Annotated in this window: 50 protein-coding genes and 1 pseudogene (2 of these 51 only partly in view); 17 read left to right on the forward strand and 34 right to left on the reverse strand. The window is 46.1% G+C overall.

The genetic code is table 11. The features are described 5' to 3' along the window. On the reverse strand, nucleotides 1-44 hold the 5' portion of the coding sequence (locus ACXX53_RS07565) for an MFS transporter (protein ID WP_458568019.1). The gene continues 1,261 nt to the left of window position 1, outside the view; only the first 44 of its 1,305 coding nucleotides appear in the window; its start codon is at nucleotides 42-44; its stop codon lies beyond the left edge, outside the window. Between the two features lie 145 nt (nucleotides 45-189). On the opposite strand from ACXX53_RS07565, the gene ACXX53_RS07570 reads away from it, so the two are divergent. Beyond that, nucleotides 190-612, forward strand: coding sequence for a YmaF family protein (locus ACXX53_RS07570; RefSeq protein ID WP_458568020.1), 423 nt, complete (start codon nucleotides 190-192; stop codon nucleotides 610-612). A gap of 243 nt (nucleotides 613-855) precedes the next feature. After that, nucleotides 856-1,212 carry a RidA family protein gene (locus ACXX53_RS07575; RefSeq protein WP_458568021.1) on the forward strand — a complete coding sequence of 119 codons (357 nt, stop codon included), beginning with the start codon at nucleotides 856-858 and terminating at the stop codon, nucleotides 1,210-1,212. A gap of 86 nt (nucleotides 1,213-1,298) precedes the next feature. Here ACXX53_RS07575 and ACXX53_RS07580 read toward each other — a convergent pair whose 3' ends face one another. Next, on the reverse strand, nucleotides 1,299-2,303 hold the full coding sequence (locus ACXX53_RS07580) for an S-layer homology domain-containing protein (protein WP_458568022.1): 1,005 nt from the start codon (nucleotides 2,301-2,303) through the stop codon (nucleotides 1,299-1,301). A 247-nt stretch (nucleotides 2,304-2,550) separates the two neighbouring features. Here ACXX53_RS07580 and ACXX53_RS07585 point away from each other — a divergent pair, with 247 nt between their 5' ends. Continuing rightward, nucleotides 2,551-3,207 (forward strand): TetR/AcrR family transcriptional regulator, encoded by a 657-nt coding sequence (locus ACXX53_RS07585; protein WP_458568023.1) that lies wholly within the window; start codon nucleotides 2,551-2,553, stop codon nucleotides 3,205-3,207. Nucleotides 3,208-3,273: 66 nt separating this feature from the next. Here ACXX53_RS07585 and ACXX53_RS07590 read toward each other — a convergent pair whose 3' ends face one another. Then, nucleotides 3,274-4,350: an ABC transporter permease gene (locus ACXX53_RS07590; RefSeq protein ID WP_458568024.1), complete on the reverse strand. Its 1,077-nt coding sequence runs from the start codon at nucleotides 4,348-4,350 to the stop codon at nucleotides 3,274-3,276. Then, nucleotides 4,347-5,069, reverse strand: coding sequence for an ABC transporter ATP-binding protein (locus ACXX53_RS07595; protein WP_458568025.1), 723 nt, complete (start codon nucleotides 5,067-5,069; stop codon nucleotides 4,347-4,349). Before ACXX53_RS07595 ends, ACXX53_RS07590 begins: the two co-directional genes overlap by 4 nt. Before the next feature lie 322 nt (nucleotides 5,070-5,391). Here ACXX53_RS07595 and ACXX53_RS07600 point away from each other — a divergent pair, with 322 nt between their 5' ends. From ACXX53_RS07600 to ACXX53_RS07615, 4 genes are all read left to right on the forward strand, one after another. Next, nucleotides 5,392-6,354, forward strand: coding sequence for a helix-turn-helix domain-containing protein (locus ACXX53_RS07600; RefSeq protein ID WP_458568026.1), 963 nt, complete (start codon nucleotides 5,392-5,394; stop codon nucleotides 6,352-6,354). Between the two features lie 121 nt (nucleotides 6,355-6,475). Further along, the gene (locus ACXX53_RS07605; RefSeq protein WP_458568027.1) at nucleotides 6,476-8,320 is read left to right on the forward strand and encodes a class I mannose-6-phosphate isomerase; all 1,845 of its coding nucleotides are present in this window, start codon (nucleotides 6,476-6,478) and stop codon (nucleotides 8,318-8,320) included. A 5-nt stretch (nucleotides 8,321-8,325) separates the two neighbouring features. Continuing rightward, nucleotides 8,326-9,321, forward strand: coding sequence for an ROK family protein (locus ACXX53_RS07610; protein WP_458568028.1), 996 nt, complete (start codon nucleotides 8,326-8,328; stop codon nucleotides 9,319-9,321). A 54-nt stretch (nucleotides 9,322-9,375) separates the two neighbouring features. Continuing rightward, nucleotides 9,376-11,886, forward strand: coding sequence for a glycoside hydrolase family 38 N-terminal domain-containing protein (locus tag ACXX53_RS07615; protein WP_458568029.1), 2,511 nt, complete (start codon nucleotides 9,376-9,378; stop codon nucleotides 11,884-11,886). A gap of 67 nt (nucleotides 11,887-11,953) precedes the next feature. Here the strand turns inward: ACXX53_RS07615 and ACXX53_RS07620 are convergent, their stop codons facing one another. Further along, a complete protein-coding gene (locus tag ACXX53_RS07620) occupies nucleotides 11,954-12,766 on the reverse strand; it encodes a class I SAM-dependent methyltransferase (protein ID WP_458568030.1) in 813 nt (270 codons plus the stop codon). Between the two features lie 184 nt (nucleotides 12,767-12,950). After that, complete coding sequence (locus ACXX53_RS07625) at nucleotides 12,951-13,724, reverse strand: DUF1836 domain-containing protein (RefSeq protein ID WP_458568031.1); 774 nt, start codon at nucleotides 13,722-13,724, stop codon at nucleotides 12,951-12,953. A gap of 224 nt (nucleotides 13,725-13,948) precedes the next feature. Here ACXX53_RS07625 and ACXX53_RS07630 point away from each other — a divergent pair, with 224 nt between their 5' ends. Continuing rightward, nucleotides 13,949-15,304: a hemolysin family protein gene (locus ACXX53_RS07630; protein ID WP_458568367.1), complete on the forward strand. Its 1,356-nt coding sequence runs from the start codon at nucleotides 13,949-13,951 to the stop codon at nucleotides 15,302-15,304. 70 nt (nucleotides 15,305-15,374) lie between these two features. On the opposite strand, the gene ACXX53_RS07635 is transcribed toward ACXX53_RS07630, so the two are convergent. The 6 genes from ACXX53_RS07635 to ACXX53_RS07660 form a co-directional block, all read right to left on the reverse strand. Beyond that, nucleotides 15,375-17,321, reverse strand: coding sequence for an endonuclease MutS2 (locus tag ACXX53_RS07635; protein ID WP_458568032.1), 1,947 nt, complete (start codon nucleotides 17,319-17,321; stop codon nucleotides 15,375-15,377). Nucleotides 17,322-17,732: 411 nt separating this feature from the next. Further along, entirely contained in the window at nucleotides 17,733-18,533 is an 801-nt protein-coding gene (locus ACXX53_RS07640) for an ABC transporter ATP-binding protein (RefSeq protein ID WP_458568033.1), read from the reverse strand. Next, a complete protein-coding gene (locus ACXX53_RS07645; RefSeq protein WP_458568034.1) occupies nucleotides 18,520-19,530 on the reverse strand; it encodes an ABC transporter ATP-binding protein in 1,011 nt (336 codons plus the stop codon). Before ACXX53_RS07645 ends, ACXX53_RS07640 begins: the two co-directional genes overlap by 14 nt. A 2-nt stretch (nucleotides 19,531-19,532) precedes the next feature. Then, on the reverse strand, nucleotides 19,533-20,369 hold the full coding sequence (locus ACXX53_RS07650) for an ABC transporter permease (RefSeq protein WP_458568035.1): 837 nt from the start codon (nucleotides 20,367-20,369) through the stop codon (nucleotides 19,533-19,535). A gap of 1 nt (nucleotide 20,370) precedes the next feature. Further along, nucleotides 20,371-21,381 (reverse strand): ABC transporter permease, encoded by a 1,011-nt coding sequence (locus tag ACXX53_RS07655; RefSeq protein WP_458568036.1) that lies wholly within the window; start codon nucleotides 21,379-21,381, stop codon nucleotides 20,371-20,373. 113 nt (nucleotides 21,382-21,494) lie between these two features. Then, the gene (locus tag ACXX53_RS07660) at nucleotides 21,495-23,279 is read right to left on the reverse strand and encodes an ABC transporter substrate-binding protein (protein WP_458568368.1); all 1,785 of its coding nucleotides are present in this window, start codon (nucleotides 23,277-23,279) and stop codon (nucleotides 21,495-21,497) included. A gap of 388 nt (nucleotides 23,280-23,667) precedes the next feature. On the opposite strand from ACXX53_RS07660, the gene coaA reads away from it, so the two are divergent. Beyond that, complete coding sequence (coaA, locus tag ACXX53_RS07665) at nucleotides 23,668-24,588, forward strand: type I pantothenate kinase (RefSeq protein WP_458568037.1); 921 nt, start codon at nucleotides 23,668-23,670, stop codon at nucleotides 24,586-24,588. 231 nt (nucleotides 24,589-24,819) lie between these two features. Further along, nucleotides 24,820-25,272 (forward strand): GyrI-like domain-containing protein, encoded by a 453-nt coding sequence (locus tag ACXX53_RS07670; RefSeq protein ID WP_458568038.1) that lies wholly within the window; start codon nucleotides 24,820-24,822, stop codon nucleotides 25,270-25,272. An 83-nt stretch (nucleotides 25,273-25,355) separates the two neighbouring features. On the opposite strand, the gene ACXX53_RS07675 is transcribed toward ACXX53_RS07670, so the two are convergent. Further along, on the reverse strand, nucleotides 25,356-26,420 hold the full coding sequence (locus ACXX53_RS07675) for an ATP synthase beta subunit C-terminal domain-containing protein (RefSeq protein WP_458568039.1): 1,065 nt from the start codon (nucleotides 26,418-26,420) through the stop codon (nucleotides 25,356-25,358). A 235-nt stretch (nucleotides 26,421-26,655) separates the two neighbouring features. Here ACXX53_RS07675 and ACXX53_RS07680 point away from each other — a divergent pair, with 235 nt between their 5' ends. Both ACXX53_RS07680 and ACXX53_RS07685 read left to right on the forward strand, forming a co-directional pair. Next, nucleotides 26,656-27,990, forward strand: coding sequence for an amidase (locus ACXX53_RS07680; RefSeq protein ID WP_458568040.1), 1,335 nt, complete (start codon nucleotides 26,656-26,658; stop codon nucleotides 27,988-27,990). Nucleotides 27,991-28,106: 116 nt separating this feature from the next. Then, nucleotides 28,107-30,230, forward strand: coding sequence for a DUF5693 family protein (locus tag ACXX53_RS07685; protein ID WP_458568041.1), 2,124 nt, complete (start codon nucleotides 28,107-28,109; stop codon nucleotides 30,228-30,230). Nucleotides 30,231-30,301: 71 nt separating this feature from the next. Here ACXX53_RS07685 and ACXX53_RS07690 read toward each other — a convergent pair whose 3' ends face one another. The 9 genes from ACXX53_RS07690 to ACXX53_RS07730 form a co-directional block, all read right to left on the reverse strand. Next, nucleotides 30,302-30,523 carry a cold-inducible protein YdjO-related protein gene (locus ACXX53_RS07690; protein ID WP_458568042.1) on the reverse strand — a complete coding sequence of 74 codons (222 nt, stop codon included), beginning with the start codon at nucleotides 30,521-30,523 and terminating at the stop codon, nucleotides 30,302-30,304. Nucleotides 30,524-30,832: 309 nt separating this feature from the next. After that, nucleotides 30,833-31,108: a helix-turn-helix domain-containing protein gene (locus ACXX53_RS07695; protein ID WP_458568043.1), complete on the reverse strand. Its 276-nt coding sequence runs from the start codon at nucleotides 31,106-31,108 to the stop codon at nucleotides 30,833-30,835. Between the two features lie 404 nt (nucleotides 31,109-31,512). Continuing rightward, nucleotides 31,513-32,475, reverse strand: coding sequence for a formimidoylglutamase (hutG, locus tag ACXX53_RS07700; protein ID WP_458568044.1), 963 nt, complete (start codon nucleotides 32,473-32,475; stop codon nucleotides 31,513-31,515). After that, nucleotides 32,465-33,760, reverse strand: coding sequence for an imidazolonepropionase (gene hutI, locus ACXX53_RS07705; protein WP_458568045.1), 1,296 nt, complete (start codon nucleotides 33,758-33,760; stop codon nucleotides 32,465-32,467). The genes hutG and hutI overlap by 11 nt, the downstream gene beginning before the upstream one ends. A 36-nt stretch (nucleotides 33,761-33,796) precedes the next feature. Then, nucleotides 33,797-35,479, reverse strand: coding sequence for a urocanate hydratase (gene hutU / locus ACXX53_RS07710; RefSeq protein WP_458568046.1), 1,683 nt, complete (start codon nucleotides 35,477-35,479; stop codon nucleotides 33,797-33,799). Between the two features lie 38 nt (nucleotides 35,480-35,517). Continuing rightward, a complete protein-coding gene (gene hutH / locus ACXX53_RS07715) occupies nucleotides 35,518-37,080 on the reverse strand; it encodes a histidine ammonia-lyase (RefSeq protein ID WP_458568047.1) in 1,563 nt (520 codons plus the stop codon). A 328-nt stretch (nucleotides 37,081-37,408) separates the two neighbouring features. Further along, nucleotides 37,409-37,681, reverse strand: a complete 273-nt coding sequence (locus tag ACXX53_RS07720; protein ID WP_458568048.1) for a hypothetical protein — start codon at nucleotides 37,679-37,681, stop codon at nucleotides 37,409-37,411. A 110-nt stretch (nucleotides 37,682-37,791) separates the two neighbouring features. Further along, the gene (locus tag ACXX53_RS07725) at nucleotides 37,792-38,454 is read right to left on the reverse strand and encodes a TetR/AcrR family transcriptional regulator (protein WP_458568049.1); all 663 of its coding nucleotides are present in this window, start codon (nucleotides 38,452-38,454) and stop codon (nucleotides 37,792-37,794) included. A 173-nt stretch (nucleotides 38,455-38,627) separates the two neighbouring features. After that, nucleotides 38,628-38,903, reverse strand: a complete 276-nt coding sequence (locus ACXX53_RS07730; protein WP_458568050.1) for a hypothetical protein — start codon at nucleotides 38,901-38,903, stop codon at nucleotides 38,628-38,630. Here ACXX53_RS07730 and ACXX53_RS07735 point away from each other — a divergent pair. Continuing rightward, entirely contained in the window at nucleotides 38,881-40,269 is a 1,389-nt protein-coding gene (locus tag ACXX53_RS07735) for an MDR family MFS transporter (RefSeq protein ID WP_458568051.1), read from the forward strand. The genes ACXX53_RS07730 and ACXX53_RS07735 overlap by 23 nt on opposite strands. 347 nt (nucleotides 40,270-40,616) lie before the next feature. On the opposite strand, the gene ACXX53_RS07740 is transcribed toward ACXX53_RS07735, so the two are convergent. After that, nucleotides 40,617-41,783: a metallophosphoesterase gene (locus ACXX53_RS07740; protein WP_458568052.1), complete on the reverse strand. Its 1,167-nt coding sequence runs from the start codon at nucleotides 41,781-41,783 to the stop codon at nucleotides 40,617-40,619. 626 nt (nucleotides 41,784-42,409) lie between these two features. Here ACXX53_RS07740 and ACXX53_RS07745 point away from each other — a divergent pair. Then, nucleotides 42,410-42,844 (forward strand): hypothetical protein, encoded by a 435-nt coding sequence (locus ACXX53_RS07745; protein ID WP_458568053.1) that lies wholly within the window; start codon nucleotides 42,410-42,412, stop codon nucleotides 42,842-42,844. A 145-nt stretch (nucleotides 42,845-42,989) separates the two neighbouring features. Here ACXX53_RS07745 and ACXX53_RS07750 read toward each other — a convergent pair whose 3' ends face one another. The 3 genes and pseudogenes from ACXX53_RS07750 to ACXX53_RS07760 all read right to left on the reverse strand — a co-directional run bounded on the left by ACXX53_RS07750 (nucleotide 42,990) and on the right by ACXX53_RS07760 (nucleotide 44,742). Next, complete coding sequence (locus tag ACXX53_RS07750; protein WP_458568054.1) at nucleotides 42,990-43,403, reverse strand: hypothetical protein; 414 nt, start codon at nucleotides 43,401-43,403, stop codon at nucleotides 42,990-42,992. Between the two features lie 78 nt (nucleotides 43,404-43,481). After that, nucleotides 43,482-44,139, reverse strand: a pseudogene (locus ACXX53_RS07755) (IS1595 family transposase); the annotation flags it as partial. Between the two features lie 159 nt (nucleotides 44,140-44,298). Then, nucleotides 44,299-44,742 carry a hypothetical protein gene (locus tag ACXX53_RS07760; protein ID WP_458568055.1) on the reverse strand — a complete coding sequence of 148 codons (444 nt, stop codon included), beginning with the start codon at nucleotides 44,740-44,742 and terminating at the stop codon, nucleotides 44,299-44,301. 678 nt (nucleotides 44,743-45,420) lie between these two features. On the opposite strand from ACXX53_RS07760, the gene ACXX53_RS07765 reads away from it, so the two are divergent. Next, a complete protein-coding gene (locus ACXX53_RS07765) occupies nucleotides 45,421-46,509 on the forward strand; it encodes a DUF1648 domain-containing protein (RefSeq protein WP_458568056.1) in 1,089 nt (362 codons plus the stop codon). A 239-nt stretch (nucleotides 46,510-46,748) separates the two neighbouring features. On the opposite strand, the gene ACXX53_RS07770 is transcribed toward ACXX53_RS07765, so the two are convergent. Beyond that, entirely contained in the window at nucleotides 46,749-47,576 is an 828-nt protein-coding gene (locus ACXX53_RS07770; RefSeq protein ID WP_458568057.1) for a sugar phosphate isomerase/epimerase family protein, read from the reverse strand. A 179-nt stretch (nucleotides 47,577-47,755) separates the two neighbouring features. Between ACXX53_RS07770 and ACXX53_RS07775 the strand changes: the two genes are divergently transcribed. Continuing rightward, nucleotides 47,756-48,604: an alpha/beta hydrolase family protein gene (locus tag ACXX53_RS07775; protein WP_458568058.1), complete on the forward strand. Its 849-nt coding sequence runs from the start codon at nucleotides 47,756-47,758 to the stop codon at nucleotides 48,602-48,604. 67 nt (nucleotides 48,605-48,671) lie between these two features. Here ACXX53_RS07775 and aspA read toward each other — a convergent pair whose 3' ends face one another. Next, on the reverse strand, nucleotides 48,672-50,096 hold the full coding sequence (aspA, locus tag ACXX53_RS07780) for an aspartate ammonia-lyase (RefSeq protein WP_458568059.1): 1,425 nt from the start codon (nucleotides 50,094-50,096) through the stop codon (nucleotides 48,672-48,674). A 566-nt stretch (nucleotides 50,097-50,662) separates the two neighbouring features. Next, nucleotides 50,663-51,136, reverse strand: a complete 474-nt coding sequence (gene infC, locus ACXX53_RS07785) for a translation initiation factor IF-3 (RefSeq protein ID WP_458568060.1) — start codon at nucleotides 51,134-51,136, stop codon at nucleotides 50,663-50,665. A 63-nt stretch (nucleotides 51,137-51,199) separates the two neighbouring features. Here infC and ACXX53_RS07790 point away from each other — a divergent pair, with 63 nt between their 5' ends. Next, nucleotides 51,200-51,505, forward strand: a complete 306-nt coding sequence (locus ACXX53_RS07790; RefSeq protein ID WP_458568061.1) for a hypothetical protein — start codon at nucleotides 51,200-51,202, stop codon at nucleotides 51,503-51,505. Nucleotides 51,506-51,584: 79 nt separating this feature from the next. Here ACXX53_RS07790 and ACXX53_RS07795 read toward each other — a convergent pair whose 3' ends face one another. From ACXX53_RS07795 to pepF, 5 genes are all read right to left on the reverse strand, one after another. Then, the gene (locus tag ACXX53_RS07795; protein WP_458568062.1) at nucleotides 51,585-52,229 is read right to left on the reverse strand and encodes a nitrite reductase; all 645 of its coding nucleotides are present in this window, start codon (nucleotides 52,227-52,229) and stop codon (nucleotides 51,585-51,587) included. Nucleotides 52,230-52,311: 82 nt separating this feature from the next. Beyond that, nucleotides 52,312-53,259, reverse strand: coding sequence for a D-2-hydroxyacid dehydrogenase (locus tag ACXX53_RS07800; RefSeq protein ID WP_458568063.1), 948 nt, complete (start codon nucleotides 53,257-53,259; stop codon nucleotides 52,312-52,314). Between the two features lie 45 nt (nucleotides 53,260-53,304). Beyond that, on the reverse strand, nucleotides 53,305-53,910 hold the full coding sequence (locus ACXX53_RS07805; RefSeq protein WP_458568064.1) for a pentapeptide repeat-containing protein: 606 nt from the start codon (nucleotides 53,908-53,910) through the stop codon (nucleotides 53,305-53,307). A 70-nt stretch (nucleotides 53,911-53,980) separates the two neighbouring features. Beyond that, the gene (locus tag ACXX53_RS07810; protein ID WP_458568065.1) at nucleotides 53,981-56,308 is read right to left on the reverse strand and encodes an ATP-dependent DNA helicase; all 2,328 of its coding nucleotides are present in this window, start codon (nucleotides 56,306-56,308) and stop codon (nucleotides 53,981-53,983) included. Nucleotides 56,309-57,487: 1,179 nt separating this feature from the next. Beyond that, nucleotides 57,488-57,671, reverse strand: partial view of an oligoendopeptidase F gene (pepF, locus tag ACXX53_RS07815; RefSeq protein WP_458568066.1) — the 3' end only. The gene runs 1,619 nt beyond the window's last position; 184 of the gene's 1,803 nt are visible here — the last part of the coding sequence; the start codon falls outside the window, past its right edge; the stop codon is at nucleotides 57,488-57,490.

The raw sequence follows: 57,671 nt of genomic DNA on the forward strand, positions 1-57,671 counted from the left end.
AATTGACTTGCAATAGCGGTCGATTCATCTGAGATCTGCGGCATCACATAATTCTCCTTCCATTTCACTTGTAGTTGATTTTAATTATATGCAGACTACCGTATAGCCCATTCTGTGCGAATGCCGTTACCAATCAGATGCCTTAGTAGTACAATATCCTGATGAATAGATTGTTTAGGAGGGTTCGTATTGAAGAACAGATCCCATAAATCAGCTAGCTCTAAGAAGCTTAGCTCAGGTATGAGGGAGAGCTCCACATTCCGCACGAATCGTTTCCAGCACCGAATGAGCGGCAACACTTCGTTTAACTTCGGACATCGTCATCGCTTTGACAATTTTACAAAACGCTTCATACAAGGTATTGGAACACATCGACACACGTTCGATGGTTTCACACAGATCGCTCTTAGACACCGGCATTTTTTCTCTGGTATCACGGGCCCAGCGATTAATGGGCAGGGTGCTAGACACTTCCACCGCTTCCGTGTGTTCACTCGATTCGCAGATGGACATCGGCATCTCATGTCTGGTAGAACGAGCGTCCCGATAAAGGTTAGCGGTTCAACACGACATAAGCACGGCATCATTATCGAAAGTATAAAACGAATCTAAAGCGGCTACAGCCAATGGGAACTGATGCATGGTCATCTAGACTTCCCCTTGGCTGTTCATCTTCATAAGCCTAAACAATCGATCATCCTGCACACCCACTTTATACCATATTTTAACACCAAAATCATTTTCTTGATAATGATCTAGTATTCGAATAGGCACATCGACAAACAAGAACATATGTTCTATACTATTTTTGATCTACATGAGTACGTCAAAACACTTCATCTAGGGGGAAACGTTATGGTGAACAGAATTCCAACTCCGTTCAGCTATTCATCAGCAGTTGAAGCAGGGGATTACGTATTTCTCGGTTTGCATCGAGGGTTTGGGGAGAGCTTCACACAGCAAATACATCATACCTTCGAACATTTGAGAGAAACGCTGCATAAATGCGGCACATCATTAGATCAGTTAGTCAAGGTAAATGTTTACCTCAAGAACATTAACGATCTACCTGAAATGGAAAAGGTATTCTACGATTACTTTGCTGCTGATCAGTTTCCTGCAAGGATGACATCAACAACGCAATTTATAGATTCAGATTGTCTCTTAATGATAGATGGAGTGGCTTATAACCCAAGCGCTTCTAATCATTAGAGCAAGCAGTACATATATATGGCGAAAGGACAGCAATCTCTCGCTGTCCTCTCGATATACTTGAATTCAATATGCAATCCTCTTATTTATTTCTTATGGGCTTCATATATTCGAACTGCGATCAAAACCGCCATTTCACGAGTACAGTTCCCCTGAGGATCAAAATGGCCATCCATTCCTTTCACATATTCATGCTTTGCCATATATTTAACATTATTAATGAAGTATGGTGCGATCTTATCATCGTCTGCAAACTCCGGCGCGCCGGCCGTAGAGTAATCAGCGTTAGGTGCCATAACTTGAATCGCCCGGCTCAGCATGGTTGCCACCTGCTCGCGATTCGTTAATCCATTAGGTTCAAACTTGTTATTTCCGATCCCATTTATGATACCTAGCTTATAAGCCTTCAGCACTTCTGAATTGTTCGTATCGATAAATGTTCCAGCTGGAGCAGGCGTTACCGGCTTGTTCATATACACTTCATATAATCTTGCGGCAAGCTCTGCGAACTCCTCGCGTGTAATCGGAGAATTCAAATTATCCTTTATCGATTCTGTAATCAGTCCATACTTCTCAGCTCTCTTTACTTCGTGTACAGCCCAGTTGCTGACATGACTATAGTTAACCGGCTTAAACGAAACGGTATTCGAGAATGGAGATGCGGTATATTCATTCGTTTCGTTTGAATACATCACATAGAATACTCGAAATGTATAATCAGTCGCTTTAAAATGATCTCCGGCGACGGCTTCCGGCTTGAATTTCGCAGTTGTTGTTTCTGCGGCTTGTCCTGCTCCCCACTCGTTTAGCGCGCGTTTCTCTGAAATATAGGGCTTTCCTTTATAAGAATAGTCAACATGAACTACCATCGTATACTTGCCGTCATTAGCTTGCGCTTCCAGCAGTTGAGCTTTCACGCTCTGCGGATTATCCCATGTAAGATGAAAGATTGGCATACTGTCTGCATCTTGAAACAGCTGAACCTTGAGATTGGATGGAGCTTCAAGCGTTGGGCTAGCTGCTTGTGCTTCCGGCGTGAGTGGAACAAGAATGACGAACATTAACACGAGTGATATCAACTTCTTGTACATAGCCTGCTCCTTTCTGCTGTAACATGTCGATTAGAATAATTACATGTCTAGCATCTCATTAGTTCAAAAATGTGTCTACCCTTTTCATGGAAATATCTATAGATAATAAACAGATAATAAACGTTCAACATCAGTTTTTACCTTCTGCCAAGCTATTCCAGAATCAACATTTTTGGAAGTCTGTCAGTGAAAGTGCTATAGTATCAAGTAGAACACTTCATATGTACTGTGTTAGGAGTTGAGCTGCTTGACAGATCAGAACGAGCCATGGATTGACGAAATGCTGAACAAGAACGAAACCAAGATGACGGAGAAGCAGGCGAATATCGTAAAGGCCGCAATCGAAATATTTTCTGAAAAAGGGTATGCGGCATCCTCTACCAGCGAAATCGCTCAACGCGCAGGCGTAGCGGAAGGCACGATATTTCGTCACTATAAGACGAAGAAAGATCTACTCTTGACGATTATTACTCCAACTATCGTCAAGCTGATCACTCCATTCGTGATGCGCGAGTTTCGTGATGTGCTGAAGACGGAATATACGAATTTCGAGCAATTTGTGAGATCCTTTACTGAGAATCGAGTCGAATTCGCCCTTCAGAATAAGAAATTGTTTAAGATTGTCATACAGGAGCTTCCGTTTCAGCCTGATCTTCAATCACAGCTGCAAGAGTTAGTCGTGACACTGGTTAAGAATCAAGTTTCATCTATTGTTGAACATTTTAAGCGGGAAGGTCAAATCGTTCAACTACCGACAGATACCATAATTAGAATGATGATATCTGTCATTGGAGGATATATATTGACCCGTACCTTCTTACCTGTTGGTTCGAGTGATGCATGGGACGACAAGTCGGAGCTTGATGCCACGATTACATTTCTAATCAAAGGATTAACCCCTTAGCCTATCTATCATATAACAACATAAACGCCTAAGGAGCTCATCCTTAGGCGTTTTCGATCTAGTGCTTTATATCTTGCGGTATTTCTTCAAGGCCAAGATGTTCATGATGATAAACAATGCTGCGAATCCGACAAGTATGAGCAGGTCCCCGCTGATATCACTGATCCCCTCGCCTTTATACATAACACCTTGCAAAGCATCACCAGCGTAATACATCGGCATAAATCTGGCTATAACCTGCAGCCAATCCGCCATCCCATCCACTGGGAATATCCCTGCGAAGAACACTTGGGGAATAGCGACGATCGGGATAAATTGAACCATCTGAAATTCTGTATTCGCAAATGCCGAGAGAAGCAGTGCCAGCGACAAAGCGACGAGCCCTAACAATAGATTAATGAGGATCACGTTCCATATGGATCCAACAAGTACGATATCCAGCACTTTCGTCGCGTATAAGACAACGATAACCGTTTGAATGACGGCAAATATTCCGTATCCAGACAAGTAACCCAACACGATCTCGCTTCTGCGGATAGGTGTAGCTACAATTCGGTCCAATGTGCCCGTTGTTCGTTCTCGAAGCAGCGATATTCCTGAGATCAGAAATACGAAGAAGAATACGAAGAATCCGACAAGCACCGGACTGACTACATCAAAGAATGATGTATCTTTATTTCCGAATACATACGCCATCTCAACATTAGGCAGCACACTGTCCGTTAAAGCTGCCGAGTTAGAACCAGCTTGAGCGGCCTGCTGCTTGGCAGCGAGCGCAGACATTGCTTGCTGAACCTTGATCTGCAGCCCTTTCGACACACTTGGATCCGCATTTTCTAGTGTTAATCGTATTCCGCTTTTGTCTATTTGTAGTATCCCGTCTAGATCATTGTCTCGTATCACTGCCGCCGCATCCTGCGGCTCAGCGATATCGACAACTTCGATATCCATTGCTTGCAATTGCTCGGTAATCATTGCATTCGAGTTGACAATACCCAGCCTAATATTTGCTGAAGAATTACCTGTAAACAGAAAGTATACTAATGTTAAGATAAGCAGCGGAGCAACCATCATGAGTGCGAGTGTGCGCTTGTCACGCAACATCTGCTGACATATCCGTTTAATTAGCGCCAGAGTTCTCATATCCGTTCACTCCCCGCTTTAATAAATACTTCTTCCAAGCTGTTGATTCCGTACTGTAGCTTCAGCTCAGCCGGTGATCCAGTCGTAATGATCTTCCCTTCACGTACCATGGCAAGACAGTCGCATCTATCAGCTTCATCCATGACATGTGTCGTTACAATGATCGTCTTCCCCTCTTGCTTCAATCTGTCAAGCTCATTCCAGATCGAAAAGCGCAATTCAGGGTCCATTCCGACTGTCGGTTCATCAAGCACAAGCACTTGCGGATCATGCACGAGTGCAATAGCTAATGATAAGCGGCGTTTCATCCCTCCGGAATAGGCTTCCACTTTCTTAGATAGGTCAGATGTCAATTGTACTAGATTGGCAACATAAGCGATGCGCTGCTTCTGCTCTTGTCGAGACAGCTGGAACAGCGATGCGAAGAAGTCTAGATTTTCCTTGCCCGTGAGCTCAGGATAGAGTGCATCGGATTGTGCCATGTATCCGACATTTTGCAGAACAGATAGATTAGGTACATCTGTTCCTAACACCGTCACTTTTCCTTTCGTCGGATTATCCATCCCCACAATAGTGCGAACGAGCGTTGTCTTACCCGCTCCAGATGGGCCGATCATGCCAAATATTTCACCGTGTTGAATCGTAAGATTCGCATTAACTAGGACTTCCTTCTTGCCATACTGCTTACTGACCTCAGAAACAATCACTGAAGCGCTCATGTGCATTCACCCCTCCAAATGAAAGTGAGTAATCACTCACTTATATTGTATTCGTTTTTGTATAAAAGTAAATGACTATTTTAAGCTAACTGCTAATCTATATATTCTTCGATTATCACCATCATATTCCTGTTACATCATCTAGAATAACCACTCCTTTCAAAGCAATGAACTTCCCTTTCCCTTGGCCGGAGTGATTGTCTCTTTCGCTTGCAGATCATCGAATCATCACATACTATAGAAGCAACACTAGAACCATTTAACTATAGCAATAGTCAAGTAAAACGGTTTCTGAATGATTAGTAATGTAGGTGAATATTAGATGGGCATGGAAATATATACTTCGTTTAAACGAGCCAACGCAATGCTCAACCGCTCAATGCTGCAATTAAGTGCGCCAGATCTTAGCTTGCGCATTCATTTTTGGGGCTTCATGCCTGAGCATTATGACAATGCACGTCATCGGCACTCCTTCTTGGAGGCCTGTTATGTGATGTCTGGGCATGGTACGTATACTGAAGGCACCGAGACATATGAAATAAAACCGGGTACCAGTTTTATTTCTAGACCTGGAATCTGGCATCAGATCAAAAGTGAGAGCGGTTTAGCCATATGCTATGTCGCGTTTGAACCAGATGAGTCAGTGTGCAGCGACTATTACCTTAACGGTTATCAGCTGCTAATGAATCATGAGAAGACCATTATATCCGATGTGAGCAATCATACAACGGGCGCTTTATGGAATGCATTAGTCGGCATGTTTAATGAGCCTTACTCTTATCCGCCTATGGCGATACAGAGCACGGCCTTGTCGCTGCTTCTATCTTTTATTCCAAACCATTCGGCTCACACAAAAGAGTCCGAGGCTGCACAAACCGTTCATGCGAGCGTCGCATTGTTTAACCAAGCTAAGCTCTTTATAGACGATAATCTAAGCGAACCGCTATCGTTGAAGCTTGTCGCGAGTCATCTCAACATATCACCGCGTCATTTAACGCGCTTATTCACCCAATACCAGCGGCAATCCTTTGTCCATTATATTCAAGAGCAGCGATGCCAGCTGGCGGCAGACCTAATTCTGAATTCAAATAGAGCCATTAAAGAGATTGCTGCCTCTTGCGGATTTGAATCCGTGCATTATTTTACACGTGTATTTACAGTTAAACTCGGTGTAGCACCTGCTAAATTTCGACGATCTCAATTCTCAGAAGGCCGCTCGGGATCCTTATCATTTCCTGATGCTCCCTCGATGCAATCTCAGAATCAGAGTCCTGACCAGAAGTAGTGGAAATTAATCACATGTCCTGATTGTACAAAAATGATTCTCCTTATTATAAATACGTTCTCCACAGCATCTTCTATAATGTGATCGTATCATGTCATAGAGAGGAGTTGTGGGGAACAACATGCAAACCTTTAACAAGCTCCCTATTAACTACATTCATGAAACCGATTCAAATAAGCTGAACATGTTTCATGGCTGGGAGAAACTATTATCCGATATTATTAGTAATTATCAGCATGCTTCTAACGGTAATCAGCCGTTTCAAGTCATCTTGGACGGTACGCACGGAGCACCATTTGATGCTTTCGTCAGCAAGCTGAATGACGCTTGCTCCCAAGCAGGCATTCCGTGTTCATCCTTCTACACTGGACAATTCACGAAAACGGAGGATGAACTTCGCGAACAATTCGCTCGTTATTTAACCGATAATCGCGCTTTCGGCTATGTGGCTGCTGATGTCAAGCCATCTGACTACTTCCGTGCAGAAGCGAAGCATGAATTGGCACAGAAGTTGCAAATGGACGCGCAAAAAGGCGGCATCCAGCTTGTATATGGACCTGGTGCGCTGTGGTTAAATGATTACTCTTATGACTTGACTTATTACGTTGATTACTCACGCGAATTACAGCAACGTCGACATAAGGAAGGAATGGGCAACTTCGGCTTCGAAGTTACCAAAGACTCCGTTGTGGCTTATAAGACCGCTTACTTCCTGGAATGGCCGGTATGGGAAACGTATCGCCGCGAATGGTTGTCCAAGTGCGCACAGGAAGATGCCAACAACGTGTTCTATATGGATCTAAATCGCGAGAACGATCCTGTATGGATGTCAATTGCTGATTTGAACTGTATGCTGCAAGCCGCAGCTAAGCAGCCGTTCCGAGTTAAGCCTTTCTTCGCACCTGGCATTTGGGGCGGGCAATACTTGAAGGAATTGTGCGACCTGCCTACTGAGTGGGCCAACTGTGCATGGAGCTTTGAACCGATCGCTCCTGAGAACACGATTCTTTTAAGTATGGGACAAGGCTATATAGAGGTACCTTTCCCGCTTCTGTTAGAAGCAGAACCAGAAGCGGTCATGGGATCGCGCAATGTTGAGCTATTCGGAGACTACTTCCCGATTCGCTTTGACTACTTAGATACGATTGGCGGAAGCAATCTATCTCTGCAAGTTCATCCTCGACAAGAATATGCAGAGAATGTATTCAATCAACACATGACACAGCAGGAATCGTATTACATTATGGAACAAAAGCCGGATGCCAAGGTATATCTTGGCTTGCAGAACGGCGTAAGCGGTCAACAGCTATTAGATGCTGTCGATGCTTCTCATGCTCAACAAGTACCGCTTGATATGAACGCTTATGTAAGCGAATGGACTGCGAATAAAGGTGATCTGTACTTGATCCCACCTGGAACGGTACATTGTTCCGGATCCGGCAATATGGTGTTGGAGATCTCGTCGACAACCTGGTGGTTTACTTTCAAGATCTATGACTATCTGCGCCTGGATGCCGATGGCTTGCCTCGTCCAATCAACCGTGATCATGCTTCGCAAAACATTAATGACGAGATGAATGAGACAGCTGCGAAAAAAGGCATGATCCAACAGCCAGTTGTACACAAAACTCAAGGAGCGAATCATGAAGATATCATCGGTCATCGTGATGACCTGCTGTTCCAGGTTCGCCGACTTCATCTGAAGGATAGCTGGATAGATGATACCGCGGGTGAATTCGTTATGTACAATCTGGTTGAAGGACAGCGCGTGCGGCTCGTTCCAGAATCGAACGAAGCAGCTGCTGTAGAATGGGGTTATGCTGAGGCGTATATTGTGCCTGCTAGTGTAGGCCGCTATCGCCTTGAAAGTGTAAACGGCGAGCCGTGTACCCTGGTCCGTGCTAACGTATCCCCTGATTGGGATACGCCGCTTCTGCCCCACAATTGGCATCCGCGGAAGGGATGATGCGTATGGAGCATCAAGGGTTAACACCAGATCCATCGCATAATCTCAATTTAAACAGCGACTCTGGAAGAATGATCACCATCGCGATTGATGCTGGAGGTACTTATCTGAAGGCGGCCCTGCTCGAGAATCGCCAACTACTTGCGGCTCCTAGGCTAACCCAGCCTTCATATTCGGATCTGTCGTCACACGAGATCATCCTCGGTTTTGCTGATGTGAGTGAATTGTTACTCAACGAGTATTGTGCTGTTAGTGCTCCACTCGACACAAGTCTAGACGAAGTTCGAATCGGCTTTGCCTTCCCTGGACCGTTCGATTACCCTGAAGGGATCGCACTTCTGCAAGGCATGGGCAAGTATGACAGCTTGTATGGAATGCGCGTTGGGGATCTGCTGAAGCAGGAGCTTGCGCGAAGAGCTTCTCTTCCGCAGGCTAAGCCGTGGGCTCCCCTGCTTGCAGAGGCAAGCATCGTTTTTGAAAACGATGCCACTGCGTTCGCCCTTGGCGTCAGCCTGCAATACCCTGCCGAGCGGCTGATCTGCCTCACGCTCGGCACAGGGCTTGGCTCATCGTTCATCGATTGCGGCACCATCATCGCGGGTCAGCGCGGTGTGCCGCAAAACGGGATGTTGTACGCTGAGCCTTATCGCGGAGCGCCAGCCGATGACCAATTCGGCCGACGCGGGATTCTCGCTATGGCCGCTGCCCATGGTCTGCGGCCTGGCGAATTGGATGTGCGCGGCCTAGCGATAGCCGCGCAATCGGGCGACACGAATGCGGTCGCTTTATTCCGTGACTATGGTCAGCGGCTAGGTGACTTTCTGAAGCCTTATGCTGCGGCATTTCAACCCGCTCGCATCCTTCTTGGCGGTCAGATTGCCAAGAGCTTCGATTTGTGGGCAGCCGATATGCGCGCAGCAATTGGTATGGAAGCCCTTTCTATCTCTCCGATATTAGATGAGATGGAGCAGGTATATCTCGGCATTGATCAACTATACTGATTTCCAGCAATACTAAATATGCATTTATACTATGAATATAAGGGGTTTTCTTCAATGTCCTTGAACCAAACTAAAGTGGTTAAGCCGTCTCGTCCTTGGACAATCTACGTTATTCATCATTCTCACACGGACATCGGTTATACCGAGCGGCAAGAGAAGATTGAGCAATACCATGTAGACTTCATTCGCCAAGCAGTTCGAATCGCTGACGCTGGGCATCGCGGGGAGAAGACAGAGTGGAAGCCATTCCGCTGGACATGTGAAACATTCTGGGCAGTTGAGCGCTTCCTGGAGCAAGCGACTAGCGAAGAGAAAGCCCTGTTTGAGCAGGCTATTCTACGCGGCGACATCGAGCTTTCAGGCACTTATCTGAATATGACAGAGCTGCCAGACATTGATCTGCTCAATCGCAATCACGGCTTGGCTCAGAAGTATGCTCAATCCTTCGGTCATCAGATCGACAGCGCGATGACAGCCGACATTAACGGATATGGTTGGGGCTATGCTTCCAGTTTGCTCCGCAATCAGATCAAACATCTGTTCAGCTGTATCCATACTCATCACGGCATGTATGCGATTGGGCGCAAGCAAACGCCGTTCTGGTGGGAAACACCTGAAGGTGAACGCCTCCTCGTCTGGAACGGAGAGCATTACATGATTGGTAATGAACTCGGCATTTGCCCGAACGCATTGGGCAAATACATGATCAAGGATGAGATCAAGCATGTGCTCATGGAATCGGAAGAGCGTCATCTTGAGGTCGCTGAGACGCGCATGAACCGCTACCTCTGGAATCTAGAACAGGAGCAATATCCTTATGACTTCGTACCTGTGATGTTGTCCGGTCTCGGAACAGACAATGCATCTCCAAACGCGCGCATCGCCGAATGGATCGCGGAGTGGAATAAGGAGCATGGCACAGAGATTCGCGTTGAACAGACGACGCTGTCTCAGTTCTTCGCCCGATTGAAGCAGGAGGACTTGTCCGAACTGCCTGTACATCGTGGCGACTGGCCTGACTGGTGGTCTGACGGTGCGGCTTCTACAGCTATGCATACTCAAATGTATCGTGACGCGCAGCGCACACTGCGTAAAGTAAAACGCCTTGATCCTAATGCTGAAGTAGTGAGTCCTGCTGAATTGGACGATACTGCAAATGCATTAACGATGTATGCGGAACATACTTGGGGCTATCATAGCTCGATCGGCGAACCATGGCATCCGCAAGTACAGATGCTTGAGATCCGCAAGCAAGCGTATGCTTCCAAAGCAAGTGAGCTTGCCCATCGCGCACTCGATAAGGTGCTTCTGGCTCGCAACGGCTCAACTCTGTATCCAGAGCGCGCGCTGCGCTACGAGGTTATTAACACAGAGCCTGGCACTGCTGTTCAGCATGCCACATTGAATCTCGACGGCTGGGAACATACGATGATTGAGAACGGGTTTAGTGTCATCGACGAGACGACTGGAGCAGAATTACCGTACCAGATGAAGAACACGCATTCGATTGTCGTCGAATTGACTCTAGCACCGAACGAAGCACGTACGCTTCAACTCGTACCGAATAAGGATAAAGCTAGTTCCATGTCTCAAGGGCATATGTTCACGACGTCCAATACCGTTCTCATCGGCGCTGATGGTGTACAAGATATGCAGGATATGATCAGCACGAAGACGGATGATCAAGGGATCACGATCAAATCGAGCTCGATCGAATCCAAATATGTGCGAATCGAATGGTTGGCTGGTGAAGGAATTACCGCATGGATCGATAAGACAGAACAGCGTGACTTGTTAGATGTAGACCGCAATTATGCTGCGTTCTCGCCTATCTACGAGCTAACACCTGTTATTGACGATCGTGATCCTGTACAAGTATGGTCCGCTCGCGCACGAATGGGACGCAATCGCAAAGGCATCAATGTCCAGCGAGATGTCGGTCGCCTCACTCGGGTAAGAACGCTCGAGAAAGGTTCATTGTACGCTACTATGGAGCTTCAGTATGAAGTTAAAGGGATGAGCTACTACGCTCTCTTTATCAAGGTTTATGCGAATAAGCCTCGTGTCGAAGTATCCGTTCGTTTGCATAAAGACAGTGTATGGATGCCGGAAAATGTGTACGTTGCTCTTCCATTCACACAAGGCGAACAGTCCGAATTGTTCGTAGAGAAAGCAGGAGCGCTTGTTAGACCGTGGAAGGACCAGATTCCTGGTACCTGCCTTGATTATAGCGCTGTTCAGGAAGGAATATTCTGGCGTTCCGCAGCTGACCAACGCGTATTGGCGCTCTCGATGACCGATACACCGCTGCTTCAGCTTGGAACTCTAGAGCACACCCAACGCTATGTTCATACCCAGCAGCCTGAGGATCTGAAGCCAGAAACTTACGCATGGATTCTCACAAACTATTGGGAAACGAACTTCAAAGCGACTCTAGGCGGATTCTACGAGTTCAGATATGCAGTAGAGATGCTGCAGCCTGCTAGCGAAGAACAAGCGCTGCATGCCCTTCATGCCTCAACTGGCGGTTTCACCGTTCATCGGGTCAATGGCATTTCAAACTAATTAATCATTTTCCAATATAAAGGGGATGTCTCATAAGTCGATTATACGGCTTGTGAGACATCCCTTTTTATTTCTTTCTTCCAATATAGAGCAAGTGGGAGGATACTCCGAGCAGATGCGGATCTGAGGACGATTCATAGATCAATTCCATCAATTGTTGAAATGCCTCTTCTCCTTGTTCCCGCCAGTAATTCCAATTATCTTCTGACATACGCCCAGCGATGCTGCTTGATCCTATTAAGTCCAATGTCTCAAACCCGCAGCTTTCCATAAAGGGCTTAATATCATCAATATGATAATAATAAGCTCCAGTAAATCGTCCCTCATCCTCATGATTGAAGCAACCATTATCCATGAAAGATGTTATAGCATCCATACGATCAAGCGGCTTCCACATCTTCGGAAACATCAACGCATTCTGCAGTTTTCGAATCCTAGAAATGAAGGCAACATAGACGACGCCGTTCATTTTCGTTACACGATATAATTCTCTTACGGCAGCAATCTGATCCACTTCTGTTTGCAAGTGATACATAGGACCGAGCATCAGAGAAGCGTCGAACTGTTCGCTCGGTAGTTCTTGCAAGTCCCGGGCATCAAGAGCATAAAAACCATCAAACTGGTTGATGAGCCCTATTTCATTTGCCTTATCAAGAGCATGATCTACTAATCTTGGTGTCAAGTCCGTCAAGGTTACTTGATAGCCTAGTTTAGCAAGTTCCATTGAATATTTACCTGGACCTGCTCCATTGTCTAACACCTTGCCGACTGTCGGGAGGTGCTTCTTGATATGGTGCCAGTTGACCATGAATTCAAGAGGTTCGCGATCAAGCCTGCCCCATTCATCAAATGTAGAGTAATAACGAATCACTTGTTCCATTTTCATAACGCCTCCCTAGAAATGTAAATTCCTCAGATTATACATGAACATCCAGACTTATACAACAATAAATTAAAACAAAAGAAGAGCACTAACCAAGCTTACACCTGGACAGCACTCTTCCCTTCGAGACGCAAAGGTCACAAACAGCTCGTGACAAGGATAGCATTTTTCAGTAATTTGACTAAAAATCAAGAAATACCGTTGCATTATAGTATCTTTTGGTTACCGCCTGCAGATACGATGTCTGTACCGATAACGCAGCGATTACAAGCACGTTGTTCACGACCTTCTGCTGAGATTTCGTGATATAGGGCATATTCTGCGTTATGCGATCCGCGTAACTCTGTACTTCGCTCTCAAGCAGTGAATCTTGCGATGCCGTAACAGAAGCTTGTCCTGCACTCTCGGATACTTGGTTATGATTTGCATCCAACTCTTCAAACATAGTAGTATACGTATAATAGAATTGAACTGGTTCAATCCATTCGGATGAAGTGTGGTTCGGTTCCTGAGGAAAGAACAGGGCTTGAAACAGTTTGCGTATCGATATGAAATCTAGGTTGATCTTCAGGTCATCGATGATATACAGCAGCGCCGCCTGATTGATCGAATATTTCCTGCCTTCCTTAATCGAATCAAACATATCCTTGAAGTCTCTCTTTACCCAATTCTGGATCGACGTAATAGAGAGATTCGAATGCTCGACTAAGTGGCCTAGATCGGCTATTTCATGCAGCGAGAAGCCATTAAATTTGCTGCCTTGGATGATCTTCTCTATGATATGCGGTACCTCAGTTGATAAAAATGCAGGAAGCGAACCGCCCGTCCTATAAGCCTGTTGATGATGCTCGGTCCACGCTCGTTGTAGTATGGATATGGGAGTCTGATCGTGAGTTCCTTGCAATGACAGCAATAATGATGATATCTCTCTGCGGGTAAGCGTAAAGGATTCCAATAGGCTTCCCTCCTTACACAAATTACAAGTTCTTATGAACTCTATCATAGCATCGACCAAAATTGCTTGTAAAGGCAAGAGATATGAAGAAAAAGCAGGTTCTTACGATCAATACGTGCGTTTATGAGGCTACAATGAACATAAATGCTCAAGCAATTCATTTGAATAATTCAGAATTAGTTCGTAGAATTAGTTCATATGAACCTAATTTTAAGAGTAAAGGGATGGTAGACGAATTTATGGACAGTGACAGTAGTATATGGTTGAATTTATTTATAGTAGCAGTATTAATTGTGTTAACCGCTTTCTTTGTAGCAACCGAGTTTGCAATCGTTAAACTCCGCTCCAGTCGAGTGGATCAGTTAGTGCTTGAAGGACGAAAGAATGCCCTCGCGGTTCAACGTGTAACGAGCAATCTGGATGGATATTTATCAGCTTGTCAGTTGGGTATTACGATTACAGCGTTGGGTCTTGGCTGGTTAGGAGAGCCTACAGTAGCGAAAATTCTTGATCCACTTTTCGCTAGTATGAACATTCCAACTGAGATCAGCACAGTACTTTCTTTTGTGATCGCCTTCGCCTCCGTGACGTTCTTGCACGTCGTGATTGGAGAGCTGGCGCCTAAGACAGTCGCTATTCAGAAAGCAGAAGCAATCAGTTTATTTACTGCTAAGCCGATTATCTATTTCTACAAAGTCATGTATCCATTCATTTGGGTTCTGAACGGCTCTGCCAACTTGATTGTTCGTATCTTCGGCATGAAACCAGCGAATGAACATGAAGAAGCACACTCGCAAGAAGAAATTCAGATTATATTATCTGAAAGCTACCAGAGCGGTATGATTAATAATACCGAGTATGGATACGTAAGTCGTATCTTTGCATTTGACGAAATGTTAGCTAAAGAGATTATGGTACCACGCATGGACATGGTATGTTTATATACAAATAATTCGCTTGTTGAAAATATGGCCATCATTCGCAGAGAGCAGTACACTCGCTTCCCTGTCGCAACCGGGAGCAAAGATAACATCGTCGGTATGATCAACACGAAGCAGTTGTTCTTGGAATATGATAATAATCCAAGCTTCGACTTTAAGCATTTAGTTCATTCCATATTAACGGTTCCGGAAGTCATTCCGGTCAAATCTTTGTTGAAACGCATGCAGCAGGAGCAGGTTCATATCGCGCTCTTGGTTGATGAATACGGCGGCACTTCCGGTATCATCACGATTGAAGATATATTGGAAGAGATCGTCGGTGAGATTCGTGATGAATTCGACTCTGATGAACGAAAAGACATCGAGAAGCTGAACGATAACAGCTATCTGTTCGATGGCAAAGTTCCACTGCACGAGTTCTGTGACATAACAGGTCTTGATCTTGGAGATGAAGAAGTAGATACCGTCGGCGGTTGGGTATTTAGTCAGAAACATGATGCGAAGCTTGGCACCGAGATTCAATATGATCATGTAAAGATCATCATTCGGGATATGAGTAAGAATCGCATTCGGAGAATCGAAGTCATCATACTTGACAGTGAGCCTGCACCTTCACCAGAGATGACAGCAGAATTGTAATCAAAATAACCTTCAACACCACGCTGGGACTTAACCCGTTTACGTGTGTTGAAGGTTTTTTTCGCTTGCTCTATCTATCCTCTTTCTGACGAACAATCGACAGTCCCTCAACATGTTTACGCTGCATGAGCTTCTTCTTCTTGCGATTCTCCTTCGTCTCAAAGATGATATCGAAGTCGTAATCCTCTGGATACAGCTCCTTCTTCTCGATATAGACCGTTAACCTCTTCTGATTAATCCAATATTTCTGTTTCTGAATCATGACTCCAACATTGCCGCGATTGTCCGCTAATTCAAATACGATTCCTGTTCGTTTCAAATAAGCGACATAAACACAATCCCCGATCTCGAGCTGCTTTACCGCTTCTGTCAAAGCCTCATCTTCAGCTTTTTCTCCCTGCTCATTCGTACTTTTCGGAGCAATCGGATGCTTGCTGTTCTCATAAGGCTGAACCTCAGGCACCAAATGATCAAGGCTGCCTTGCTCTCCCCCTCTGCTCTTCGCAATCTCCTCACTGCGGCGTATGATATCTGCCGATATCCCTAGACTCTGCGCGATCAAGAATGCGTAGCTGTGACCCGCTTCGCCGATGCGCAGCTTATACCGCGGCTTCAACGTATCGGCATCGAATTCCATCCGCGCATTCTCGAAACCTGGCGCGATGCTTGCAAAGTGTTTAATCTCATTATAATGGGTTGTCGCAGCTACGGTTGCACCCTTGCGATACAGCTCTTCCAGCATCGCGATGGACAATGCCACTCCCTCTCCTGGATCAGTTCCGGACGCCATCTCATCAATAAGCACCATTGTTGACGCATTCGCCATCTTCAAGATGTCAATCATATTGCGAATATGCGCGGAAAATGTACTCAATGAATGCTCGATGCTCTGCTCGTCACCGATATCGGCATATACTTGCGTAAACACCGAGAGCATGCTCTCTTTCTTCAGCGGCACAAGCAGCCCGGATTGAACCATCAAGGTCAGCAGGCCTACCGTTTTCAGCGCCACCGTTTTCCCACCGGTATTCGGTCCCGTTATGATCAAGGTTTTATACTTCGAGCCGATCTGGAAGTCGAGCGGCACTGTTCTACTTCCGAGCAGCGGATGCGTCCCGCCTTGAATATTGACAACCCCTTGATCATTAAGCTGAACCGGATTGCCGCCTATCGCATGCGAATACTTCGCCTTCGCGAACAAGAAGTCATAGGCGCCGACCGTCTCTACGTTAAGAAGCAGCTCATGCTGCGATTGCTCCGCAAGCTCCGTCAGATAGCCCAGAATCTTTAGCTCTTCTCTGCCCTCATCCGAACGCAGCGCGATCAGCTCATGCTGCAGCTGCGCAATCTCGCTCGGCTCGATGTAGACCGTCTGGCCGCTGGACGATTCATCCAGCACACTGCCATTTACGAGCTTGCGATGCTCCTTCTTGATCGGCAGCACATAGCGGTCACCGCGCAAGCTCACAAGATGCTCCTGCATAATGCTGCGGTTCTTCGATAGCAGCGTTTGAATTCGGCTCTTAACGCGATCTTCGATAATCGCCATCTTCTTGCGCACCTTGTTCAGCTCTTTGCTGGCGGCATCCGTGACTCTCCCATTGCGCAGGCATCGCTCAATCTCCGACTTTAACGAAGTCAGCTCATGCATGGATGATGCGTAGCTGCTGACGACTGGCGCCAGCTGCGCCTTGGAAGCCATGTACTTCTTCAATTGCGTGCAGTTGTTCAGAAACATATACAGATTCGAGAAGTCCTGCTCGCTGAATATATACCCCGTACCTAACAAGTCAAGAATCGTATCGATGCCTTGAAGCGAAGGAATCGGCACGCTAGCCCCATACTTCAGAATCGCCGTCGCCTCAGTCGTTTCATCAAGAGCATGCTGTACCGACTTCAGCTGAGTCAACGGCTGCATCTGTTCAATATGCTGTCTGCCCGCATAAGAGAGCGCATAGTTCATTACCTTTTCTTTCACTTTGTCATATTCCAATCGTTGCAATGTACGTTGATCCAATGTGATCACTCCTTCATGAGAATAAAAAAAAGGCAAAGAATAACGTTTACCGTCATTCTTTGCCTTGAAATATTCCTGCTATCAACCCGTACAAATAAAAAACCGTGCTGAAGACAGCACGGATGACGGGCGCATAGACAAGATCTTATCTAGGGCATTAATGGATATCCGCTGTTCTTAACTAAATTCGCAAGAACTGTTTACACGTACAACAAATAAACGTCTAAAGACGCAAATTTGAAAACAAATGCATAACAGAATCTCGCTATTGAATTGATTAGTTAAGAACGTTCACCGACATCAAAAACTCTCCCTTAATTCAGATAAGCTTATTATATGTAAATTACTGCCGTAAAGTCAATTCAGCATTTCACCATGTTCAGCCCTAAGCTAAACTTTCACCTTCAACTTTTATGCCAAGTCCCATTCTTCATGAATCTTCGGCACATCGGAGATTAACTGCTTGGTATAGCGCTTCTGCGGATTCATAATGACATCCTCCGCACTGCCGCTCTCTACTACTTTGCCCTTTTCCATGATGTAGATCGAATCGCTCACATAATAAGCCAGACCCACATCATGGGTGATGAAGATAATCGTCATCTGATTATCTTCTCGCAGCTTCATCAGCATATCCAGAATGGTTGATCGCGAACAGGCATCAACCATCGACGTGGGCTCGTCGGCGATCAACACCTTGGGATGAAGGATGAAGATGCGCGCGATCATCAGTCTCTGCATCTGCCCGCCTGACAGCTCAAAAGGATACTTATTGTGAAGCTCCTCATACTTGAGATTGACGAACGAACAAGCCTCCTTCAGCTTGTGCAGCTGCTCCTCTTTCGTTAGCTTTAGCCCCTGGAGCTTAATACAGTCGAGCAGCAGCTTATCCACCTTATGAAAGATGTTGAACGACGAGAACGGGTCTTGAAAGATTGCTTGAATGTCCTTCCAGTACTTCTTGCGATCCGCATGCTTGTTGAGGAGTCTTGGCTTGCCCTTATATTCAATGCTGCCGCTTGTTTCCTTCAGCAGACCCATAATGATCTTGGCCAGCGTCGTCTTGCCGCTTCCACTCTCGCCTACGATCGAGACAATCTCTCCTTCATGGAACTGAAAGTCAACTTCGCTGACCGCGAGCGTTTTCTGCTTGCCATAGCCGAATGTTTTCGATATTTTATTCCCGCTGATCAATACGTTATTGCTCCTCAATGTTATACCACTCCCTCAGCGTATCCTTATCGAAGAGACATCGATAGCTTCGATTGTCATCCAGCTTCAGCCCGATCTTCGCTTCTCTACATTCAGATCGCGCATACATGCAGCGATCTGCGAATCGACAGCCATCAATCTTGAGCTTGAGGTTAGGCGGAGCTCCTGGAATCGCTGTCAGCTTATTACCCTTCATCCCTGCTTCCGGAACGATGATAGATCCCATCAGCTTCTTCGTGTAGGGATGCAACGGGTCAAATATCATCTGCTTCGCTGTGCCATGCTCAACGATCTCGCCCGCGTACATGACCATAATGTCATCCGTCACATGGTATAAGAGCGGCAGCTCGTGTGTGATGAAGACGAGCGACTTAATGAACTTCCGGTCCAGAAGCTCCTTCAGCAGCTTAATGACCGCTTTCTGCGAAGTCACATCGAGCGCTGAAGTAGGCTCATCCGCGATCAGTACCTTAGGATTCAGTATCGTCGATATCGCGATAACCGTTCGCTGCTTCATTCCGCCAGACAGCTCATTTGGGAAGGAATTGAGCACTTTAGTAGATAGATTAAGCGCTTCGAATCGCTCCGCGGCCATCTCCCACACCTGTTTCCTTGTCAGCTCAGGCTGATGCTCCTTCATGATATCCTCGATGAAGCGGATAATCTTCTGCGTCGGATTCAGTGCATTCATCGCGGCTTGCGGAATATAAGCGATCTCTCGGCCAAGCACTTGCGTCCGCAAACGCTCCTTATCCAGCTTCATAATGTCTACTCCATCAATGGCAATGGAGCCGCTGTTGTAATGCAGCGGTGGAAAGTAATACCCCATCAGGCTCAAAGCCAACGTTGACTTGCCGCAGCCGGATTCTCCGGCAATCCCAAGTGTTCTTCCCTCTTCCAATACGAAGTCAACACCGTCCACCGCAAACACATTTTCCTTATGCCGGGTTCGATAATAGGTCTTTAAACCGTTCACTTCCAATATCGCTTTGCTCATAATTAGCTCCTTATCTTTGGATTAAAGATTTCATCCATTCCGGTATTCATGAGAAATAGCGAGAACGTAATAATGGCAATCGACATCGCGGCAGGTATAAACGCCCACCATGCTCCCGCAACAGGCGCCTCAAACACTAAAGCCCAGTTCATCAATATGCCAAGCGAGATCGTATTGTACGGCCCTAGTCCGAGCATCGAGATCGATGCTTCAGACAGTATGCCAGACGCCGTCTGCAGCACAAATGCCATCACAATGTATGACCCGATGTACGGAAGAATTTCAAATGTAATAATTCTCGGGGTATTGTGGCCTGATATTTTCGCGATGTTGACGTGATCCCTGTTCCGCAGCGATATCGTCTGCGCGCGCACCGCTCGCGCCGTCCATGGCCAGCTCGTGATGCCGATAATGATCGCCGTGACGAGTGAGCTTCGGGAATCGATACTGACAGAGATCAGAATCAGAATGATGAAGGAAGGGATAACGATAAAAATGTTTGTCACCGCAGTAAGTAGATTATCAATCAATCCTCCGAGGTAGCCTGAGCATAAGCCAATGATGAGACCAATCACAGTGGCACATACTCCAGCAATCAGACCGACCTTTATCGAGGTTTTGATCCCATAGACCAATTCCAGAAACACATCGCGGCCAAAGTTATCAGACCCAAGCATCATGTCACCATTAGGCGGTTGAAAAGCGAGCGCGATCATTTCCAGCGGGTCATTCGTATTGATCAGCGGGTATACGGTGACAAATCCGAACATCACAAGAAGCACAACAGTCCCGATAACAAACTTCGGCGATCTCAATAAGATACGGATGGAATGACTCATATCAGCGTTCCTCCATTTGCGCAGCCTTGATTCTTGGATCGATGAAGCCATATAGAATCTCAATCGCAAAGTTTGCGAGCAGCACAGCAATTGCGATTAACAGCGTGCAGCCCGATATTAACGGATAGTCTAATTGACGAATCGCTGTAAACAGCCACGTTCCGATGCCCGGATAACTAAACACAATCTCCGCGATCAAAGATCCACCTACCATCGTACCGATGGATAGTGCCAGACCTGTAATTTGCGGCAGCATCGCATTTTTGAACACATAGCCTGCAACCTTCGAATCCCGAATGCCGAGCAGCTTGCTGTAAAGCACATAATCGGAATTCAACTCATAGATAGACATCTCGCGCATGCCAATGGCCTGACCACCGATCGTAACGAAAACAATCGATAGAAATGGCAGCGTATGATGACGCAGAACAGAGCCGATGAATTCCCAGCTGAGCTGAGGCACCATCTGATAGTCATAGCCGCCGGACAGCGGGAACCATTTTAGCGTAAGACCGAAGATGAACAGCATAATGATGGCTAATGTGAAAAATGGGACCGAGTTGACAAACAGCGCGGCTGGAAAGATCACTTTGTCGTAAATCCCCTTCTTATAAGCGGCTACCGCCCCCAGAATGTTGCCCAGTATCCATCCAACTAGAATAGCCGGCAGCTGCAGTGCCACTGTCCACGGTACAGCGGAGGCGAGTATGTCCGTTACTTTCTTCGGGTATAGACCGAATGAGGTGCCTAGATCGCCTGTAAATAGGTTCTTCAGATAAATGAGATATTGAGTACCGATCGGCTTATCTACGCCAAATTCTTGAATGAACGTTTCATATACTCGCTTGATCGTGTCGCTGTCTGTCATCCCTGCTGTCATTTTCGTGACGATAATACTGACCGGGTTGCCCTCGATCATGCGCGGCAATATAAAGTTCAGGCTGATAGCAATCATGAACGTTAGAAAGTACCATAGAAACTTCTTAATGAAATATTTGGAATAGGCATTCAAATTCAACACTCCTCCGGATCGTAGATTAGCGGCTGTCGCAGATTGTGTGACAAAAAGGCCTATATCTGGGGAAGCTCAGAAGTCATCCAAATACAGGCCTTTTCGCTGTGCAATTAGTTATGAATCTGGTACAACGCTCTGATGCCCGCGCCATCCATTACAATTTGCGGAGGAATGTTGCTGCCGTCTCCTTCTACCGGGAACCCCTTCCAGACAGATTCATTGACCGTGTAGAATACCCATGGACGGTACATGAGCGGAATGGACGGAATGTCCTTGAGCCACATTTGAGTCAGCTCGGTGTACAGCGACTTCAACTCTGCTTGATCAGAGATCGTAGGGATCTTATCGATAATCCCGTCTGCCTTGTCATTCTTATAGCGGCCCCAGTTCCAGAACGCCATCTCGCCGACAGGCGCGACTCCCTTAGAGTACATAATCGTTCTTGCTCTATCCCAAGGCTGGCTCGGGTTTACACCGCCAGCAGGCGTATTCATAATAATGTCGAATTTGCCGGTTTGCAGGTCATTCGTCCACACAGGCGCTTCCGGGAATTTCGTCCGGATCTCAATGCCGATCTTCTTCGCGCTCTGTGCGACGATCTCCAATGCCGCGTTCCAGTCCGACCAGCCATACGGACACTCGATCTCGTACGGCCCAAGGCGTGTGCCATTTAGGACGCGAATGCCGTCGTCCCCTTTCTTAGCTCCTATCGAATCGAGCAATGCATTCGCGGCATCTACATCCGTCGTCCACTGCAGGTCTTTAATCGCTGCTTGATCGACATACTTGGATTCGGCTGACGTATTGAGAGTTAAGGACGGCTCCATCTTAGCAGAGTATCCGCTCATCGCCAGCTCCGCGATCTTGTTATAGTCGATGCTCATCGCAATCGCTCGCCGTACATCCGCATTGTTCAGCCCTTCCTTCGCCATATTGAAGAAGATCGAAGGCATGGATCCCGGAACATAATACGGAAGCTCTTTTAGATACGTTTTTACAGGAGCTCCGTCTTTCCACATGTTCGCCACTTGCGGTATGAACTGCTGAGACATATCGACCTGACCGCTCTTGAAGGCTAGATCTCCTGAAGCATTATCTTTAAACACAACGTGCGAAATATACTTTGGAGCAGGCAGCTTGCCGAACAGCGCTTTACCCCAATAGTTGTCGTCCCTTTCAATCGTGATCTTCTGATCATTGAAGAACATCAGCTTATAGGGTCCCGTACCGACCGGATTGAGATTCACTTCTTGCCGGATTGCCGCAAGATCATTGTTCGCTTTCTTCTCAATCTCTTCCCATATATGCTTCGGCATCATAGGCAGAATCTCGATGCTGTCCAGCACAGTCAGCTTATTAGGATTAGCAGGGTTCAGCTTGATCAGAACCGCATTCGCACCGTCCGCCGCTACTTCCTGAATGTAAGTCCAATAGCTGCTCCAGTTGATATCGTATTTTTTACCTAATGAATAGGTATAAACGACATCGTCTGACGTAAACGGCTTGCCGTCACTCCACTTCGCATCTTTATTCAGTTCAATCCGCAGCGTCATATCATCTGTCCATTCATATTTAGTGCCTAATAACGGCTCAAGCGCGCCGTCTAATTGGTTAATCATGAACAAAGTCTCATATACCAGCTCTCTAGAGCTGCCATAGTTTACTGGAAAAGCAGGATTGCCGCTCAGTAGGTTGAAATTCGACGGCGGTCCCCATTGTATTCCGTTCACATACAAAGTCTCGTTCCGCGGCGTCTCTTTGACTGTTCCCGCATCTGGAGCAGGTGTTGGCGTAGGAGTAGGCTGCGGTGTTGGATCCTTCTTCTCCTCCTTAGGCTGGCTAACAGGAGGCGGCGTGGCTGTACCTGTACAACCAACTAGCATCGACAATGCCATGAAGCTTGCCACTATCGGACCGAACGCTTTTCTAAGCTTCAATTGAATCCCTCCAATTTCTGTTCAAATGCGTGCGATCATATGTCGCAGATCAATTGATAACGGTTACAAAACAGTCGGTAGCGGAGCTCATTCACGAAGAATCATAAGCCGTTATAATCAAATGCAGCCATAACAAGACACGCCTTATCACTTATTCGAATTGTATGACAGATTCTTTTGCATTAGACTTCTATTTCATTCTTACTAATCTAACAGTTTGACATTTCTATGCTGCTAGATAATAATAATTTCTGTCATACTGTATCACATAGATTCATCCTATATTGATCATTGACTTCAATACGAATAAATCATGCTGTTCATCTTAAACATGTGAGGTTAATCTATGAAATCCTTCAGTCCCTACCTAACCTTGGAACGGAATCAATGGGCAACATTATACGATCACATGCAGTTGTCACTGACTTCTGCACAGTTCGAACGCTTACTTGGCTTGAATGAGCGCATCTTAATAGATGAGGCGGAAGAAGTGTATCTTCCGTTAACGAAGCTCATACATATTCATGTAGCTGCGGCCAAGCAATTAAGAGCGGATACAACAGCCTTTATGAAGCAGGATGATGTACATGTCCCTTATATCATCGGTATCGCAGGAAGTGTAGCTGCTGGCAAGAGCACCACTGCGAGACTGCTGCAGGCGCTCTTGTCCCAGTGCGAGGATCATCCGCGCGTCGATATTGTAACGACCGACGGCTTCTTATATCCGAATAAAGTGCTGGAAGAACGCGGCATCATGAACAAGAAAGGCTTCCCGCAAAGCTATGATATGAAGAAGCTCATTCAATTCTTGACAGATGTCAAAGCAGGATACGACGAAGTTCATGCGCCGGTGTACTCTCATCAGGTCTATGACATTGTAGAGGATGAAACGATTGTTGTCCGCAAGCCGGACATCCTCATTCTCGAAGGGATTAACGTACTGCAAGTCAACAAGACGGCGAGCGTATTCGTCAGTGACTTCTTTGATTTCTCGATCTACGTGGACGCTCCTGAGCAAGAGCTGGAGCATTGGTATATGGAACGATTTCTACTGCTGCGAGAAACGGCGTTTCAGAACCCGGACTCCTACTTCCACCGCTTCACCGAGATCGACAAGGAGGATGCTGTGCAGATTGCTAAGGACATATGGCAGAGCATTAATCATGTGAATCTGAAGCAAAATATTTATCCTACGAAATCCCGTGCTAAGCTGATTCTATGCAAGGGCGAGGATCACCGCGTAGAGAAAATTATGCTTCGCAAATAAATAAGGGGCGTGTCTCTTGGATAGATTACTTTATCCAAGAGACACGCCCTATCTTTATATTAGGCTCTTTTCGGCAAGTTTGTTGCGGTATTCCCTACGCGCTACATCGACAACTACTTGTTCTGGTTCCGCTTCTTAGAGCTGCACAAACAAAAAGAAGGAAATTTTTGTGTGAAAGTAGAATATAACCATTGAAATATTGTGGCCTAAATTTTCAATAGGAGGATTCCAGTGGATAATCAACAATTAAATGAGCTACAAGTAGCGAGACAAGAACGCTTAGAGGAATTAACAATTGTTGGGGTAAGCGAAGAACTGTCTACCAAGGGCTTTGGGCACCTATGGGATGAATTGTATGAAAGAATGGATGAAATCGAGTTTATTGCTAACCGAAATATTGGATTTGGGTTAATTTGTAATATGAGATACATGGCTGGTATTCAAGTGTCAAGCACCGAGAAGATTCCAGAGGGAATGGACAGCATCACAGTACCCGCTAATGAGTATGCGGTGTTTGTTCATAAAGGACAAATACAATTTCTTAAACAGACATGGGATTTGATTGCTCAAAAATATTCAATTCACTGTAATATGTCTGAACCCAGTTTTGAAAGATACGACGAAAGGTTTAATCCAATTTCGGATGATTCCATATTAGAGATTTATGTGCCACTTAAGAAATAACTTAGAACCTTTTTGTTCTGCAACTGAAGTAAACACCGCCGTATGAACGGCGGTGTTAGTTATTTTATATAGCAACAATATTATCATCCTGTTACACGATCCGTGAGCTGACCGATGTACTTCAGGTTCGCGGGTTCAACCCCATCCGTTCCACCATCTATGATTCGTCTAACATCATCAAGTGTTTCCTGCAGTGAGAGCCACTCGCCCTTCTTCTTGGTGAAAGCTTCTGCTACATAAAACGGCTGCGTTAAATAGGCTTCCAAGCGCTCTCCGCGAGCGTAGGTTTCTTGATCGCTCTCCGTGAACTTCTCCATACCAAGCACGCCAGCTAGCGCACGCAGCTCTCGGTAGCGTCGCAGCACCTTGCGCGCACGCTGCTGAATCATGAGATGCGTCGCGTCCAATTGACCGTCTTCCAGCAAGATGGAGGTAGAAGCGATTGGATCAACCGCAGGATACATATGACGGCTTGATAAGTTAATATCGAAGTTCCATAACGTATCCAGCGGCCCATATGGAAGCTCCTCGTCCACTGCCTCGCCGCGAGTATCGACAATTGCAATGGTAATTGGACGTTCGCTCAGACCTTGAAAACGATCCTGCAAAGTCCTTAATTCTCCTGTCAGCACAATCTCACGATCTGCTGCCAACATTACATCTCGATCCTTTCGCAGCTTCGTGATCAGCTCCATTGCTTCCTCCATCGTATTGCAATTGAACTCGGCGGCATCGTGAACATCACTAATACCGTGACTGTCGATGGAAGGCTTCCAGAATACTGTTGCATAACCTCGCTGCTGTAAACGGTGGAACAGCTCCGCTAATAGGACAAGCTGCCCCATGCCAGTCCGTGCCACTAATCCGATCGTCCCCCCGCGTACAACCGGTGAGAATAAATCCAACGTCTTAATCCCCGTTTCGATCATCCCTAATCCACTCCCCCGAATAATTAATTCATCCAAGCTGCAGCCGGCAAGCGACGCCAAAGTCACAAGTGTTCTCACTTCAGCGCGTCCTACAGGAATCTTGCCTGTGCATAGATTGGATACTGTTGCTGGTCGTAAGCCTGCGGCGCGCGCAGCGACTGTCAGATTAGGTACTCGCCGCCGCAATAGCGGTACATTCAGCTGCAAATGCTCATTCATATAACACACCCCCTTTGTTACTTTATATGGTAATTTAAATTACTCTCAAAAGCAATAACTATTTTATATTATTTTCCATAATAGGAACTTGCCCAAATCTCCTGCACCTTGACCTTAATCTTGTATTCATCTTGATTGTTATTGCATATGAATTGACGGAATAGCAGTTATTATGATTGCGCATCGGACCAGCCTGCTTGATGCTGCTCGTCCACTTGCACAAGGAGTGATAGGTTTGAAACGACGAACGATCCGAGAATTGCAAGCCGGATATGCAGAAAAACGTTTTACGCCATTAGAAATTACGATTCAGTACCTCAAGGCAATCGAGGCTAGGAACGTAAAGCTGCAACCATTTTACAAAATTCTAAAAGAAGATTCCCTCCGTCAAGCACAAATATTAGAGCTTAAGGCAGCAAGCTCGCTGCCATACGGACGATTATACGGTGTCCCTCTGACCTATTCTGATCACTCAGTAACGAGCATTTCTCCAACAGGGTGCCAACATACGCGGCAGCGAAAAGACATTCCAAACCATACAAAGTCCTCACTAGTGCATCAGTTATCGTTCCTGGACGCGCTGCTTCTAGGAGTGACAAGAAGAGAAAGAGTTCCATATCCCCAGACTATAGGACAAGCGAACAAGCTATCTAACCAACATCGCCAAAGTTCTCATGCTCTCAATCCCGCTTCAATAAGCAGTTTGAGCGCCGCAGTAGCCTCGAATCTATGTGCGGCTGGTTTCGAGTGCGACTCGTCGGGAACTCCTCGAATATCAGCTGCTGCATGCGGTGTAATCTGTCTTAAGCCTACGTATAAGCTAATCCAAAGCTTAGATTCGGTACCACTGACTTGGACTCTCGACCATAGCAGTATAACTACCGCTTGCGTAAGCGACGTTGCAGCAATGTTGGAAGCGCTCATCGGCCGATCCTACTCTTCCTATCTCACGGCAGACCTTAAGGGCTTGCGAGTTGGCATACTCCATCATGATGTAAACGAGTACGTGGATGCCGAAACTTATAAAGCGTATTTACAAGTAACTGTTGAACTATCTCGGTTAGGTGCTGTTCTGATAGATGTGGATTTGCCTTGCTTAGATGAAGCACATCAAGATCATATGATCATCAACACTTCAGAAGCCAATTACACATTAGCTAATCGTATGAATGACAATAGCTCCCTACTTATTGACAGAGATCAGCCTATACAGGATCCTGCTTCTATGACTACAGCCTTCCAATACATCTCCGCAATGAAGCGCAAAGAGCAATATATGTCGAGTATGCGTGACCTATTTGAGAAAATGGATATGCTGGTCATGCCAACTGCGCTAACGTCCGCTGAATATGAGACCTCTTCGGATCATACTCGCATGACGAGTTTTTTTAATCTCATAGAGCTTCCCGCTATGTCCATCCCATGCAGCATGACGAGAGAAGGGCAGCCAATCGGAGTTCAGTTTGCCGCAGCATGGAATAGAGAAGATATACTCATTCGTGCAGGGTATGCATACGAACAGAGTCAACTTCACATGATCTATCGACAGAGAGATAGTCAATTCTTGTAATCATTCATGTCGTATGATGTACTTTTCGAAAATATATTGTTATTATTGGGATTTAAAGGTAATATACCTGTATTAAAGCTTTAGCTGATCATCATAAATAGACGGAGTTGAGTTCTTTGACGAAATGGCTGCAACAGCTCAATCGCAATGCCGCAAAGTGGCTATGGTGCCTTGTAATAATCGGTTTAATCGCCGCAATGCCCTTGATCTACAATCGCGTGGTTACAGAACAATCCGCTAATCAAGTTGAGGTCGTCTTTCCATACTCGAATATTATCGAAATATCGAATCTCAAACCTAACTCGGATCAATTTGCAGCTGAACAGCTGGTCAAGATGAAGCAGGCCGGCATTAATTCCATAGCTGTCAGCGAGAGTACGCTTCAATCCCTTCAACAAAGCAAGCGGATCGAATTGTTCTCGCCCCGTGAAGCTGCGGCTTTACTCTCTACGAACATAAACACACAAGAGAACAACACGTATCTGCTATTTACAGATTCCATAGCGCAGACTGAACTGCAGCCGATGATTGAATCGGCCTTTAAGCGTCTCCATATTAAGCTTACTCCATGGGCGTACGCTCAGCAGACCGGTCTAATCATTGAGATGCCCCTTGCTGACGCGGCACTTGTCCCTATGGGGCCTGATCCTCTTGCATTGAAGCAATTGAAGGAACTAGGATTTGGAATTGTCATGCTGCAATCGAATCGAATCCAGCCCTTCTCTATCGATGAGATCTCTGCGATGTGGGAGCAGCTTGCTGAATATGGAGTTAAGTCAATGATTATCGACGGAGATGCGGTACCTGGATACACCAATGACGGTGATGTCGAGAACATGAAAGCAATGACCAGCCTACTGAATGAGTACAACATAAACCTTGCCATTATGGAAATGCAGAAGACTGATCCCAAAGGTCTGCAGGAATTCACACATCAGATGAACAATAACATGCTTCGCCTGCACTATTTAGCACCACAAGAAGTGCAGAAGCTAACGGACAATGTGCCGCAGCAGGAAATAGATCAGCGCATTCAACGTTATGCCGACCGCTTAGTGCTAGCTGTTAAAGACCGCAACATCCGCATGATATTACTGGGCGCAAAGCCAAGTATCAGTGCAGTTACAGGAATGTACACAGATCCGCTTGAACCGCTTTACTCGGTATTGAATGGTGTCGACGGCGCAGTCCCTCGCATTCAGGAGGCTGGCCTCAAGATTGGACAAGCTCATCCGTTCACTATATCAACCAGCAGTCTTGATATGGCGTTGAAGATTCTGATCGCACTCGGAAGCATTGCATTAATTGCTCTAACATTATCCATTTTCAGTAACATATCATTATGGCTCAGCTTTAGTATTGGTGTGGTCGGGTCTGTGGGAATCGGTTTCCTTTCTCAAAATATGCTGGCCAAGCTGCTGGCTTTTGGTTCTGCGATCTGTATCCCAACTTTAACCGTTATATTTGCACTAAAATGGATTAAAGGCATTATGACTCGCAGAGTTCGGACTTCACCATGGTTCGCCTTTGTACTATTCTTCGGGACGTCCTTGTTATCGATGATCGGAGCTGTGTATATTGCAGGGCTATTGAACTCGATCTCTTACATGCTGTTAATCGATCAGTTTATAGGCGTCCGAATCGCAAGTGTCGCACCGATCCTGCTTGTTGGACTCTATCTTCTCTTCTACCATGAGGAACTGCCGGGAAATGAGAAGCTCGATAAATTATATCGCATGCTAACTAAACCGATTACTGTACTATGGGTACTATGTGCTGGCTTTGCACTTATTGTATTGTTGTACTATGTATCACGCACAGGCAATTCCGGATATGCATCATCTATCGAGCTCGTATTCCGTACACTACTCGAGAATACATTTGGAGTCCGTCCACGGACTAAAGAATTTTTGTTCGCTCATCCACTGTTTATTCTCGGAGCCTTCCTAGCCCTGAAGAAGAGACCTGGAGCGATATATATTATGGCTATTGGCGTTATTGGGCAAGCATCTATTGTTGGAACGTTTGAACACCTTCATACCCCATTGCTGATTAGTACGGTTCGGGTCATTTATGGGGCTACCCTTGGCGCTGTTGTTGGAGTTATATACATCTTGGGTTGGAGTTTGTTGGAGAGAATCTGGATTCGTTATGTTCCAGTGGCACTTCAGGATCTGTTTACAACTAGAAAAACTAGTCGACCTAATCCCGGCAATTCAAATAGTGGTATGGAGCTTTAACTCTGTACTTACATCACAAACGGCTGCTTGCAGATGCAAACAGCCGTTTCTTATTCATGAATTGCAGTATTCTAAATATCAAATTCCGATTTCTTCTTGCGCGGTTGACGCTTTATCTTATTCTGAACCGGAGCCAGATGCTTCATACTGCGCATCATCGGTCCTTTGCATATGGGACAACTCATATCAGCGACAATAAACTCATCTCTTACCCAAGCTTTGCATTCAGGGTTGCGGCATTTCAGAATTTTCGTCGGCGTTAATTTCGGTTGTTCGTCTTCACTAGTTGTCATGATCGTACTTCCCTTCGTTATTGCATTTACAATTTAATATTCACCAATGACGGCCTTAAAAATTTTACATGTTTATGGACACGAAGTCAAAAAAAGATAAGACCAACGGCATAGGCCTGATTGCGCAGTTTCAGACACCACAAACCTGCCGGACGGTGAATAACATGTTCTGTTATAGCAAAAGATAACCCATGTGAATGAAGCATGAGTGCAGCTACCGAGTTGTTCACAGCATACATAAAAAAAGCCAAGACATATATTGTCTTAGCGCTGTAGAACTAATAATATGAAAAGCACACTCTAATGTGTCTACCTTTTGGACCAGTAGTAGAAAGGATAATAGTATGACACTTCTCTTCCAAGCAATGAGCACAGCTTTACTACACGTTCTTCATTCGGCACGCTGCCTTCGAACACCCATTTTTCCGCTGTTCGCTGCGTTACACCGCAATGTTCCGCTATATCTATAGTTCTCAGATTCAGACGAATCATGTCCTCATATATACGTTTATCATATAGATCGGTTTTTAGCTTTCGCTTAATAGGATACTCGCGATTCAGTTTTGGTTCAGGTTTGCGTTTCATTCCTTTGCATCTCGGACAAAGATAACGTTCTGAAGGATCTCCGCACTGTGCGCACAAACCGTTACGTCTCCGCTCTTGTCTCAGCAGCCTCATCGAAGTTTTTGCACAGAAAGACATGGTACTCTTATCCCCTTACATGGTGTGTTGATAATGTCATATTATCAATAATCATATATTTAATATGTACGTATTTTAAATGATAATGCGATTGCATACAGATAGCAAGCGACAAAAGATGACAAACTTCCGTTTCTGCCTTTCCATAATATGTGCTAACACTGCTTCTAAAAAGATCAGCTAGAGAGGGACTGGAGCAATTCGAGTACTACCTTTGAAAGGGATAACGTGACGTTAAGAAGGAGCTAACACTCAAGGGATTCTCTTGAGCTAGCTCCTTCTTCATGCTAACGCTTAGCAACGCCGCTTAGAAAGCTTAGCATAAACTGCACCGCGAGCCGCGAAGTCACATTGCGTACATCGACAGTAGGATCGATGCAGACGAAGTCCAGCGCGCGGACCTGCGGCAGAGAGCCAAGACGGTACAAGGCGTCCAGCGCATCCCATGGATTCATCCCGCCGGTACCGATGGCGGGACAGCCAGGCGCATAAGCTTGGTCGATTACATCGACGTCGAAGCTGACATAGATTGCGTCTGTTCCCTCGCCTGCCAGCGCGATAGCTTGATCCAGCACGGCATCGATTCCCATTGACCGCATATCGCGGGAGGTGAAGATATGTACGCCAAGGGAACGTACATAATCATGATACGGCTTCGAGTTCATGAAGCCACGAATACCGATCTGGACTAAATTATGTCCTTCCACGAGACCAGATTCGAGAATTCCGCGAAACGGTGTGCCGTTAGTAACACCACCGCTGTCAAAGTTCCGCACATCATGATGGGCATCAAAGTGAATGATGCCGATCTTCTGCTTCGAGCCATCGTTAACGAATGCTTGTACAGATGGCCGAGTGATCGAATGATCCCCGCCGAATATAATCGGGATCATCTGAGGATGAGCTTGCCGAACAGCTCCGATGCTGGCTTCGATCCGGCGATGGCATTCTGAGATGTCAGTCGCATGCATCTGGACATCTCCAAGATCGCGCACTGCCATCTCTTGCAGATCTACACCATACTCCAAGCTGTAAGTCGTAAATGACTTAAACGCCTGCCGCACTGCAGCAGGGGTACTGAATGCGCCTGAATGCGATATTGACGACTTCGACAAAGGTACGCCGATGATGCCAGCTGTCAGCTGCTCCTTACCATCCCACGGGCCAATCCATTGCGCGACTTTCATTTCCATCGGATCATGAAATCCGGCGCGTTCAGGAGCTCGCAAATAGGAGAAATTATCGTTCAACTGCTGCTCCCTCCCTCAACTGTCGATTCCACACCACAGGAATTCCATTCTTGATGACTCCGTACGTATGATTGATGCCAAAGTGATAAGGCAAATAGGATAAATTCGGCGCATCGAGGATCGCGAGGTCGGCCCATTTTCCAATCTCAATCGTACCAATATCAGCAGCACGCCCGATGGCCGCAGCAGCGTTGAGCGTGGTCGCTGTCAATATTTCCTCCGGTGTCATCTTCAGATTCAACGAAGCAAGCATCATGATGAGCTGGATCGATTCTGTCGGACATGAACCCGGATTATAGTCAGTTGATATGGCAACAGGCAGTCCATAGCGGTCAATCATATCTCGAGCTCGCGCATGCGTCTGAAGTCCGAGATTAAATGATGTACCTGGCAATAGCACAGGAATAACGCCCTCCTCTGCCATCGCAGCCAAACCGTCATCAGTCGCCGACAACAGGTGCTCCGCGGATATCGCCCCAACTTCGGCAGCTAGAGCAGCACCACCTAATGGCACGATCTCATCCGCGTGAATCTTCGGCATTAAGCCGAGCTCTTTAGCCGCTAGAAGAATACGGCGCGATTGTTCAATGGAGAATACGCCCTCCTCGCAGAATACATCGCAATATTCAGCCAGCCCTTGGCGGACGACAACAGGCAGCATCTGTTCGATAATGAGCTGAACGAATTCATCCTTGCGCTCCTTATATTCTTGCGGAACCGCATGCGCGCCCATGAAGGTGGAGATAATATCGATCGGATGAGTCTCGTGAAGCTTGCGAGCCACCCTCAACTGTTTCAACTCCACATCGAGCGTCAATCCGTAGCCGCTCTTCGCTTCTATCGTTGTAACTCCTTGCAGCAGCATATGATCAAGACTTTGATGCGCTTTCTCATATAGTTGTTCTTCAGTAGCCGCAGTAGTCGAATTAACCGTGCTTAATATACCTCCGCCATGTGCTAGAATGTCCAGGTACGGAACTCCTGACCGCTTTAGAGTCAGCTCATGTTCCCGTGAACCTCCATGTACGAGATGCGTGTGAGGATCAATGAATCCCGGTGTGACCATCCGTCCTCCTACATCAAGCACTTGTTCGGCTGCTACATGTCCAAGCGCATCCATCACATCCTGCCTCTTACCTGCTTGCACGATCCGCCCTTGGTCAATAGCGATGGCAGCGTCGTTCCATTCACTAATATGCCGCATCCGCTCGCCGCCGCACGCAGATGCTCCCAAGGGTGTAACCAGCTTTCCAATCCCTGTAACTAGCAAATCAATCTGTTCCACGAGTAATCCCCCTTTCCCCTAGCGCGTATTCCAAGATTATACCTGTGTTGCTTGTGGATGCTGGGCTTGCATTGGGATCCGAACCCCATGCTTCTCAGCCGTATCCAGCGCTTCATCATAGCCTGCGTCCACATGGCGAATAACGCCCATTCCAGGGTCAGAAGTGAGTACACTTTGCAGTCGTTCAGCCGCCTCGTCTGTTCCGTCAGCGACTACGACCATACCTGCATGCAGCGAATACCCCATACCGACGCCGCCGCCATGATGCACCGATACCCATGACGCCCCAGCGGACGTATTAATGAGGGCATTCAAGATCGCCCAGTCTCCTACAGCGTCAGAGCCGTCCTTCATGCTCTCGGTCTCGCGATTCGGTGAAGCGACTGAACCGCAATCCAGATGATCCCGCCCGATCACAATCGGGGCGCTTAGCTCACCGTTCTTGACCATTTCGTTGATCGCCAGACCGAACTTCGCGCGTTCACCATAACCGAGCCAACAGATGCGTGCAGGCAAGCCTTGAAACGCCACCCGTTCGCTAGCCATTGTAATCCAACGGCGCAATCGCTCATTATCCGGGAACAGCTTAAGCACCAATTCGTCTGTCTTGCGAATATCTTCTGGATCACCTGATAATGCCGCCCAGCGGAAAGGTCCTTTCCCTTCACAGAAGAGCGGTCGTATATAGGCGGGAACGAAGCCGGGGAAGCTGAAAGCATCCTGCACGCCTTGATCGAAGGCAACCTGACGGATGTTGTTGCCATAGTCGAATACGATCGAGCCCATCTGCTGCATATCCAGCATCGCTTGGACATGAACAGCCATGCTCTCCTTCGATAGCTGCATGTAACGCTCTGGGTCTTGAGCACGCAGCTCGGCCGCCGCCTCTAAGCTGTAGCCTGCTGGAATATAGCCAATCAGCGGATCGTGAGCAGATGTCTGATCCGTCACGAAGTCGGGCTTAATTCCCCGTTGTACGATCTCGGGGTATATGTCTGCCGCATTGCCAAGCAATCCGATTGACAGCGCTCGATGCTCGTTCAGAGCTTGCTTCGCCATATCCAACGCCTCATCAAGTGACTCCGCCATCGTGTCGCAGTATCTTGTTTCGATGCGTCGTTCAATGCGAGTGCGATCCACCTCAACCGCAATTACTACGCCTTCATTCATTGTGACTGCCAACGGCTGAGCTCCGCCCATACCGCCAAGTCCCGCAGTAAGCGTCAACGTACCGCGAAGAGAGCCGTTTGCATGCTGACGAGCGGCTTCCGCAAACGTCTCGTATGTGCCCTGCAGGATGCCCTGAGTCCCAATGTAGATCCAACTTCCTGCCGTCATTTGCCCGTACATCATAAGGCCTTTTTGTTCAAGCTCTCGGAAATGTTCCCAGTTCGCCCATTTCGGCACTAGCACAGAGTTCGAGAGCAGTACCCGCGGTGCGCGTTCATGAGTGCGAAATACGCCGACAGGCTTGCCTGATTGGATGAGCAGCGTCTCATCGTTGTCCAAGCGCTGCAGTTCACGTACGATCGCATCATAAGAAGCCCAGTTGCGTGCGGCTTTCCCGATGCCGCCATATACGACCAGATCTTCCGGCCGCTCAGCCACCTCTGGATCCAGATTGTTCATCAGCATTCGCAGTGCGGCTTCCTGTACCCAACCTTTACAATTCAATGCGGTGCCCCGTGGTGCGCGAATCAATCGTTTTGGTTCACTCATCTTCAGACGCCTCCTCTTATTCATGAAATACGGGCTAATTAATACAACGGACCTGATACCTCTTCAATAGTGTGCAAGAAGTCACCTCGGCTAAGCATTGCCGCAACGAGCTCGATCTCCTTGCTCAGCGAGCGATCAGTTAGAACAGGCGGTACAACGGATCGCACCTGTTGGAATAATGCGCGGGTTGATGGAGCCAGCTTCTCCGCACCGCGCAGCGACGCTGCTTCCACCGCACAGATCAGCTCAATCGCCAATACCTTCGCAGTGTTAGCTGTAACCTGAGATGCATGTCTCGCGGCAGTCGTCCCCATTGACACATGATCCTCCTGATTTGCGGAGGATGGGATTGAGTCAACGCTTGCGGGATGAGCGAGCACCTTGTTCTCAGAGACGAGCGACGCGCTTACGTACTGCGGTATCATCATGCCGGATGCGATTCCCGGCTGACGGCTAAGGAATGCCGGCAATCCCCCTGACAATGTCGGGTTCACCAAGCGTTCAGTCCGCCGCTCCGAGATGTTAGCCAGCTCGCTCATCCCGATCTTCAGCAGATCCATAGCGAATGCGATCGGCTGCCCGTGGAAGTTGCCGCCTGAGATCACTTCGCCATCCTCGAGGAACAGCAGCGGATTATCTGTCGCTGCATTCATCTCGATGGCGAGCTTATCTTCCGCGTAAGCAAGCGTCTGTCTAGTCGCGCCGTGAACCTGCGGCAGACAACGCAGCGAGTACGCGTCCTGAACGCGAATCTCGCCCTGGCGGCTGGTCAGCTTGCTGCCTTGCAGCAGCTTGCGCAGATTAGCTGCGACGCCGATCTGCTCGGGATATGGACGCACCTGCTGCAGCTCATCCGCGAACGCATCGGTTATCCCATGAAGCGCTTCCACAGTGAGCGCAGCGATCGCGTCAGCGGACTTCGCAAGGCGCTGCGCTTGCAGCAGCGTTAACGCGCCGATCGACGTCATAATCTGCGTGCCGTTAATAAGGGACAAGCCTTCCTTCGCCTGCAATTGGACAGGCTTCAGGCCAGCCTTGATCAGCGCGTCGTGCCCAGATAAGCGTTCTCCTCGATAGATAGCTTCTCCCTCGCCCATAAGCACGAGCGCGAGATGCGACAGCGGCGCCAAGTCCCCGCTAGCGCCTAATGACCCTTGCTCGGGGATCACAGGGTGAACTCCCCGATTCAAGCAATCCAGTAGCAGCTGCAGCGTTTCGATGCGAATGCCGGAATAGCCTTTGGCTAATGCATTCGCGCGCAGCAGCATCAAGGCCCGCACTGTCGCTTCCGGCAGCGGCTGGCCCACAGCACACGCATGGCTGCGGATGAGATTCTCCTGCAGCAGGGTTGAATCCTCGGCAGATATGACCACGTCACTGAATTTGCCAAAGCCGGTGGTTACACCGTACACGACCTTGTTCGACTTGACGAAGTCTTCTACCATATGCCGGCATTCCATGACACGCTGAATCGATGCTGAGCTAAGGACAACTGGTGTGTAGTCATAAGCGATCGATGATACTTCAGCCAGCGTCAGCTGTTCCCCCTTAAGTACAATCGGTCCTGTCATAACGGTGCTCTCGTTCTTCTTAATCGCCATTCCCTTCAACCCCTTTCTTGCTTTAGCAAAAGAAAGGGGCTGTGTGGAAGCATTCAGCTTCTACACAGCCCCTTTTTGAACAAGAGCGAAATATATAATTGTCCCATCGCATACCGTGACAAACACGAATCATACATTTCGCCCTTTCTCAGGTATTTATATCCATTTTCACTACTATCACATGAATATTCATATCTGTCAACAAAAGTGTTTTGAAACTGTACCTCCTATAGTTTGATGGTGTCTATCAATTGGGGTGCAGTTAGTTATAATACCGACCGTCGGTATGTTTGAATGCAAAAAAATTTGGAGCATCCGCTCCCTCTCATCACTTCTTCTTATTCAGGATCATATTTATAGCGTTGATCATGATAAGAATCAACCCCGAGCAGATCAAGCCCCATACCCAACCTTCTGTACTGAACAGCAGCGATACTCCTCCTGCAATGATCAGGATTATGCCAACGCCTCCGCTTATGAGCGCACCTTTATGTAACCTTTCTTGACTAGGGTGCGTTGCTTGATAAGCTTGCTTCATCGCAAGCTTATATGACTTATCGGATATTCGTTTGGAAGCTTCGATCAATTTTTTATTATTCATATCACAATTCATCCTCCTTATTCGGTCATGGTTAAGCTATACAACTCAATCTTATCGCAATCTTCTTCATCAGTGGCTTATATGGAATCACCTCCTGTCATAGGCCTAGATCATACGCGACCTTGCTGATATCCCTTCATATCCTCATAAAGCTCCGTTACCTTCCGAATTAAGCTCTCACTCACGATATCTACCCCTAATTGCTTCATCATCTGCTGTAAAAATGTCATTCTGTTCAAGGTAGCATCAAGGTCGCGGTCAAAGAGAACGGGATTCATCCATATGTTCAGCAGCAGCATGAATATTTCCGCGCACTCTGTAGGAAAGTCCGTTGTGATGGAGCCATCCTCAATTCCTTGCTTGATCAGTTCGACAATACGAGGCGCGTCAAGCATGACACTATCCTTCAATCCCGTCACGACAAATTGCGGATTGCTGAACTGTGAACTGAGAACACGGTCAAGAGAATGCGCATTCTGATCTGCCACAGCAGCTTCAAGTATGTGCACAAGCTTTTCTCTAGCATTACTCCCTTCGGTCTGCTGGATCAGCGTATCAAACATGGCCATTGAATAGTCAGCACGACGTTTCATAACCGCAGCCAATATTTCTTCCTTTGATTTAAAATGATGATAAATCGCGCCCTTCGACATTCCTAAAGCGTCGATGATCTGTTGAATACTCGTCTTGTCATAGCCCTGCTCCATAAACAGTTGAGCCGATACATTCAGAATCTGTTCCAGCGTTTGTTCAGGGTATTTATTTCTAGCCATTCCATGCATCCTCCTTTAAATACCGACCGTCGGTATCTATGATGCGTCATTTGGAGTCCAATGTCAATATTTACTTGCTTCACTTGCACAACAAAAGAACAGCAGCCTTAAGTTCTTGCTCCTAGCCCCTGTTCTATATCGATTGAAATATGAATCTTGCCTTCAGCTCATTGTTATTTTGTTAACTCTATTCTTAAGGCTTTTCGATTAAATGGAAAAAGAGCGCCTCTCTTGGGGCGCTCTCTAGCTATAGAATAATTCATCGGAAAGAATAAGTCTATTCTTTTTTTTGGATTCCCTGTATATTGTTGTTGCTGCTTCCGCGGGCCAGCAATCAAAGGAAAGGAAGCGTTCAGCAATATGTCAAACGAAATTAATGCTCCAAACCAACAACCAAAAGTAAAAAACATCACCATCAGCCTATTAATGGGATTGATCTTAGCCTCCATAGACCAGACTATCGTATCCACTGCTATGCCCACCATCATCAAACAATTGGATGGATTTTCCTTATACAGCTGGGTATTCACCATCTATATGTTAGCTTCAACAACCACTATCCCGGTTTACGGTAAACTGGCGGATTTATTCGGACGTAGGAACGTCTACTTATTCGGCTTATCCCTCTTCCTGATAGGTTCCGTTCTATGTGGAATTGCAGGAAGCATGACGCAATTGATTGTCTTCAGAGGAATTCAGGGATTGGGAGCCGGGGCATTGATGCCGGTTGCCTTTACCATAGTCGGGGACCTGTACCCACCGGAATCAAGAGGGAAGTTCATGGGCTTGTTCAGCGCCGTGTTCTCTATCTCCAGCATTCTCGGGCCGGCACTCGGCGGAATGATCTCCGAATACTTAGGCTGGGGTTGGATTTTTTTTATCAACCTCCCGATCGGTATTCCAGCCATCTACCTTATGGCTGCTGCTTGGAAAGAAAGCAAGCGCTATGCGGGTCGATCCATCGATTGGGCCGGTGTTGTCACGTTCAGCATCTCTATCGTCTCTCTTTTACTGGCACTGGTTCTAAGCGGGGACAACTCGCAGAGCGCAGCTCATGGAGCTTTAGTTTCACCAATTATTATCGCCTTGTTCAGTCTAAGCGCTCTCTTTCTTGCTTTGTTTATATGGATTGAAACGAGGGCGAAAGAACCGATGCTACCGCTTCATCTATTCAATATCCGCGTCATAGCTTTCGGAAACATTGCCGGATTTTTTATGAGCGCCGGAATGTTTGGTGCGATTGCGTTCATTCCTCTTTTTGCCCAGGACGTGATGGGAGTGAGCCCTACCTATGCCGGTTACATCCTGATACCACTCATGCTGTCCGTAGTTGTTACTACGACTATAGGTGGAAGATTGATGAGCAAGGTCTCGTACCGAGCCATTCTCGTTCCCAGCATGGCTCTAATGGCAATCGGATTGGGGTTACTCGGTGGGATGACGGTTGATACGACTTCGCTGCAGCTGGTCTTGTACATGATCATTACGGGTCTGGGCATGGGTGCGCTGTATCCGGTAGTCGGCACTGCTGCACAAAGTGCAGTGGAGCCTGGAATCCGGGGTGTCGCTACCTCTTCCTCTCAATTTTTTCGGTCTATCGGAGGAACGATCGGAGTCAGCGTGCTTGGCAGTTTGCTAACACAGCGAATGGTTGCAGGCGGAAGCGAAACAGATTCTAGAGTGGTGCTGAGCCATGCCTTGAATAGTGTCTTCCTTGTTGGGCTCGGCTTTGTCATTATCGCTCTGATTGCCTGCTTGTTGATGGGAAATGCGAGATTAGTTCCGAAAGCTAGCAAAGTGAAGCAGAGGGGTTGAAAATACATTATGTCATATCCAGGTCGTGCAGATGTTTCCACGGAACGGATTGGTGACGGTAAGATCGGCCCCTTCGTAAAATATGTTTAGACTGACCCAATAAATGAAACAGCGGCGGACTAAATTGTCGAAGAATGCCGCTGTTTTTTATTAGGGTCTTCATTCATGTAAAATGTCAAACTGGCTTTAAACTGAGTGTACACCGGCACTCCCAGTCGAAATTTAACGATTGCTTGAGTTTAGGTTGAAAATTTATCAAAATCAATATATTAAGCTATTGAAGATAACTGCTAGTTAGTTGAATGGCCGATCTACAGTCTAATACTTTATTTTCCTACAACATCTATCTAGAAATAGACCTTATGGCCGCTAGAGTCTTTCTGCATTCCCCACCTATCAAATAACCGTCCTTCCTCATCAATCGCACGAATCTCAATACGATCAGCAGCAACTACGACTTGTAAAAAATGCGGCACCGCCAACGATTGCGATGTATGCCATTCCCGCTTAGGCAGCAGCCATTCCCGCATTGCACCCGCACCGCCAGCGACCACGTATACGATTCCTTTGGCATAATCGACCTTGTCTTCGCAGATGGGATGGCTTCTTTCGTACACAATCGTATGCGAGTTGAACACGAGATCGACGTTATACTCCTCGAGCACCGGACATAATTGCCGTAGGGCTTCCACCTGATATCCTCCAGATACATAAAGAGGATAGTGAAAGTAGACGATTTTCCATTTGGCAGAAGTGGATTGTAAGTCATGAACCAAGAAATCATATTGCGGATTGCCCGGCCCGATCTCGCCGTTGCTGTTCGGATAATGGTCAGGCGGAATAAATTCTGTACTATCCAGACATATGAAATGAACATCACCATAATCAAATGAATAATAATTCTTAGGTGGAGCAACTGCAAAATAATCATAATACCAAGAACCGTTCGCTTCATGATTCCCGAGACAGCTGTAACTCGGCGTACTTTTCAAGAAATCCTTGCCGGGTGCAAAGAAATACTTGTCCCAATCTTCGTAATTCCTTCCATCATTTACGATGTCGCCGATAAACAAGGCTAGATCAGGTCGATATTTTTGCATGAGCGCAAATATTCGCTGGTTAACAACTCCGTCAGTAGTGTCAAAGCCGCTATAGCCACCTGTTTCACTAGTTACTGTGAAGGAAAACGGCTCTGCTTCCCGAACTGCTGTCTTAAATGGAATCGGTGAAGATCCCACCGTTCCCTGCTCATTTTCGGAAAATACTTGATAAAAATAGATCGTGCTTGGCTCCAGGTCGTTTACGGTGACTTGATGAATCGTCGAATATTCTTGCTGACACACTGAGTAAAGAATAGTTTCCGGCCGTTTGTAATTGCCTTGATGACCGCTATGTATTCGCTCCGCGTGCAGGATGTCAACTCTTGATGACGATGGCGAAGAGGTCTCCCACATCATAGTCATTGAATGCTCAGTCGGCCATTGCAGATAAGGACCCTTTATTATTTCCAGCATCTAATATCCTCTCTTTCGATCGCAATCATAGAATCGTACTTAATGCGAAACACTCTCTATACCGTATTTTACCACTAAGCTATATTATAATAGATAATGTTTTCTGGTACGTTGAAGAAGCTTATTAGTTAGGCCGTTGAAAGTTTGACGGCAAGTATCAAAACTACCCTTCCATTCTTTGAGTATACTTTTTACAGATGGGAAAATCAGATAAATTACCGGTCAAGGCTATATCTCTGGCGTTCGTAATGCAAATAGCGGTAACTGGATTACAATTAACTAACGGAAGAAAAGAGGACCTATAGAAAAGTAACTGGTTCCGTTTTGAGGTAGAAAAACCATAAATGACATACCAAATGGCGTGCAAATTGACATCCAATTTGACACGCCATTTTTCTTTTAATATCAACGGCTTTTACGATTTCAAACTCCCAATTGACAGTCAAATGCGTATATCAGTAAACAATGAAAACAATTTATGCATAGCGTCAATCTATATGACAATCGGTATGTCATAAGTTTACTGTCCTATTCATGTAGATTCACAATATACTGTATTACCCAAATAAGGTATTTACTTAAAATGTAATAATGTTATATTAATGGTAAAAAGGAGCCGAATTATGATGATAAAGTATATTATTTTGGGATTAATTTTTCTAATAACCGCATGCACTTCCCAAACGACAACGGAGAACCAGAGTAATTGGGAAATTTCTAGTACATTTGAAATCGACGGAGTAAAGGTACATGGAAAAAAAGATCGTCTGATCTTTGCACCCCAAGGTGAAAGTGATATTTCAAAAGGAGGACACTTTCTAATTTACTTCTGGGGAAAGCCAGATGAAATAGCGAATACTTATAGTTTAATTGGAATACACAAGGATACTGGAACTAAAAAAGAATTGTACCCAAACTGGGAGGTATCAAGGGCAGAAAACAAACTAGGTGCAGATGCAGGTAGCGGTGCTAAGTTCATACTTGATAAAAAAGGATTGTGGCGACTTGAAGTGTACATGGGAGATAAATATTTTGATAGTATTGTTGTAGAAGCAAATTAATTCAAAATTATCTGTGACAATACTAAATGGGTGGCATACGCCACTCTTTTTTTGTTTTAGGGTCTGTTAAATTTTAATGTTGTTTTTTAATAGAAATAATCGAGAACTATATACTGTGTGGTAGTTCCCGAGAGAATTTATTAGATTATTCCTCTTTATAGCAGTTTTCACATTCAAATTCAGTCCAAGAATTCAGTAACTTCTTCCCACATACTTCACAATCTCTATCTCCTGCATACCAGTATCCAGTCTTATGAAATAACTCAATACTTTTCTCCCAATGAATATTTTCTTCGTGCGTTGGAGGATACAAATCGCCATCTTCATCAACAGGAGGTGAAGGTTCATTCCCTGATAAAAATCCCTTTATCCAATATTTTACTTCTTGAGACATATCAACTATCTCTTCAAAAGAGACATTGAAATATACATCTTTTTGAGGACAATATGCGGAGATTCTGCCATTAAAAGTATGAGGATTACCAACAATATAATGCTTGCCTTCACAATGCCCTTCTAATTCAAACCAAAGTTCTTTTTCGAACTCAATATTACTCAATCAAATTCCGCCTTTTGATAAATGTATTCATATACGTTCGTGTGTTTAAACAATAAATTTAGATAATCGTAAACTATTCTAAGTATCCGTCATTTCAAATACAAATGATGACAATAAGAACTCTTTTATATTGTGTTTAGTGCTTTCATTTGTCAAAATACTTTGTAGCCACACCTTTAAATCGGTCTATCCACTGTTTCATTCGAGAATGTAAACCATTTATATTCTGGATGTGATATAAACCTTTAATAACGTGTTTTCCATCATTTGATTTTATTCGATAATGTTCTATCATTTTTTCTTTCGCATATGTCTTATTGGCTCGCCAAGCATCTGTAACAATTACATTATCAGATGTCAGTTTTGAACCAATCATATTATCAACCTTTGTTTTTACAACACGACCCATACAAGCAACTTTTGATACAGTTGTTTTAGTTCGGTCTCTTGCAACAAGAACACAATCTTGTTCGTGGCTTATTCCTCTATGTTTAGATTTCCCGCCACGCTTACGAGGGTTTCGTTCCGTAATGCCACGTTGACCCTTTTGAAAGTATAGAAAATAGGTCTCGTCAATTTCAACGATACCTTCAAATTGCTCATAATCGATTTGTTTTAATGCACTTAACAGTTTATGTCTCCAATATAAAAGCGTAACCCAAGTAACCCCTACGATTTCGGCAGATTTTCGCAAGGAATAACCCTTGAACATACAATCGACAAATGTAATCCATTCAATAGGTTTCAAATATCAACATTTACCTTTAACAGAACCTTGTTTTTAAAGTTCGCCAAACTTGTTGTCATTTTCAATGTCGTTTCAGTCTTATCCACCTCAAAATGAAACCCGTTAATAGAAAAGGTCGTCTTTTTTATTCTCAGAGCAATAAATAGATCAATCTTTTATATTCTCGAATAAGCGTTCAATAGATTTAAAATCAAATTCATTTGTAATTTTATAATAACTTAATTTCGATGTCTTGAAGTCGAATGTTGAAACGCCTCCACGATCAGTAACAGTTAAGCCAAACAACAAATTACTATTTTCTCCAATATTCAACTGAATGGCTGTATGTTCCGTAGTAAATTTTGATGCACTGGTCTTTATTAATTTTATTCCAGAATACAGTTTAAATATCTCTTCTATTTCATCCTTATCATCCACTGTGATGTTTTGATTTTGAGCTCCTTTATCATCAATTTTAAACTTCTGAATGAAAAGATGAATTTCTTGATCATTTATATACTTCTGAGCCACTTCATTGAATGAAGTACTCATCTTAGAGTTGTATATAGTAAACCCTACAACTGCAACAATAATAATAACAATAATGAACACGATCATTTTTATATTTTTTCAACCTATCTTCTCCTTTTCTAGAGTATTTAAAATGCAAAATCCCATTAATTACATTATTTACATTATACTTCATATAGATTAGAGCAGCAAAGTTCTTGCTACTTTACACAGTACAGTGGGACTCTTATGTCAATGGCAAAACTGCATACGCAGGCAAACCATTGACATATGGGTATCGCGTGTTAAGCTTCGCCTAGCTACGGCAAGAGCCAGTCTTTAGGCCACACACGATTTAGTGACTACAAGGGTGAAATTAACATTTATTCAGATCTTTTCGCTACGCAGAGCTACTCATCTGACAACTGAATTATGGCAAGTACATCTGTTTGAAATTCTGTGTAGGTAAAGGACAGGTTTTCGTTATCCCAATTTTTTTCGATGCTTAGCCACGAAACGATTGAACGGATTTCAGATGAAGTGTGGGATAACCAGCAGTAGCAAAATTGGGCGAAATGCTCGCCTCGTATCTGCAATGGCGCGGATTACTGCGTCAGAGTATAAATAAAATCGATTATAATTAAATTTACGTTCAAGTCGATAACCTATCCTAAGTTAATAGGATAATCATACGCAAAAAGGCATAGTGATGAATCCCCAATGCTATAAGGGTTATAGAGTTTTCGAATACACACTTATGTATAAGAGGAGGCGAATGATATGACGATAATGCCTGTTATAGTAATGATCTTTGTATTTGTACCTACCATTGTACTCATGGTAAGCATGCCTTATTTAGCAAGAGAGACGATTAGTTTTGGGGTCACCGTCAGCGCTGTACAATTCCACAGTGAGCCTCTGCGCCAGATGCGGAAGTCATATGCTAGGATTAGTGCTACCTTGCATACTATCCTATTCATTGTATGTATCATCTGTCTAATATACGGTAATGAACATTCCAAGCAACAAAGTTGGATCATTGTCACTTATTCACTCGCCATGGTCGTAATCTCCCTAGTCATAAACATTAGCTATCATTTCAAAATGAAAACTTTACTACCTATGCTGCCTATTGCTCCAGAACCATCGATCATGGCAGTGGACACTGGATTTCGGAAAAGAAACATTGGCTTGTCTAGTAGTTGGTTCCTCATTCATGTTTTAATTATTGTTGTTAGTATTGTAACTGTGCTACGCAACTACGATCTGATTCCTGATCAGATTCCGATCCATTACAACAGCAGTTGGAACGTAGACCGCTATGCAGCTAAATCTTATAGTTCTGTGTTTATGCCTGCGATAATCCAAGTGTTCATAACACTTTTGTTCATATTTGAGAATTGGAGTATTCGCAGAGTGAAGCAGCAGGTTCAACCCACTGATCCTAACCGTTTCATCAGACAAGACTTAACTTTCCGCCGTACTTGGTCATGTTTTATGATTACAGCAAGCTTCTTAATAGTTATCCTGTTTTCCGTCGTGCAACTAAACATGATATCTCTGCTTAACATCAATTTCGCTATCCCCATTATCCTAATCATAATAGCCTTTATCATCTTATACGCCTTCGCCTTATCGTTCTGGGCTGGTCAGGGCGGAAGCCGCTTGGAGCGATCTGCCGATTGCTCCAATGTCAGACCTGTCCATGATGATGATAAATGGCTATTAGGTATGATTTATTTCAATCGCAAGGATCCAAACCTAATCGTCGAGAAAAGGTTCGGAGTCGGCTGGGGATTAAATTTCGGTCACCCAGTAATCTGGCTGATTTGGCTCGGAATTATTGTACTGTTAGTTGTGGTGTGGTAACAAGGCTTGGAGGTTAGTACTCACCGGAGTATTCTAGCTTTCAACAAATAAATATTTTCGCTTCCAAATTAGATGCCATCCACATTAGACAATCAGATTCTGTATATAGCCTTTCATTTCCTTCTTAGCTCGTTGAATTCTTTTTGTAACAGCAGCAACAGTATCATTAAAAGCATCAGCAATACAGAGCCTACCACAAAGAAGCGCTGATCCTCTCAGCGCTTCTTCTGACTTTATATTTACTTTGGCATTACCTTATCGAAACCAGCTTGTGAACGGGCTAGCAGTTCTTCACTTGGAGCAGTTGGCTGCTCAGGTGTCAATATTTCCTGCGATACAGCGCCCGTGTAGCCAATCTGTTGCAGGCTGTTTACAAAGCCGCACAGATCGATTACTCCCTCTCCAGGATATAGGCGGTCGTTATCAAGCAGCTGCTCAACCGGCAGGTCGCGCGCATCGTTAATATGCGCATGTACGATCTGATGCGGCTTCAAGTTTAAGATGTCCGCCGCGCCAAAGCCGGTGGTATGGCAATGATACGCATCTATAAGCAAGCCTACATTGGAATTGTTAATGGCCTCGATCATCTCCAATGTTTCTTCCACCGTCCATATGAACGGATTACTCCAGGTTGTACGCAAATGGTGCGGTCCGACAAATTCCAAACCCAAGCGCACGCCATGTGCGTCCAATATGTCTGCAATCATTCGAAAACGATTGATCGCAGCCGCCATGAAGCTTGCTGGCTTCTGATCAGTTGACGGCAGAATGTAGGTACAGCAGCTCGTACAGCCAAGCTGTGCCGCAGCTTCAGCTTCCTGTTCAAGCTTCTTTAAGCCTGCTCGGAATTGTTCGTCAGACGTTCTCCATTCTACGGATAATCCGATGGAGCCAATCTTCATCTGATGCTCTACTAGAATCTCCTTCGCTCGGCTCAAGCCTACTTGATCGATAAATGCTTTAGCGTCGATATCGACTGCACCGAAGCCATATTGCGCCGCTAGGCGAATAAAATTCTCATCAGAACCGATATTTCCGATTCCCGCTCTCGTTAATCCTCTAAGCATGTTCCACCTACCCTTTCGGTCCTTTATTAATGATGATCGAAATATGTATGACAATTGGAATTAAGGTCATTTTACTATATGTCGGCGCTAATGAGCTATAATTAAGGTTGCACTCGTTCATTTCCATTTTCTACATCGACAACGTCGTCTACGATGACAAACAAGAGGAAGTATGCTTAATGATTTATCATATAACTTATTTATCGGACGGGCTCCGCGTTAAGGGATACTTAGCGCTGCCAGCTGGATATGAGCTGGATCCCATCGATATACAAACCTGGATCGAGAAGTATTATGGATGCTCTGACTTACCCGTCACTTTGCTGGCTCGCAATCGTAAACGCGTGGACCAGACAAGGCTGTATCCTGAAATGAAGGATACATGGCCTATTATGCTGTATTGCCGCGGTGGAATTGGCAAAGTTGGCAGCGTGAAGACGAACTGGCTGGAGCGCTTCGCTCAGCACGGCCATGTCGTGTTCGCGCCGTCCTACCGCGGCAATGAAGGCGGTGAAGGCCGCGATGAGTTCGGCGGCGCTGACCAAGAGGATGTGCGCTCTGCCATCCGCCTGCTTCAGCAGCTACCGTTCACGGACGAAGCGCGCATCGCCGTGATGGGCTTCTCGCGCGGCGCGATCAATGCCGCGCAAGCAGCGGCTCAGCTGCCGCAGATCACACGATTAGTGCTGTGGAGCGGCGTTGCGGATCTCGCGCGCACGTATGAGGAGCGCGTCGATCTGCGCCGCATGCTAAAGCGTGTGCTGCGCGGCAACCCCGCCAAGAACGCGGAAGCGTATGCCGCGCGTTCGCCGCTGCAGCTGGCTGAGTATATTCGTTGCCCGGTGCTGATCATCCACGGAACGGATGATGTATTGGTTGATTACGGGCACGGGCGCGATATGCATGCGAAGCTGCAGGAGCTTGGCCGCGACGTGATAATGCACACGTATGAGGGATATGGGCACCATTTTCATGCAGAAATTCATAAGGTAGCGATCGCTAATATGTATGATTGGATTCGTAAATAAAAAGCCCGCCAGCGGTTATGCCTTGAGAGCTTAACTGCGGACGGGCTGTATCCATTATATATGAGTGCTATTCACGGTCAAACAATGCTGCACCTGCGATTCCAGGCTTCGTCATTTCATAAGGATCTAGAATCGTATCCAGCTCCTCTTCTGTCAGCACATTGTACATCAAGCACAATTCACGGACAGTCTTGCCATTCTCCGTCGCTTCACGAGCGATACGAGAGGACACTTCATAACCCAAATGCGGACTCAGCGCAGTAATGATGCCGACGCTGTTTTCCACATAAGCACGGCAGCGTTCTTCATTCGCTTCAATTCCGTCAAGCGCATGAGTCTTGAACACCTTGAACACGTTGTTCATCATGCTCAGGGATTGCAGCAGATTGTATACAAGTACTGGCTCCATGACATTAAGCTCAAGCTGTCCCGCTTCAGAAGCCAAGCAGATCGTATGGTCATTACCGATAACTTGGAACGCAACCTGGTTCACGACTTCACACATAACCGGGTTCACTTTACCCGGCATAATGGATGAGCCCGGCTGACGAGCTGGAAGACGAATCTCGCCAAAGCCCGTACGCGGCCCCGAAGCAAGCAGACGCAGATCATTTGCCACCTTGGACATGTTCATCATACAGACTTTCAGCGATGCAGATACTTCCGTATAAGCATCTGTATTCTGAGTAGCATCAACGAGATGCTCAGCCCCCACTAATGGGAAGCCGCTGTGCTCAGCCAGCAGTTCAACTACACGCTTGATGTATCGCGGATCTGCATTCAAGCCTGTACCTACTGCCGTTGCCCCCATGTTTACTTCATATAGATGCTGCTTCGTCTGTTCGATACGTTTCATATCACGGCCAAGCATTCTGCTGTACGCTTCAAAGGATTGACCGAGTCGAACAGGCACCGCGTCCTGCAGATGAGTGCGGCCCATCTTGATGACATGCTTAAACTCCTCAGCCTTCTTATCGAAAGATTGCTGAAGCTCTTTCATCGTAATCAACAATTTATCTATTAACGTTAATACTGAAATATGAATAGCAGTAGGGAATGCGTCATTCGTTGATTGCGAACGGTTGACATGGTTATTAGGGCTTAGGCTGCCGTAATCCCCTTTGTCTTTGCCGAGAAGCTCCAGAGCTCGGTTCGCAATAACTTCATTAGAGTTCATGTTCATCGACGTTCCAGCTCCGCCTTGGATCGGATCGACTATGAATTGGTCATGCCACTCACCTGCAATAATCTCGTCAGCTGCTTGCACGATCGCTTGGCACATTTCGTATTGAAGCTGCTTCACTTCCAGGTTAGCCAGCGCTGCCGCTTTTTTCACAATAGCAAGACCGCGTATCAATTCCTCATTCATGCGACTGCCTGTTATCGGGAAGTTTTCAACAGCTCGCAGTGTTTGAATACCGTAGTACGCGTCGAACGGGACTTCCTTTTCCCCCAAAAAGTCTTTCTCAGTTCGAGTTTGATGTTTGATCATTAGAATCCCTTTCCTTCACTAAGTAGTTGTTGTCATAAGAATTCTCTATCATGTCATACAACAAATTGATTGGAGCACCTTCATTATACCAGTGTTTACCACCTATATCTATTGAAATGCGAATATTTTAACTATTTAGATCCTAAACCGAGTTCAGCTGCACACGATGTCCTCCTAACTTAATGCCTTGCATTACCTATAAGGCAATTGCTAGTAAGATAGCGCTTTCTTTTTTAACCGTCCTAGATAGCTATGTATTAGACATTTACACCTTCAAGATTAATTCTATTAGAGTTAGCGATATCTCAACCGCCCTTTATATTACACCTCCTCCTCTCAAAAATCCATATCCTTCACCAAATCTCATGACTACAATTACAGGATAATTTACACTTCTTTTGGGGTAGATGTCATTATATTCATATGCTCACAGTTAATAGTTTGTACGAATATGAGAATCTGAAGTCACACTCTACGTATTAAAAAAGTCGATATCCACTAAGTACGTAAGATATCGACTCCATCTACTCATTATGTTGATCTTGAGCCCTTATGAGAAGGTTGTACTAGATCGGGTTTACTTGTACAGCAACCTGCTTGCCGCTTATTTGAATTCCTGTTTCTTTGCTCCCTACCTGAATCAAGTCCTGCAGCAGCTCCTCAATCAATTTCTTTCCCATCTCTCCTTCTTTACCTAAGATTCGTACAACGAGTTGCACGGCGTCACCAGAGCGAAGGATGCGCTCTGCTTGCAGCTTCTTGGTCTCATAGTCATGTTCTTCAATATGCGGTGTCATCCGAATTTCTTTGCATTTCATCGGACGCTCTCGTTTACTCGCTTGCTGCTTCTCCTGCTTGGCTGCTCCTGCACGGACCAACCTGCATGGTGGAGGACTGCTCATCAGTGAAGTACACACGAGATCCACCTTCAGCTTCTTGGCCATCGCAAGCGCCTCAGCTGTAGGTACGATTCCGAGGTCCTCACCATCCAAGCCAGTCAATTGAACCTCGTACGCCTTTATCTTCTCGTTCATGATCATTGTGTATAGCTCCTCATCTTCGATATAATGAGACCATATTACCTTCTGATAGGAGAATAATCAATGAACCAAAAAGAAATGGAAGATATCGTAATCGAAAACTATCAGCGTGATGAGCAGATGATGATTCTCGTATTTGCACAATGGTGTGTGAACAACGATCTGGATCCAGTTGAACTCTATCAGCGCGCATATCCCAAGCAAAAAGATAACTACCCGCTCCAGCAAGGAATCGAGTTGACCGTGTCTAAAGAAGAAGCAGGCCTCATCCCTGATGAGACACTGCTTGGCGTTCTATCCTTATTTGGAAATGAAGATCTGGCATTCGTCGTTACCGAGGAAATCGCAAAACGCAAACCAAAAAGCTAGCTGAATATCAACTTTTATGCAAATATGACGTCCGCATCACAGCCAGCTGCAGGGCGTCTTTTTTGTACCCAGTAGGCCACTATGAAGCTCGTTCCAAGCACTCCTGTACCCACTCGTTATACTGCTCCAACGTGTTGCGCTTCAGGAATCGGTGGAATCGCTCCTTATTCTTCGCATGCTCCGCATACGCTTGAATCATGCTTGGAATCAAGGTCAGCAGCTCATTTGCCGTAACATTGCTTCTGAACAACTCCGCGATTCGCAATTCCTTAATCGTCTTCGCTTCTCCTCCAATATAAATATCAAACGTATCGCGCATCTTCACGATCCCAATATCCTTCAAGAGCGGCTCACTCGTTGCAATCGGACAGCCCGCGTATCCAATCTTCATCGGATATGGAGTCGGTATTCCTGCGATTACTTGATTAATCGCTTGTGCCGTGTCGAGTCCTGACTCTTCTGCCCCTCTGCAGAAATGACAGGCGATCAAGCTCTTCGTAACGAATCCAACAGGATAAACTTCCAGACCGACAGCTTCCAATCGCAGTGTAATCTCATCAAGGGATGAGCCGGGCATCTCGACATATAATTGGTGAAATGAAGTCATCTCCATAATCGCGTCTGTTCCTGCTATTTCAGCTAATACAGCTAATTGTGCTGAAGTTAGCATAACTCCGCCCTCTTGCAAGGCTGGTGCCACAGCAAATCGAATCGTATTATCCATCATGACGCCTCCCCAAATATACTTATACCCCCTATATGTATATTCGGAGACTTTGAAGAAGTTGTCAAGAAATGATGCCGAATTAATAGCCTCTCTCTGCTTCGACGATATTCATCATCGTCTCCTGCTTCCGATAACAGTTCAGATTGTGCATAAAGATGCTTAGACAACGTTCATTATAACGTTCTGATATAGCTGATATATGTGGTGTCACGATGCAGTTGTCCAATGTCCACAAGGGAGAATCTGCTGGAAGAGGCTCAATCTGAAATACGTCAAGGTAAGCCTTCTTAATCGCTCTTTCTTGAAGCAATAGGATAAGCGCCTGTTCATCGATTAATTCGCCGCGCCCCAGATTCATGAGCACAGCCTCCGGCTTCATGCAACGCATGGAGTTCTCATTCAACCAACTTCGTGTATATGAAGTCAATGGAGCGACAACGATGACAAAGTCTGCCACAACCAACGCCTTATCCGTATCGTGTTGGGTATAGATGATATCGAAGTGTTCTACCTTCCGACCTGAGCGATTGACACCGATCGTCTGCATGCCGAACACTTTAGCTCGCCGCGCGATCTCTTCACCGATCGCTCCTGTTCCGAGAATCGCAATCGTCATGCTGTCCAGTTCCCCGAACGTCTGCTTGCGATTCCATTGCGCTTGCTGCTGCGATTGGTACAATGGAATGAGGCTCTTCACTTCCTGCAGCATAAGACCAAAGGCGAATTCCGCCATCGGAATTTTATGGGCTCCGCTAGATGTCGTTACCGTTATGGATTGGGCCTCCAATTCATGCAATGGAAGATTATCAACACCCGCACTGAATGCTTGAATCCAACGCAGATTGGGCATTCTGTTTAGCGTTTCAGCCTTCATCTGTGAATTGTATGCGACTAGAACCTCTGACTGGAGCGCCCTTTCCGATGCGTCTTCTAATGATTTGCACTTGTGGATGCACACCTCTGGATAGTCAGCCTGCAGCCGCTGGAGCATCTCGTCTTTCAATGGAACGGTAATTGCAATATCCATGTCTTAACTCCTTCATTTGATAAGATCATTGCACGGCATATGCGGTTATTCTACTTTGGCTCCATAAGATCTCGCCACCGCTGCTGCTTGCATCATGTCGATACGAACACCTTTTAGATCAAGCGCTTTAAAGTTAAGCCCATCAACGACTGCCCCTCGAAGATCTGCGCCTGCTAAACGGGCTTTCCCCAACTGAACACGCGTTAGATCAGCATTGCGCAGATCAGCCTTTTCCAAGTTGCTTTCGTAAAGATCAGCTTCCGCAAATTTGACATGACGCAGATCTTGCTTGCTAAAGTTTACGAATCTAAGATTCGTATACGACCAGTCGCCGCGTTCGATTGAGATGCCGTCGAGTTGGGCTTTGCTGAAGTCCGAGCCTACCATTTTGCATTCTCGAAATTTCGCAACGAACAGATTGGCACCAGAGAACAAGCAGTTCGTGAAAGCCGAATTCGTATGATGAGAAGCATTCAACGTCGCACCAGTGAAGTCACATTGGATAAACTGACAGCCGAGCGTATCCACTTCATCCAGCGAAGCACCGCGAAAGCTGCAGCTTTGAAAGACACAGCCTTTCAGTTCCCCCTCTCGCAGATCCGCTCTGCTAAAGTCGACTTTCACATATTCCTGATCGATATACTGATACATGCGAGTTATCTCCTCTACTGCTATTTCTATCAACTATTCTATCATGCGACTGTCCCCATATTCATCCACGCTATTCCTTCCATGTTGGAGGCAGCAATTGGTTATATGGATGACTTATAAAGCGATCATCTACCAATACGAGCAGTCCCGTATCCTGTTCAGAACGGATCAAACGACCTCCTGCTTGAAGTACCTTATTCATACCTGGATAGACATAGGCGTAATCGTAGCCATTTTTACCATCGTTATTGAATTGCTGCTTCATAATGTCCCGTTCCAGACACAACTGCGGCAAGCCCACACCTACGACTATGACCCGATTCAAACGATCGCCAACTAAGTCAATTCCTTCTGAAAATATTCCGCCAAGCACGGTAAAGCCAATCAACGTCTGTGATCGATCCGCCTGAAAAGCGTCCAGAAAGCCTTCTCTTGCCTCTTCACTCATACCTGTCTCTTGAACAATCGTATGTATACTTGGGTTCTGTTCAGCAAACTGCGTATATACATCTTGCAAATATTGATATGACGGAAAGAATACGAGATAGTTCCCTGGCTGCTCTTGCGCAAGGTCTGCAATCAGTTGAATCAAGGCATCCCTCGTCTGCTCGCGATCCTTATACCGGGTGGATAACGGGATGATCCGAACATCCAGCTGTTCTTTGGAAAATGGTGAAGGGATCGTCACGGTGTAATTCTCCTCGCTTGCGCCAAGCATATCACGGTAATAATGCAGCGGCGACAGCGTTGCGGAGAAGAAGATGCTGGAGCGATAGCCCGCTCGCATCTGTGCCAGCGCATTGGATGGATCTACGCAGAACAGCTTTACCGCAACATCGTTCTTGTCCAGTTCAGCGTACGTGACATAGCGCTCATCATACCATTCGGCGATTCGTATAAACGATTGTGCAGTAAAATAGGTATCCAGCAACAGCGACCGAGCTTGTTCGATTGTGTCATCCTCGACTTGTCCGCTTCTGGCTCCTTGATTGCGATTGCCGTTCGCCAATTCCTGTTCCGCGCTCAACACAAATGCTTCCAGAAGTTGGTTGAGATCGCGCTCCAGTTCATTCCACACTTGGGCCTGCCCATGCTCGCATCGCTTGCGAATTCCGATCATATATTGATTGACGGCATGCGCTGTCTCATACAATCCACGATTAAGTTCCTTGTAAGCTCGCTTCAACTGTAGAAACGCCGACTTGATGACGGTCGCGGAAAACATTTCTCGACCACGGTCCACCAGATTATGCGCCTCATCAATAAGCAGCACACTGCTGCGCTTGGATTCATCCTGCAATCTCTTCAACGATACGCGAGGATCGAATACGTAGTTGTAGTCGCCGATCATAATGTCCGAGGCATAAGCGGTGTCGAGTGCAAACTCAAACGGACAGATCCGATGCTTGCGTGCATATTGCTCGATCACGGTGCGCGACATTAATGTTTCATGCTCGAGAATATCGAGGATTGCGCCATTCAAACGGTCATAATAGCCGTTGGCGAATTCGCAGTAGTCCTTTTGGCAGATCGTCTCTTCCTTGAAGCAGATCTTATCCTTGGCTGTTATTGTAACCGCATGCGCCCGCATGCCGGTGGATTGAAGCAGAGATAGCGCCTCTTCTGCCGCTGTTCTCGTTATCGTCTTGGCTGTCAGGTAGAACAAACGTTTAACGAGGCCCTCGCCTATCGCCTTGAGTGTCGGGAATATCGTGGACATCGTCTTGCCGATGCCGGTCGGAGCCATTGCAAACAGGCTGTTGGATTCAGAGATCGTCTTGTACACAGCGCCCGCAAGCTTCCGCTGTCCTTCGCGATATCGCGCAAATGGGAAGGTCAACTCCTTCATGCTCTGCTCCATCGTGATTTGATGCTGATGCAGCAGCTCGGCATAAGGAGAATAACGTTGGATGACGTCCTGTACGAATTCGGTTAGCTCTGCTAAGCTATAGGATTTGCGGAATCTATGCGTTGTCCCTGTTTCAGCATGAACATAGGTTAATTGAACCTGCATCTGTTCCTGTTGATGTTCTACTGCGTACATATAAGCATATAGCGTAGCCTGAGCCCAATGAACGGGATACGACTCCTCCGTAATCGAATCGAGCTCCAACAGCGTTGATTTGATCTCATCGATGACAATCGGCTGCTCAGACAGCAGCACGCCATCGCATCGGCCATCAATCACATAAGTTAAATGCTTGTACGGAATGATCGCCTTCACGTACACTTCTTTCTGATCCGTTTCGAGGTAAGTCTTCTGCAGCTGCTGATGAGCTTTTGTGCCTTCAACTAGCGCATTCCCAGAGCGAAACCCAGTATCTATGCTTCCTGCTCTGAACACATATTCAACTAACGCTCGCACAGAAAGCCGGATCTGATCCTTCTCTGTCTTCAATGCACTTATCCTCCTCGTATGATGGGAACAAAGGTTCTATTCGTTTATTATATACGAAAAGGATTCATTTCGGCGAGCGATAGTTGTTGGGATGCTGCCGTTGCTCCTGTGTGCAGCAGCCGATCCGGACTCAGGAGACGCTATTTGCTCGATTTCCAGCATTTTGGTGCTTCTTGCGGACATAGGAGCCGTTAATCATTGTAATTCACCCTATTCTTGACCATTTTTGAATAAATAACGGCTTCTGAGTCCGCTCAGCCCACCAAAATGCTCGATTTTTGCGAAATAGCGGCCCTACGGTCCGCGTGCGGCAGCGATCCGGACACAGGGGCCGCTATTTGCTCGATTTCCAGCACTTTGGTGCTTCTTGCGGACATAGGAGCCGTTATTCATTGTAATTCACCCAGTTCCTGACCGTTTCTTAACAAATAACGGCCTCTGAGTCCGCTCACCCCACCAAAATACTCAATTTTTGCAAAATAGCGGCCCTACGGTCCGCGTGCGGCAGCGATCCGGACACAGGGGCCGCTATTTGCTCGATTTCCATCATTTTGGTGCTTCTTGCGGACATAGGAGCCGTTATTTCGTGTAATTCACCGTGTTCATGTCCGTTTCTATGTCAATAACAGCCTCTGAGTCCGCTCACCCCACCAAAATGCTCAATTTTTGCGAAATAGCGGCCATACGGTCCGCGTGCAGCACCGGTCCGGACACAGGAGACGCTATTTGCTCGAGTTCCAGCATTTTGGTGCTTCTTGCGGACATAGGAGCCGTTATTTCGTGTAATTCACCCTTTTTGTGACCATTTTTGAATAAATAATGGCTTCTGGGTCCGCTCACCCCACCATAATGCTCAATTTTTGCGAAATAACGGCCCTACGGTCCGCGTGTGGCAGCGATCCGGACACAGGGGCCGCTATTTGCTCGATTTCCAGCACTTTGGTGCTTCTTGCGGACATAGGAGCCGTTATTCATTGTAATTCACCCAGTTCCTGACCGTTTCTTAACAAATAACGGCCTCTGAGTCCGCTCACCCCACCAAAATGGACACTTTTTGCAAAATAGCGGACCTACGGTCCGCTACAAGTATCAAGCAATGTCAGCATAGCCACATTGCACAAGTGGCATGTTATAGAAAAGCACCGCACGGCTCTCGCTGAAGCCTTGCGGTGCTTAGTTCTACTCGTACAGCGCGATCAGCTCGTCCACGAGCTCGCCCACATAATCGACCGCGGCGCGGATGTTGCTCGCGTCCGTCATGTCGACGCCGGCGAGCTTCATCAGCTCGAGCGGCGGCAGCGATCCGCCGGCTTTCAGCGCGGAAAGCCACTGCTCGACAGCGGGCTGGCCAAGCTCGCGAATC

Source organism: Paenibacillus marinisediminis (assembly GCF_054343325.1).

Coding starts and splice junctions, on each gene's coding strand:
- ACXX53_RS07575 (WP_458568021.1), top strand. CDS start 856: ATGGTGAACAGAATTCCAACTCCGTTCAGCTATTCATCAGCAGTTGAA.
- ACXX53_RS07580 (WP_458568022.1), bottom strand. CDS start 2,303: ATGTACAAGAAGTTGATATCACTCGTGTTAATGTTCGTCATTCTTGTT.
- ACXX53_RS07590 (WP_458568024.1), bottom strand. CDS start 4,350: ATGAGAACTCTGGCGCTAATTAAACGGATATGTCAGCAGATGTTGCGT.
- ACXX53_RS07595 (WP_458568025.1), bottom strand. CDS start 5,069: ATGAGCGCTTCAGTGATTGTTTCTGAGGTCAGTAAGCAGTATGGCAAG.
- ACXX53_RS07600 (WP_458568026.1), top strand. CDS start 5,392: ATGGGCATGGAAATATATACTTCGTTTAAACGAGCCAACGCAATGCTC.
- ACXX53_RS07605 (WP_458568027.1), top strand. CDS start 6,476: ATGCAAACCTTTAACAAGCTCCCTATTAACTACATTCATGAAACCGAT.
- ACXX53_RS07610 (WP_458568028.1), top strand. CDS start 8,326: ATGGAGCATCAAGGGTTAACACCAGATCCATCGCATAATCTCAATTTA.
- ACXX53_RS07615 (WP_458568029.1), top strand. CDS start 9,376: ATGTCCTTGAACCAAACTAAAGTGGTTAAGCCGTCTCGTCCTTGGACA.
- ACXX53_RS07620 (WP_458568030.1), bottom strand. CDS start 12,766: ATGGAACAAGTGATTCGTTATTACTCTACATTTGATGAATGGGGCAGG.
- ACXX53_RS07630 (WP_458568367.1), top strand. CDS start 13,949: ATGGTAGACGAATTTATGGACAGTGACAGTAGTATATGGTTGAATTTA.
- ACXX53_RS07645 (WP_458568034.1), bottom strand. CDS start 19,530: ATGAGCAAAGCGATATTGGAAGTGAACGGTTTAAAGACCTATTATCGA.
- ACXX53_RS07650 (WP_458568035.1), bottom strand. CDS start 20,369: ATGAGTCATTCCATCCGTATCTTATTGAGATCGCCGAAGTTTGTTATC.
- ACXX53_RS07660 (WP_458568368.1), bottom strand. CDS start 23,279: ATGGCATTGTCGATGCTAGTTGGTTGTACAGGTACAGCCACGCCGCCT.
- coaA (WP_458568037.1), top strand. CDS start 23,668: ATGAAATCCTTCAGTCCCTACCTAACCTTGGAACGGAATCAATGGGCA.
- ACXX53_RS07675 (WP_458568039.1), bottom strand. CDS start 26,420: ATGAATGAGCATTTGCAGCTGAATGTACCGCTATTGCGGCGGCGAGTA.
- ACXX53_RS07690 (WP_458568042.1), bottom strand. CDS start 30,523: ATGACAACTAGTGAAGACGAACAACCGAAATTAACGCCGACGAAAATT.
- ACXX53_RS07695 (WP_458568043.1), bottom strand. CDS start 31,108: ATGAAACGCAAACCTGAACCAAAACTGAATCGCGAGTATCCTATTAAG.
- hutU (WP_458568046.1), bottom strand. CDS start 35,479: ATGAGTGAACCAAAACGATTGATTCGCGCACCACGGGGCACCGCATTG.
- hutH (WP_458568047.1), bottom strand. CDS start 37,080: ATGGCGATTAAGAAGAACGAGAGCACCGTTATGACAGGACCGATTGTA.
- ACXX53_RS07720 (WP_458568048.1), bottom strand. CDS start 37,681: ATGAATAATAAAAAATTGATCGAAGCTTCCAAACGAATATCCGATAAG.
- ACXX53_RS07725 (WP_458568049.1), bottom strand. CDS start 38,454: ATGGCTAGAAATAAATACCCTGAACAAACGCTGGAACAGATTCTGAAT.
- ACXX53_RS07735 (WP_458568051.1), top strand. CDS start 38,881: ATGGGATTGATCTTAGCCTCCATAGACCAGACTATCGTATCCACTGCT.
- ACXX53_RS07730 (WP_458568050.1), bottom strand. CDS start 38,903: ATGGAGGCTAAGATCAATCCCATTAATAGGCTGATGGTGATGTTTTTT.
- ACXX53_RS07740 (WP_458568052.1), bottom strand. CDS start 41,783: ATGCTGGAAATAATAAAGGGTCCTTATCTGCAATGGCCGACTGAGCAT.
- ACXX53_RS07745 (WP_458568053.1), top strand. CDS start 42,410: ATGATAAAGTATATTATTTTGGGATTAATTTTTCTAATAACCGCATGC.
- ACXX53_RS07765 (WP_458568056.1), top strand. CDS start 45,421: ATGACGATAATGCCTGTTATAGTAATGATCTTTGTATTTGTACCTACC.
- ACXX53_RS07770 (WP_458568057.1), bottom strand. CDS start 47,576: ATGCTTAGAGGATTAACGAGAGCGGGAATCGGAAATATCGGTTCTGAT.
- ACXX53_RS07775 (WP_458568058.1), top strand. CDS start 47,756: ATGATTTATCATATAACTTATTTATCGGACGGGCTCCGCGTTAAGGGA.
- aspA (WP_458568059.1), bottom strand. CDS start 50,096: ATGATCAAACATCAAACTCGAACTGAGAAAGACTTTTTGGGGGAAAAG.
- infC (WP_458568060.1), bottom strand. CDS start 51,136: ATGATCATGAACGAGAAGATAAAGGCGTACGAGGTTCAATTGACTGGC.
- ACXX53_RS07790 (WP_458568061.1), top strand. CDS start 51,200: ATGAACCAAAAAGAAATGGAAGATATCGTAATCGAAAACTATCAGCGT.
- ACXX53_RS07795 (WP_458568062.1), bottom strand. CDS start 52,229: ATGGATAATACGATTCGATTTGCTGTGGCACCAGCCTTGCAAGAGGGC.
- ACXX53_RS07800 (WP_458568063.1), bottom strand. CDS start 53,259: ATGGATATTGCAATTACCGTTCCATTGAAAGACGAGATGCTCCAGCGG.
- ACXX53_RS07805 (WP_458568064.1), bottom strand. CDS start 53,910: ATGTATCAGTATATCGATCAGGAATATGTGAAAGTCGACTTTAGCAGA.